This window comes from Agrobacterium sp. CNPSo 2736 (assembly GCF_004005385.1).
Taxonomy (GTDB): Bacteria; Pseudomonadota; Alphaproteobacteria; order Rhizobiales; family Rhizobiaceae; genus Agrobacterium; species Agrobacterium leguminum.
Genome location: NZ_RZTX01000021.1, coordinates 1 through 56,597, shown reverse-complemented (window position 1 = coordinate 56,597; position 56,597 = coordinate 1). Strand labels below are relative to the sequence as shown.

General features: G+C 61.1%; 53 protein-coding genes. 23 read left to right on the top strand and 30 right to left on the bottom strand.

The genetic code is table 11. The annotated features are described in order from the left end of the window. Positions 1-55: 55 nt before the first annotated feature. Together EM858_RS27235 and EM858_RS24445 are read right to left on the bottom strand one after the other, a co-directional pair. Positions 56-193 (bottom strand): hypothetical protein, encoded by a 138-nt coding sequence (locus EM858_RS27235; RefSeq protein ID WP_164865556.1) that lies wholly within the window; start codon positions 191-193, stop codon positions 56-58. A gap of 366 nt (positions 194-559) precedes the next feature. Next, positions 560-2,461: a bifunctional sugar phosphate isomerase/epimerase/4-hydroxyphenylpyruvate dioxygenase family protein gene (locus EM858_RS24445; RefSeq protein ID WP_127758274.1), complete on the bottom strand. Its 1,902-nt coding sequence runs from the start codon at positions 2,459-2,461 to the stop codon at positions 560-562. A 119-nt stretch (positions 2,462-2,580) separates the two neighbouring features. Between EM858_RS24445 and EM858_RS24440 the strand changes: the two genes are divergently transcribed. Beyond that, positions 2,581-3,276, top strand: coding sequence for a TetR/AcrR family transcriptional regulator (locus tag EM858_RS24440; RefSeq protein WP_127758261.1), 696 nt, complete (start codon positions 2,581-2,583; stop codon positions 3,274-3,276). Here EM858_RS24440 and aroQ read toward each other — a convergent pair. The 11 genes from aroQ to pcaD all read right to left on the bottom strand — a co-directional run bounded on the left by aroQ (position 3,248) and on the right by pcaD (position 11,723). Further along, complete coding sequence (aroQ, locus tag EM858_RS24435; RefSeq protein ID WP_080819061.1) at positions 3,248-3,691, bottom strand: type II 3-dehydroquinate dehydratase; 444 nt, start codon at positions 3,689-3,691, stop codon at positions 3,248-3,250. The two genes, EM858_RS24440 and aroQ, sit on opposite strands and share 29 nt — an antisense overlap. After that, complete coding sequence (locus EM858_RS24430) at positions 3,688-4,557, bottom strand: shikimate dehydrogenase (RefSeq protein ID WP_127758260.1); 870 nt, start codon at positions 4,555-4,557, stop codon at positions 3,688-3,690. Before EM858_RS24430 ends, aroQ begins: the two co-directional genes overlap by 4 nt. A gap of 72 nt (positions 4,558-4,629) precedes the next feature. Next, positions 4,630-5,391: an amino acid ABC transporter ATP-binding protein gene (locus tag EM858_RS24425; RefSeq protein WP_127758259.1), complete on the bottom strand. Its 762-nt coding sequence runs from the start codon at positions 5,389-5,391 to the stop codon at positions 4,630-4,632. 13 nt (positions 5,392-5,404) lie between these two features. Beyond that, entirely contained in the window at positions 5,405-6,244 is an 840-nt protein-coding gene (locus EM858_RS24420; protein ID WP_003519810.1) for a transporter substrate-binding domain-containing protein, read from the bottom strand. A gap of 39 nt (positions 6,245-6,283) precedes the next feature. Beyond that, a complete protein-coding gene (locus EM858_RS24415) occupies positions 6,284-6,934 on the bottom strand; it encodes an amino acid ABC transporter permease (protein ID WP_127758258.1) in 651 nt (216 codons plus the stop codon). Positions 6,935-6,944: 10 nt separating this feature from the next. Beyond that, entirely contained in the window at positions 6,945-7,613 is a 669-nt protein-coding gene (locus tag EM858_RS24410) for an amino acid ABC transporter permease (RefSeq protein ID WP_127758257.1), read from the bottom strand. A gap of 369 nt (positions 7,614-7,982) precedes the next feature. Beyond that, positions 7,983-9,044: a 3-carboxy-cis,cis-muconate cycloisomerase gene (locus tag EM858_RS24405; protein ID WP_127758256.1), complete on the bottom strand. Its 1,062-nt coding sequence runs from the start codon at positions 9,042-9,044 to the stop codon at positions 7,983-7,985. 68 nt (positions 9,045-9,112) lie between these two features. Further along, positions 9,113-9,733, bottom strand: coding sequence for a protocatechuate 3,4-dioxygenase subunit alpha (gene pcaG, locus EM858_RS24400; protein WP_065655341.1), 621 nt, complete (start codon positions 9,731-9,733; stop codon positions 9,113-9,115). A gap of 2 nt (positions 9,734-9,735) precedes the next feature. Continuing rightward, on the bottom strand, positions 9,736-10,476 hold the full coding sequence (pcaH, locus tag EM858_RS24395) for a protocatechuate 3,4-dioxygenase subunit beta (RefSeq protein WP_003505508.1): 741 nt from the start codon (positions 10,474-10,476) through the stop codon (positions 9,736-9,738). Next, positions 10,473-10,922 (bottom strand): 4-carboxymuconolactone decarboxylase, encoded by a 450-nt coding sequence (pcaC, locus tag EM858_RS24390; protein ID WP_080819054.1) that lies wholly within the window; start codon positions 10,920-10,922, stop codon positions 10,473-10,475. The genes pcaH and pcaC overlap by 4 nt, the downstream gene beginning before the upstream one ends. A gap of 3 nt (positions 10,923-10,925) precedes the next feature. Next, entirely contained in the window at positions 10,926-11,723 is a 798-nt protein-coding gene (gene pcaD, locus EM858_RS24385; RefSeq protein ID WP_127758255.1) for a 3-oxoadipate enol-lactonase, read from the bottom strand. Between the two features lie 94 nt (positions 11,724-11,817). Here pcaD and pcaQ point away from each other — a divergent pair, with 94 nt between their 5' ends. Then, positions 11,818-12,759 (top strand): pca operon transcription factor PcaQ, encoded by a 942-nt coding sequence (gene pcaQ / locus EM858_RS24380; RefSeq protein WP_080819052.1) that lies wholly within the window; start codon positions 11,818-11,820, stop codon positions 12,757-12,759. Between the two features lie 199 nt (positions 12,760-12,958). Here pcaQ and pobA read toward each other — a convergent pair whose 3' ends face one another. After that, the gene (pobA, locus tag EM858_RS24375) at positions 12,959-14,131 is read right to left on the bottom strand and encodes a 4-hydroxybenzoate 3-monooxygenase (RefSeq protein ID WP_127758254.1); all 1,173 of its coding nucleotides are present in this window, start codon (positions 14,129-14,131) and stop codon (positions 12,959-12,961) included. A gap of 117 nt (positions 14,132-14,248) precedes the next feature. Between pobA and EM858_RS24370 the strand changes: the two genes are divergently transcribed. Continuing rightward, on the top strand, positions 14,249-15,172 hold the full coding sequence (locus tag EM858_RS24370) for a helix-turn-helix domain-containing protein (RefSeq protein ID WP_127758253.1): 924 nt from the start codon (positions 14,249-14,251) through the stop codon (positions 15,170-15,172). On the opposite strand, the gene EM858_RS24365 is transcribed toward EM858_RS24370, so the two are convergent. After that, complete coding sequence (locus EM858_RS24365) at positions 15,142-15,903, bottom strand: IclR family transcriptional regulator (RefSeq protein WP_127758252.1); 762 nt, start codon at positions 15,901-15,903, stop codon at positions 15,142-15,144. The two genes, EM858_RS24370 and EM858_RS24365, sit on opposite strands and share 31 nt — an antisense overlap. Before the next feature lie 136 nt (positions 15,904-16,039). Between EM858_RS24365 and EM858_RS24360 the strand changes: the two genes are divergently transcribed. The 10 genes from EM858_RS24360 (at position 16,040) to EM858_RS24315 (ending at position 26,375) form a co-directional block, all read left to right on the top strand. Next, positions 16,040-16,747: a 3-oxoacid CoA-transferase subunit A gene (locus tag EM858_RS24360; RefSeq protein ID WP_127758251.1), complete on the top strand. Its 708-nt coding sequence runs from the start codon at positions 16,040-16,042 to the stop codon at positions 16,745-16,747. Further along, entirely contained in the window at positions 16,744-17,439 is a 696-nt protein-coding gene (locus tag EM858_RS24355; RefSeq protein WP_059758412.1) for a CoA transferase subunit B, read from the top strand. The genes EM858_RS24360 and EM858_RS24355 overlap by 4 nt, the downstream gene beginning before the upstream one ends. Positions 17,440-17,449: 10 nt before the next feature. Continuing rightward, complete coding sequence (gene pcaF / locus EM858_RS24350) at positions 17,450-18,655, top strand: 3-oxoadipyl-CoA thiolase (protein ID WP_127758250.1); 1,206 nt, start codon at positions 17,450-17,452, stop codon at positions 18,653-18,655. A 414-nt stretch (positions 18,656-19,069) separates the two neighbouring features. Then, positions 19,070-20,098 carry a LacI family DNA-binding transcriptional regulator gene (locus EM858_RS24345; protein WP_125146036.1) on the top strand — a complete coding sequence of 343 codons (1,029 nt, stop codon included), beginning with the start codon at positions 19,070-19,072 and terminating at the stop codon, positions 20,096-20,098. Positions 20,099-20,376: 278 nt separating this feature from the next. Beyond that, the gene (locus EM858_RS24340; RefSeq protein WP_127758249.1) at positions 20,377-21,318 is read left to right on the top strand and encodes a sugar ABC transporter substrate-binding protein; all 942 of its coding nucleotides are present in this window, start codon (positions 20,377-20,379) and stop codon (positions 21,316-21,318) included. A 137-nt stretch (positions 21,319-21,455) separates the two neighbouring features. Further along, positions 21,456-22,364, top strand: a complete 909-nt coding sequence (locus EM858_RS24335) for a sugar ABC transporter substrate-binding protein (protein ID WP_065655330.1) — start codon at positions 21,456-21,458, stop codon at positions 22,362-22,364. Positions 22,365-22,410: 46 nt separating this feature from the next. Beyond that, positions 22,411-23,307 carry a sugar phosphate isomerase/epimerase gene (locus EM858_RS24330; protein WP_127758248.1) on the top strand — a complete coding sequence of 299 codons (897 nt, stop codon included), beginning with the start codon at positions 22,411-22,413 and terminating at the stop codon, positions 23,305-23,307. Positions 23,308-23,317: 10 nt separating this feature from the next. Beyond that, positions 23,318-24,328, top strand: coding sequence for a Gfo/Idh/MocA family oxidoreductase (locus tag EM858_RS24325; RefSeq protein WP_127758247.1), 1,011 nt, complete (start codon positions 23,318-23,320; stop codon positions 24,326-24,328). 8 nt (positions 24,329-24,336) lie between these two features. Then, positions 24,337-25,122, top strand: a complete 786-nt coding sequence (locus EM858_RS24320; RefSeq protein ID WP_127758246.1) for a TIM barrel protein — start codon at positions 24,337-24,339, stop codon at positions 25,120-25,122. Between the two features lie 206 nt (positions 25,123-25,328). After that, the gene (locus tag EM858_RS24315; RefSeq protein WP_205649561.1) at positions 25,329-26,375 is read left to right on the top strand and encodes a LacI family DNA-binding transcriptional regulator; all 1,047 of its coding nucleotides are present in this window, start codon (positions 25,329-25,331) and stop codon (positions 26,373-26,375) included. A gap of 9 nt (positions 26,376-26,384) precedes the next feature. Here EM858_RS24315 and EM858_RS24310 read toward each other — a convergent pair whose 3' ends face one another. From EM858_RS24310 to EM858_RS24285, 6 genes are all read right to left on the bottom strand, one after another. Further along, positions 26,385-27,434: a carbohydrate ABC transporter permease gene (locus EM858_RS24310; RefSeq protein ID WP_127758244.1), complete on the bottom strand. Its 1,050-nt coding sequence runs from the start codon at positions 27,432-27,434 to the stop codon at positions 26,385-26,387. Positions 27,435-27,436: 2 nt separating this feature from the next. Continuing rightward, positions 27,437-28,432 carry a sugar ABC transporter permease gene (locus tag EM858_RS24305; protein WP_080819041.1) on the bottom strand — a complete coding sequence of 332 codons (996 nt, stop codon included), beginning with the start codon at positions 28,430-28,432 and terminating at the stop codon, positions 27,437-27,439. A 1-nt stretch (position 28,433) separates the two neighbouring features. Then, positions 28,434-29,540, bottom strand: a complete 1,107-nt coding sequence (gene ugpC, locus EM858_RS24300; RefSeq protein WP_127758243.1) for a sn-glycerol-3-phosphate ABC transporter ATP-binding protein UgpC — start codon at positions 29,538-29,540, stop codon at positions 28,434-28,436. Beyond that, on the bottom strand, positions 29,540-30,892 hold the full coding sequence (locus EM858_RS24295) for a glycoside hydrolase family 28 protein (protein ID WP_127758242.1): 1,353 nt from the start codon (positions 30,890-30,892) through the stop codon (positions 29,540-29,542). The genes ugpC and EM858_RS24295 overlap by 1 nt, the downstream gene beginning before the upstream one ends. Beyond that, entirely contained in the window at positions 30,889-31,986 is a 1,098-nt protein-coding gene (locus tag EM858_RS24290; RefSeq protein WP_127758241.1) for a glycoside hydrolase family 105 protein, read from the bottom strand. Before EM858_RS24290 ends, EM858_RS24295 begins: the two co-directional genes overlap by 4 nt. Positions 31,987-32,064: 78 nt before the next feature. Beyond that, the gene (locus EM858_RS24285; RefSeq protein WP_127758240.1) at positions 32,065-34,626 is read right to left on the bottom strand and encodes a hypothetical protein; all 2,562 of its coding nucleotides are present in this window, start codon (positions 34,624-34,626) and stop codon (positions 32,065-32,067) included. 194 nt (positions 34,627-34,820) lie between these two features. Between EM858_RS24285 and EM858_RS24280 the strand changes: the two genes are divergently transcribed. Together EM858_RS24280 and EM858_RS24275 are read left to right on the top strand one after the other, a co-directional pair. After that, complete coding sequence (locus EM858_RS24280) at positions 34,821-36,101, top strand: ABC transporter substrate-binding protein (RefSeq protein WP_059758844.1); 1,281 nt, start codon at positions 34,821-34,823, stop codon at positions 36,099-36,101. A gap of 239 nt (positions 36,102-36,340) precedes the next feature. Beyond that, positions 36,341-38,323, top strand: coding sequence for a phosphatase PAP2 family protein (locus EM858_RS24275; protein ID WP_104679925.1), 1,983 nt, complete (start codon positions 36,341-36,343; stop codon positions 38,321-38,323). A 56-nt stretch (positions 38,324-38,379) separates the two neighbouring features. On the opposite strand, the gene EM858_RS24270 is transcribed toward EM858_RS24275, so the two are convergent. From EM858_RS24270 to EM858_RS24250, 5 genes are all read right to left on the bottom strand, one after another. Next, positions 38,380-39,603, bottom strand: a complete 1,224-nt coding sequence (locus EM858_RS24270; protein WP_104679926.1) for an MFS transporter — start codon at positions 39,601-39,603, stop codon at positions 38,380-38,382. Further along, entirely contained in the window at positions 39,603-42,032 is a 2,430-nt protein-coding gene (locus tag EM858_RS24265) for a TonB-dependent siderophore receptor (RefSeq protein ID WP_104679927.1), read from the bottom strand. Before EM858_RS24265 ends, EM858_RS24270 begins: the two co-directional genes overlap by 1 nt. Positions 42,033-42,142: 110 nt before the next feature. Next, positions 42,143-43,111, bottom strand: a complete 969-nt coding sequence (locus EM858_RS24260) for a FecR family protein (RefSeq protein ID WP_104679928.1) — start codon at positions 43,109-43,111, stop codon at positions 42,143-42,145. Positions 43,112-43,195: 84 nt separating this feature from the next. Continuing rightward, positions 43,196-43,702, bottom strand: a complete 507-nt coding sequence (locus tag EM858_RS24255; protein ID WP_127758239.1) for a sigma-70 family RNA polymerase sigma factor — start codon at positions 43,700-43,702, stop codon at positions 43,196-43,198. Positions 43,703-43,899: 197 nt separating this feature from the next. After that, complete coding sequence (locus EM858_RS24250) at positions 43,900-45,048, bottom strand: ROK family protein (RefSeq protein ID WP_127758273.1); 1,149 nt, start codon at positions 45,046-45,048, stop codon at positions 43,900-43,902. Between the two features lie 146 nt (positions 45,049-45,194). On the opposite strand from EM858_RS24250, the gene EM858_RS24245 reads away from it, so the two are divergent. The 6 genes from EM858_RS24245 to EM858_RS24220 all read left to right on the top strand — a co-directional run bounded on the left by EM858_RS24245 (position 45,195) and on the right by EM858_RS24220 (position 50,993). Continuing rightward, the gene (locus EM858_RS24245; RefSeq protein WP_127758238.1) at positions 45,195-46,424 is read left to right on the top strand and encodes an extracellular solute-binding protein; all 1,230 of its coding nucleotides are present in this window, start codon (positions 45,195-45,197) and stop codon (positions 46,422-46,424) included. 86 nt (positions 46,425-46,510) lie between these two features. Further along, positions 46,511-47,551, top strand: coding sequence for an ABC transporter ATP-binding protein (locus EM858_RS24240; RefSeq protein ID WP_127758237.1), 1,041 nt, complete (start codon positions 46,511-46,513; stop codon positions 47,549-47,551). Then, positions 47,551-48,405, top strand: coding sequence for an ABC transporter permease (locus EM858_RS24235; protein ID WP_127758272.1), 855 nt, complete (start codon positions 47,551-47,553; stop codon positions 48,403-48,405). The genes EM858_RS24240 and EM858_RS24235 overlap by 1 nt, the downstream gene beginning before the upstream one ends. Beyond that, a complete protein-coding gene (locus tag EM858_RS24230; protein WP_127758236.1) occupies positions 48,405-49,268 on the top strand; it encodes an ABC transporter permease in 864 nt (287 codons plus the stop codon). The genes EM858_RS24235 and EM858_RS24230 overlap by 1 nt, the downstream gene beginning before the upstream one ends. Positions 49,269-49,314: 46 nt before the next feature. Then, positions 49,315-50,211, top strand: a complete 897-nt coding sequence (locus EM858_RS24225; RefSeq protein WP_127758235.1) for a glycerophosphodiester phosphodiesterase family protein — start codon at positions 49,315-49,317, stop codon at positions 50,209-50,211. Further along, positions 50,208-50,993 carry an inositol monophosphatase family protein gene (locus EM858_RS24220; protein ID WP_127758234.1) on the top strand — a complete coding sequence of 262 codons (786 nt, stop codon included), beginning with the start codon at positions 50,208-50,210 and terminating at the stop codon, positions 50,991-50,993. Before EM858_RS24225 ends, EM858_RS24220 begins: the two co-directional genes overlap by 4 nt. Positions 50,994-51,097: 104 nt before the next feature. Here EM858_RS24220 and EM858_RS24215 read toward each other — a convergent pair whose 3' ends face one another. Next, a complete protein-coding gene (locus tag EM858_RS24215; RefSeq protein WP_127758233.1) occupies positions 51,098-51,847 on the bottom strand; it encodes an SDR family oxidoreductase in 750 nt (249 codons plus the stop codon). A gap of 95 nt (positions 51,848-51,942) precedes the next feature. Here EM858_RS24215 and EM858_RS24210 point away from each other — a divergent pair, with 95 nt between their 5' ends. Continuing rightward, positions 51,943-52,851 carry an AraC family transcriptional regulator gene (locus EM858_RS24210; RefSeq protein WP_127758232.1) on the top strand — a complete coding sequence of 303 codons (909 nt, stop codon included), beginning with the start codon at positions 51,943-51,945 and terminating at the stop codon, positions 52,849-52,851. A gap of 60 nt (positions 52,852-52,911) precedes the next feature. On the opposite strand, the gene EM858_RS24205 is transcribed toward EM858_RS24210, so the two are convergent. The 3 genes from EM858_RS24205 to EM858_RS24195 form a co-directional block, all read right to left on the bottom strand. Beyond that, positions 52,912-53,481 carry a flavin reductase family protein gene (locus EM858_RS24205; RefSeq protein ID WP_164865553.1) on the bottom strand — a complete coding sequence of 190 codons (570 nt, stop codon included), beginning with the start codon at positions 53,479-53,481 and terminating at the stop codon, positions 52,912-52,914. Between the two features lie 11 nt (positions 53,482-53,492). Next, positions 53,493-53,828 carry a ferredoxin FdxA gene (fdxA, locus tag EM858_RS24200; protein ID WP_080819016.1) on the bottom strand — a complete coding sequence of 112 codons (336 nt, stop codon included), beginning with the start codon at positions 53,826-53,828 and terminating at the stop codon, positions 53,493-53,495. 103 nt (positions 53,829-53,931) lie between these two features. Further along, on the bottom strand, positions 53,932-54,531 hold the full coding sequence (locus EM858_RS24195; protein ID WP_104679940.1) for a superoxide dismutase: 600 nt from the start codon (positions 54,529-54,531) through the stop codon (positions 53,932-53,934). 655 nt (positions 54,532-55,186) lie between these two features. Between EM858_RS24195 and EM858_RS24190 the strand changes: the two genes are divergently transcribed. Beyond that, positions 55,187-56,597 (top strand): ShlB/FhaC/HecB family hemolysin secretion/activation protein (locus EM858_RS24190; RefSeq protein ID WP_164865552.1); only part of this gene is annotated, 1,411 nt, incomplete at its 3' end.

The window sequence follows — 56,597 nt, the reverse complement described above, 5'->3', positions numbered from 1 at the left end:
CGTGCTGGGCGACGCCATGGGCAAGGACGGGAATGTCGCGAAGAACTGCATGTCTTCAGGCCGCTTTGTCGGCAAAATGCGCGTTGGCCGTCGCCCGCCGACACGGCACATTCGATGTCACCGAAGCGCCGCAGGCAACCTCATCGGTACCGGCCGGATGATTTGCGTCAGCCGCAGATTCGACGATGCGCATGTAACTCTAATTCCCCACCCTTGTTTTGCCGAAAAAGCTAACAAAACCGAACAATCATGTCCAGAGTGTTGAACAATTTTTGTGTACTGCTCTACAAATGCGCAATGTGCATTTTAATTTGGCGCGGGTTCGTCCGGGATGGGACTAAACAGCGAGCAGAAGTTCGTTGCACTCGCCTCCTTCATCTCTGTGCTTGTCACAGAGATCCAGTCAGCCCAAGTCCGTGGGCTGAAAAGATTCTTCCCGCCGCGCAGACGCGCATCGGCTCGATCCCTGTGGCAAGCACAGGGATGACGAAGGGGAAGGTTGGCGGCAGGCTGAAAGGAGCACCCTCCTAGCTCAAGGCCACCGGTTTCATGCAGGCTGTTATTCCTTCGGCATGCCGACCGGCGGCGCAAGCCGTCGTTGCGCGGCGATACGGAAGGGCGCGTTCATCGCGCCATAACCGCCATAGGCTCCGCGCCTTTCGATGATTTCGAAGAAGAAACCCTCGCCGAAGGTGCGGCTGTAGATCTGGAAATATTCACCATTGTCGTCGCGGTCATAGAGAATGCTCGCGGCCCTGAGCGCATCGGAAAACTCCGGCTCCAGCCCGAAACGGGCTTCCAGATCGTCGTAATAATTGCGTGAGATCGGCAGGGCGTGGAAACCGCGCGCCTGCAAAGCTTTTGCAGTGGCGAAGATATCGTCGGTGGCAAACGCGATATGCTGGATGCTGGTGCCGAAACCCTCGGCCAGAAATTTGCCGGCGAAAGTCTTGCGATTGTCCGCACCGTTCATGGTCAGGCGGAAATGCGGCGAGGGCACGCTTTCAATCGCCTGGCTGCGCACCAGCCCGCCCGGATCGACCACATCGACCATCGGCGTGCGCCGCGTCGCAAACAGCGAGGTGTAGAATAAAAGCCAGGTCAGCATTTCATCGTAATGCGTTGTTTGCGCAAGATGATCGATCCGCCTGAGGCCGGCATCGCCTTCCGGCGTTTGGCCTTCCGTCGGCACGAATTCATTGTCCCAGATGGAAGAAAGCTCCGGTGAACCGTCGAGGAAATAGATGACGCCGTTGCCTACGCCCTGAATGGCGGGAACGGCGACTTCGCCTGACTTGCGCGGTTCGGCGAAGGTGGGCGCGCCGAGCGCTTCCGCTCGGGCAAGGGCCGCCCCAGCATTATCCACCTTCAGCCCGAAGGCATAGGCATTGGTGCCGTGGATGGAATAGGACGCTCCCGCGAAACTGTCGCCGCCATCGCTTGTATTGATGACGATGCGAATATCGCCCTGCGTATAAAGATCGACATCGCGGTTGCGGTGCCGGGCGGTGTTTTCAAAGCCGAGCGTGGTGAGAAGGGCTTCCAGATTGGGTTTTTCTTCCGGTGCGGTGGTGAATTCGACGAATTCCACGCCTTCCGTCTCCACCCGTTCCGGCATGGCGGGCACATCGATGCGGATGTCGGGTTCGAGACGGCGCACCTGGTCCATGAGGTTGATGAGCGAGCGGTGGCCGTCTTCGGCCAGCAGCCGGGCGGAGCCGCCGCGGAACTGGTCGTTGAAGATTTCGAGCGACAGCGGGCCGCTATAGCCGGTTGCGGCCACGGCGCGCATGAAATCCACCACCGGCAGATCGCCTTCACCCGGCATGTTGCGGAAATGGCGGCTCCAATAGAGCAGGTCCATGTCGATCAGCGGCGCATCGGCCAGCTGCACGATGAAAATCTTGTCGCCGGGAATGGAGCGGATCGAATTGGGATCGATCTTGCGCGACAGCGTGTGGAAACTATCGAGGATGATGCCGACATTGGCGTGATCGGCGCGGCGCACCACCTCCCAGGCATCGCGGTGATCGCTGATATGGCGGCCCCAGGCCAGCGCCTCGTAACCGACACGTACGCCGTGTTTCGCCGCAAGCTCGCCGAGTTGATGGAAATCGGCGGCGGCGCGGTCGATGCCGCCGAGCGAGACCGGCGAGACATTCGAGCAGATCAGCATCAGGTCGGTGCCGAGTTCGCCCATGATGTCGAATTTGCGCTGTGCTCTCTCGAAGGCGCGGGCGCGGTGCGGTTCAGGCATGCCCTCGAAATCGCGGAACGGCTGGAAAAGGGTGATATCCAGCCCGTGATCGGCGGCCAGCGCCTTCACCTCGCGCGGTGAGGCGTCGTAGGTCAGGAAATCGTTTTCGAAAATCTCAACGCCGGAAAAGCCCGCCTTGGCGATGGCCGCCAGTTTTTCCGGGAACTCGCCGCTGATCGACACGGTTGCAATGGATGTGCGCATTGGCATGCCGTGTCTTGTTGTGTCATAGCTCGCCATATTGCCTTCCTTTTCAGCCTTATGTACTGATTGGTTAATAAAGGGGACGCCGCCGGATGGCAGCCCCGTCCAGGGAATGAAGCATGAGCAAAAGCACGACCTTGAGCGACGCCCGCGATACCCGGCAGGCGAAGCGCGACCCGGAAGGGGTGCGCCGGGACATTCTTTCGGTCGCGATGGAGGAGTTTTCGCAAAACGGCCTGTCGGGCGCGCGCATAGACGAGATCGCGGCCCGCACGCGAACCTCCAAGCGCATGATCTATTATTATTTCAGCGACAAGGAGAGCCTTTATCAGCGCGTGCTGGAGGAGGCTTATGCCAAGGTGCGCGGCGGCGAAAGCGATCTGGAGCTGGACGATCTGGAGCCGGCGGCGGCGCTCGACAAGCTCTGTCGGTTCACCTTCGATCACCACAGGCGCAATCCGGCCTTCATCCGCATGGTGATGATCGAGAACATCCATCATGGCCGGCACATGCAGTCTTCCGAAACGATCCGCCAGTTGAACCGCCCGGCGATCGACGCGCTGGAGAGCGTGCTGCTGCGCGGCCAGAAAGGTGGCATCTTTCGGGAGGGTATCGATGCGCTGGAACTGCACTGGCAGATCAGCGCGCTGTCCTTTTTCAACGTCTCGAATGTCGCCACCTTCTCGTTCATCTTCGGCGACAGCCTTTATACGGATAAGGGCCAGGAGACATTGTCGCGGCATGTCAGCGACATGGTGCTGCGTTATGTGCTGACGCCCGCCCATATCACGACGGGCGCGAAAGACGGCCGATGAGGTGGCGCAGCGCCACCTCATAACCTTCGATGCCGAGGCCGGCGATCACGCCTTCGGCGCGGGTCGAGACATAGGAATGGTGCCGGAAAACCTCGCGTTTGTGAATGTTGGAAATATGCACCTCGATCACCGGCCCCTCGAAGGCATTGAGCGCATCGAGGATCGCGACCGAGGTGTGGGTAAAGGCGCCGGGATTGATGACAATGCCCGCAGACTTGCCGCGGGCTTCGTGAATCCAGTCGATCAGCTCATATTCCCGGTTGCTCTGGGCAAAAAACAGATCGTGGCCCGCGGTTTCGGCGATCCCACGGCAATTGGCCTCGATATCGGCCAGCGTTTCATAACCATAGATTTCCGGCTGGCGCTGGCCGAGCAGGTTGAGGTTGGGACCGTTCAGAACAGTGAAAAGGCTCATGCGACCCCCTCCGCCATGCAAAGCTCGGTGAAATGCGCCGTCATGCGCCCGGCATCCGGCTCGCGGCCGCTAAAGAGGCGGAATGCGCCGACGGCCTGAAACACCGTCATGCCGCCGCCGGGCAGGGTGCGACAGCCCTTTTTCGCCGCCGTCGCCAATAGCTCGGTGACAAGCGGCATATAGACGATATCGGCCACCCAGTGCCGCTGTTCGATGAGATCGGCCGGAACCGGCATGCCGGGATGGGCCGGCATGCCCATTGGCGTGGCATGGATCAGGCCATCGGCAAAGGGCAGGGAGGTGGCGGGGTCTTTGACGGCAAGCGCGCAGCCCTCGCCGAAGCGGGCATTGAGTTCCCGGGCCAGTTGCTCCGCCCTTGGGAAATCCCGGTCGAAAATGTCGAGACGGGCGATACCGAGCTTTAATGCGGCATGGGCCACCGCAACGCCAGCGCCACCCGCGCCGACCAGAAGCGCCCGGTCACGCCGTGCATCCGGCAGACCGCGCACGAAGCTTTCGTAAAAGCCGTACCAATCGGTATTATGACCGATGCGGCGTCCGTCCCGGAAGACGACGGTATTGACCGCGCCCAGCATGCGGGCATCGTCCGACAGTTCATGCAGATGCGGAATAACGGCCTGCTTGAAGGGATGGGTGATGTTGGTGCCGGCAAAACCACGCGCTTCCAGCTCGTCCAGCAGGTCGGGAAGGGCGCTCGGCGGCAGCTTGCGGGCGGTGACATCCACCAGCTCGTAGGAATAATCGAGCCCGTGGGCCGCCCCTTCGCGCATGTGCAGCGCCGGCGATTTGGAAAGCTGTATATCGGCGCCAATCAGGCCGACCTTGAAGGATGTTTTCTCTGTCATGATCACGTGTCGCTCATCGGACGGTGTGGGAGAGGCGGGATTATCCCCGCCCGCCTTAAGAGCGCGCGAACCTCAGTGGTGGGCGAGAATTTCGCCGAGGAACGTGCGCGTGCGCTGGTGCTTGGGATCGCGGAAGAATTCTTCCGGCGGGCCTTCCTCGATGATCTCCCCTTCCGACATGAAGATCACCCGGTCGGCCACCTGCCGTGCAAAGCCCATTTCATGGGTCACGCAGATCATCGTCATGCCGTCACGGGCAAGGCCGATCATGGTGTCGAGCACTTCCTTCACCATTTCCGGGTCGAGCGCCGAGGTCGGCTCATCGAACAGCATGGCCTTCGGCTCCATGCACAGCGCCCGGGCGATGGCCGCGCGCTGCTGCTGGCCGCCGGAAAGCTGGGCCGGGTACTTGTCTGCCTGGTTGAGAATGCGCACGCGCTCCAGATATTTGCGCGCCGTCGCCTCCGCATCGGCTTTCGACACGCCCTTCACCCGCATGGGCGCCAGCGTGCAGTTTTCCATGATGGTCTTGTGCGGGAAGAGATTGAAGCTCTGGAACACCATGCCCACTTCGCGGCGAACCGCATCGATGGCGCGGCTGGAATCCGACAGCGTCGTTCCCTCGACCGTGATCTTGCCTTCCTGGATTTCCTCCAGATGGTTGATGCAGCGGATGAGCGTGGATTTGCCCGAACCGGACGGCCCGCAAAGAACGATCTTCTCGCCCTTGCGAACCGTCATGTTGACATTTTTAAGCGCATGAAAGGCTCCATACCACTTTCCAACCCCTTCGAGGGCGATAAGCGGAACCTGTGCGGCGGCGGATAGCGGCATGGAAACCTCCTGCTTACTTCACGGTGAAGGGGATGTCGGGCAGGCTGTCCGGGAAGGCCGGAACTTCGCGCTTCATCCACTTGTCGTAGATCTTGGCCAACTGGCCATCCGACTTGATCTTGTCGAGGAAGGCGTTGACGGTTTCGTTCCAGTCCTTTTCACCCGGGCGGGTGCCGGCGCCGTTGTAAAGCGTCGTCAGGTCGAATTTCGGCTCGTATTTGCCTTCGGCGGCCTTGTTCAGGCGGTCGCCGTAGAACTGGTTGCCGCCGACGACCTCGACCTGGCCGGAAATCAGCGCCTGAATATTGGCGGCGTCGTCGTCGAATCGCAGGATATTGGCCTTGGAGCCGGCGCCTGCCGTGATCGAGGTGTCCATGGCGCTCGACTTCGGCACGCCGACAGCGACGCCGGTCAGATCGTCATAGCCGGCGATCTTCTTGTCCTTGGGGCCGTAGACGGAAAGCACGTTGCCGGCATAGGGCTTGGAATATTGAATGGTCTTGGCGCGTTCGGCCGTCATGCCCATGGTTGCGAACAGCAGGTCGACCTTGCCGGTCAGCAAAGCGGGGATGCGGTTGGCCACGGCGAGCGGTACGAATTCAACCTTGACGCCGAGATAATCGGCAAAGGCCTTGCCGATATCGGCGTCGAGACCATCCTGCACACCGCTGGAATTGACGAAGCCCCACGGCGAGTTATCACCCTGAATGCCGATGACGACCTTGCCCTTGGCCTTGGCCTCTTCCACCGTGCCGGCGAAAGCATCGACCGGTGCGACGAAGGGCAGGGCAACCGTTGCCGCGGCGAGCGCGAGCAGGGCGCGACGAGAGAATTTCATGCTGGTGGTTTTCATCTTTTGCTCCTCCTTACAAAGCTGATGAGATGATTTTGATTAGCGGGACGCGGCCTGTAACCGCTTTTCGACACCGGCGCCCCACAGGGAAAGCGGCCAGCAGATCAGGAAATAGATGACGCCGACGAGGGCGAAGACGGTGAGTGGGCGGAACGTCTGGTTGGAGACGATCTGGCCGGCGCGCGACAGCTCGACGAAGCCGACAATGGCCGCAAGCGAGGTGCCCTTGATGAGCTGCACGAGGAAACCGATGGTGGCCGGCAGCGAAATCTTGAAGGCCTGCGGCAGAACCACGTCCTTCATGCGCGAGATGTAATGCAGGCCGAGCACATTGGCGGCTTCCGTCTGGCCTTTCGGCACCGCCTGGATGCCGCCGCGCCAGATTTCGCCGAGGAACGCGCTTGCATGCAGCGTAAAAGCGATGGCGACCGCAATCCAGGCATCGACATTGAGGCCCGCAAGCGCCACGCCGTAATAGACCACGAAAAGCTGCATCAGGAGTGGCGTGCCCTGAAAGACGGCAATGTAACCGGTGCTGGCGCGCTGGATCGCCGGGCTGTCCGCGACGCGGGCAAGCGCCACGCAAAGGCCGAAGACGCCGCCGCCGATAAAGCCGATGATGGTCAGCGCAAGCGTCCATTTCAGGCCTTGCAGCAGGAAGAAGAGTTCGTTGGGACCGATGGATGCCATTGTCTTTTCCTCACTTGACCGGATAGCTGAAGGATGCGCGGGAGATGAGCGAGAAAATGCCCATCATCAGCGAGGAAATGACCAGATAAAGCAGCGTGATCGAGAAATAGACCTCGAAGGACCGGAAGGTATCCGCCTCGATCTTCTGCGCCACAGAGGTCAGCTCGTAAGCGGCGATCGAGGTGCAGACCGAGGTGGTCAGCGTCAGCATGATGAACTGGCTGGTGAGCGAGGGATAGACCGCCCGCAGCGCCGGCTTCAGGATGATGTGCCGGAAAATCTGCGCGCGGTGAAGGCCGAGCGCAAGCCCCGCCTCCACCTGCCCCTTGGGACTGGAATCGACCCCGCCGCGAATGATTTCAATCGCATAGGCCCCACCGTTCAGAGCCAGCGCAATGATGGCCGTTACCGTCGGGTTGAGCTTGATGCCGATCTGCGGCAGGGCGAAGAAGATGAAGAATATCTGCACCAGAAACGGCGTGTTGCGGATTGTTTCGACAAAACCGATGACGAGGCCGCGCAGCAGCTTGAACCGCGAGCGGCGGGCGACGACGCCCAGAACGCCGATGACGGTGGCGAGCGACATGCCGGCAATCGCCAGGCCGATCGTCGCCAGACAGGCTAAAAGCAGCTCGGGCAGGCGGTCCATGACCGCCGAAAAATCGAGACTGTAAGACATTCTTCCTCCCAACCCGTTCGGGTCCGGACAGGCGTTTCGCCTTGTCCGCATCGCTTTGGAACCTTGGGGCGCCAAAGCCCTCCATTTGTCGTTCACTGCCGCTGCAGGCTTCAAAACCCCTGTCGGCCGCAGGCTGTTAATCTTAATGTTTGTACCAGTTAGTTCATTTTTGTGTCAAGCGGCATGTCCGGTTAAAAAGCAGCTTTCACGCTGTTTTTTCATTTTCTGGATTTCTGAATAAAGTCTTTTTTATCAATGACTAATGCGGAAAATCGCAAGCGCTTTCCACGCGTCGTCATGTTGCCTCCTGCCCGCCGTTCGGCAGCGCCCGGAAACCCTGTCTGAACACGAAATCGACCGGCCTTGCGGCTAGTTTTCGCCTGTGCCCAGCCTGTCTATCTGCCCGGCCAATCGCTCGGCGATCAGCAGCGAGGCGCCCGTTGCCGTCACCATTTGCGGCAGCGACAGCCATTCCAGCATCCAGCCCGCGCCGGACCTTTCCTGTTCGTGCACGAGCGACTGGTGCAGGGTGGATATCTGCACGGCATTGAAGCGTGCGAGCGTCACCAGCGTTTCGGCATTGACCGGGTTCTGTTTGTGCGGCATGGCCGAGGAACCGCCGCCGCCGGAGAGGCGGATTTCCGCACCGAGCTCGGCCATCAGCGCGATATCCTGCCCGAACTTGCCAAGCGCGCCGGTGATCAGCGAGAGCAGATTGGCGAATTCGGCGATGCCGTCGCGCTGGCTCTGCCATTGCGGCCTGTCGGCAAGGCCGAGCCGTTTTGCGAGATCGGCACGCACCGCTGCGGCATTGTCGCCAAGCTTTTCCAGCGTGCCGGCCGCGCCGCCAAATTGCAGGGCGAAGCCGCTCTGCGTGAAACTTTCGAGCCGCAGCAGGTGGCGTTCCAGCGGCGCAGTCCAGCTCGCCGCCCGGTCGGCGACGGTGATGCCGATGGCGGCCTGCATGCGGGTATAGCCCGTCAGCGGATTGTGGCCGTCGCGGGAGGCAAGGTCTCCCAGCGTATCGATAAGGCGGCCGAGCCGGGCGGAGATGATTTCCGCCGCAGCCTTCAGCCGCAGCATCAGGCTGGTATCGATGACATCCTGGCTGGTGGCGCCGAAATGCACCCTGTCCGCCGCCTGACCGGGGACCGACGCGCGCATCTGCCGGATGAGTTCGGGAACCACGACGCCGTCCTTCGCGACGCCATGGCGAAGCGCGGTCATATCGGCGGCAAAGTCCGAAAGCCGCGAAACGATCGTTTCCGCCGCATCCTCGGGGATGATGCCGGCCTGTGCTTCCGCCTGCGCCAACCCCGTCTCGAAACGGACCATGGCGTCGATATCCGCTCTTGCCGAAAACAGCTCGACGATCTCGCTGTCGCCGAAGAGGCCTGACAAAAACGGATGCTCGAAGGGGGAAAGGCTCATCTTCCGTCTCGCTTTCTTTTGCGCATATCGTCGTCGCAAAACCGCTGCACACTTTTGCGCGATATGCGTCAGATATCGAAAAACACGGTTTCGCCTTCGCCCTGAAGGCGGATATCGAAACGATAGACGTTGCCTTCCTCTTTTTTGGCGACAAGCGTGGCGATGCGGCTTTTCTGTTCGATGCGGGCAAGAACCGGGTCGGCGGCATTGGCCTCCTGTTCTTCCGGGAAATACATGCGGGTCTGCAGGCCGATATTGATGCCGCGGGCGACGATCCAGAAGGTGATATGCGGCGCCATCGGCCGGCCGTCGCGGAACGGCACTTTACCAGGCTTGATGGTTTCGAAGACGAACTCACCCGTATCCATGTCGCCTGGGGATCGACCCCAGCCGATGAAATTCGGATCGGCCTTGCCCCGCGTTTCGCTGGGGCTGTTGTAATAACCGTCGGTATCGGCCTGCCAGATTTCGATCAGCGCGTCCTTCAGCGCCATTCCGGCGCCATCATAGACGGTGCCGCGCACGCTGATGCGTTCGCCGCGGGCCTTGTCGTTATAAAGCGGACCGGAGCCGAGATCCTTCTCGAACACGCCCTCGATGCCGACGAAATTCGGCGTGCAGCCGATGTGCACATAGGGGCCTGCCGTCTGCGAGGCGGTTTCCTTGAGATAGTTGAGCGGCTGAACCATGGTCAGTTGCCCTCCATGCGGTTTTCGAAAAGGGTCGAGCGGCGACCGCGCAGGACGATATCGAACTTATAGGCCAGCATGTCCATCGGCAGCGTGGCATTCATGTCCAGCGGCGCGATCAGTCTTCTGATCGCATCCTCGTCCGGAATGGTTTTGACGATGGGACATTTCCAGATCAGCGGATCGCCTTCGAAATACATCTGGGTGATGAGCCGCTGGGCGAACCCGTGGCCGAAGACGGAGAAGTGAATATGGGCCGGCCGCCAGTCATTGACGCCGTTCGGCCAGGGATAAGCGCCGGGCTGGATGGTCTTGAACCAGTAATAGCCGTTCTCATCGGTGATCGTGCGGCCAACGCCGCCGAAATTCGGATCGATGGCGGCGAGGTAGCTTTCCTTCTTGTGGCGGTAGCGGCCGCCGGCATTGGCCTGCCAGAACTCCACCAGCGCGCCATCCACGCCGCGGCCGCGCTCGTCCAGCACCCGGCCGTGCACCAGAATGCGCGGACCGACCGGCATTTCGCCGGGGCGGGCATAGTTGAGGATGAGGTCGTTATCCAGCGGGTTCAGCATGCCATGGCCGAAGACCGGGCCGGTGATCTCGCTTTTGGTGCCCTCAAGCGAAATCAGCGCGCGCTGCGGCGAACGCAGGATCGAGGTCTTGTAGCCGGGCGCATAGGCGAGCGGATGGATGTCGCGGTTGCGCGCGAAGAACGGTCCGGTTTCCGGCGGCTGGTTGCTCATTTCGTCTCCTCCTCATCGCCAGAATTATAAGTGCCAGAATTATCTGGGGAACTATCGACTTTCATGCTGGCCAGGGCAAGCTTGGCGATTTTGAAAGCATGGTTGGCGGCGGGCACGCCGGCATAGATCGCCACATGCAGCAGCGCCTCGCGAATATCCGCCTCGGTGGCGCCGGTATTGGCGGTGGCGCGCACATGCATGGCCAGCTCCTCGTCCTGCCCGAGTGCGGCGAGCAGGGCGATGGTCACCATCGAGCGCTCGCGCTTCGTCCAGTGGTTGCCGGACCACACCGTGCCCCAGGCCGCTTCGGTGATGAGCTGCTGGAAGGGCTGGTCGAAGCCGGATGTCATGGTCTGCGCCCGGTCGACATGGGCGTCGCCCAGTACCGAGCGGCGGGTCTTCATGCCCTGTTCGAAACGTTCGTTCTTGTCGATATGGTCCGCCATCGGTCAATGCTCCGGCAAGGTATTGAGAAAAATGCACGCCGCCTGCGCATAGGCTAGCGGCTGTTCAAGGCAGGGAATATGGCCGCAGCCGGCAATGGTGACGAAGCGGCTCGCGGGAATGAGATCCGCCAGCGATTGCACCAGTTCCGGTGGGGTGGAACCATCCTGATCGCCCGCGACACAAAGCGTCGGCACGGCGATGCGCCCGGCCTCTTCGGTAAAATTCGCATCGCGGATGGCGGCGCAGGTGCCGCTATAGCCGGCTTCCGGCTGTTGCGAGAGCATGTTGCGCGCGCCGGCATAGGCGGCATTGTCAGGCTGACGGAAGGCGGGTGTGAACCAGCGCTCCATGACGGGATCGACCAGCGAGACGAGGCCATCTGCGGCGATCTTGTCGATGCGGGCGTTCCACATCTCGGCCGTGCCGATCCTGTGGGCGGTATTGCTGAGCACCAGAGCGCGGACGAGATCGGGGCGGCGGGCATAAAGCCCCTGCGCAATCAGGCCGCCCACCGACAGGCCCCAGAGGATCGCGCTCTTCACGCCAAGATGATCGAGGAGTGCGATCAGATCGCCGGCATGATCGTCGATGGAATAGGGAGCATGCCCGACATCGGAAAGCCCGTGGCCGCGCTTGTCGTGCAGCACATAGGCATAATCATCGCCGAGCGCTTCGATCACCGCATCCCAGATGCGAAAATCGGTACCGAGCGAATTGATGAAGGCGATGACCGGCTTGCCTGTGTCCAATCCCTTGACGCGATAATGGATCACGGTCTCGCCGCAGCGCAGAAAATGCATGATGTGCTCCTCCTGTCGGGGATATTGCAAGCGGGTTCCGGTTAAGTAAAATGACATTATCGATGAAAATCATAACCTGTGGATTATATGAACGATGGTCGATCAGCGTATCAAGTTCCGGCACCTGCAAACCTTCGTGGAGGTGGCACGGCAGAAAAGCGTCATCCGGGCTGCGGAAATCCTGCATGTCAGCCAGCCGGCGGTGACGAAGACGATCCGTGAGCTGGAAGATATTCTCGGTGTCTCGCTGTTCGACCGTGAGGGGCGCGGCATCCGCATCAGCCGTTATGGCGAGGTGTTCCTGCGCCATGCCGGCGCGACGATGACGGCGCTCAGGCAGGCGGTCGATTCGGTATCGCAGGAGGCGGCGCGCGCTGGTCCGCCGGTGCGGGTCGGCGCTCTGCCCACGGTTTCGGTGAGAATCATGCCGAAGGCGATGGCCGGTTTTCTGGCCGAAAAAACCGGCAGCCCGGTGAAGATCGTCACAGGCGAAAACGCCGTGCTGCTGGAGCAGTTGCGCGTCGGCGATCTCGATCTTGTTGTCGGCCGCCTTGCCGCGCCGCAGAAAATGGCGGGTTTTTCCTTCGAGCATCTCTATTCGGAAAAGGTGCGCTTCGTGGTGCGCGCCGGCCATCCGCTGTTGTCACCCGGCCTTTCGGTGTTCGATCACCTGCATGAATATCCTGTGCTGATGCCGACACGCCAATCGGTCATCGGCCCTGTCGTCGAGCAGTTTTTGATCGCCAACGGCGTGCCGGCCCTGCCGATCCGCATCGAAACCGTGTCCGACGCCTTCGGCCGCGCCTTCCTGCGCACCAGCGATGCGATCTGGATCATCTCGGAGGGCGTGGTGGCGGCGGATGTGGCGGATGGCATCCTCGCAATCCTCCCCGTCGAGACCGGCGATACCAGCGGGCCGGTGGGGCTGACGGTGAGGGCCGATACGCAGCCCTCGCTGCCGCTTTCGCTTCTGATGCAGGCTATTCGCGAGGCGGCGGGTGAGTTGCTGGATGGGAGGGCGGAGGCTGGTTCTTGAGATGAGGGTGAGGGTCGGAAAAGTCTGAGAACCTCTCCTCCGTCATTCCGGCCTTGAGCCGGAATCCAGCCACGGCGCGTCTAAGCCGTGAAAAGAGTCTTTTGCGATCAATGACTTGATCGCGCTGGACCCCGGATCAGGTCCGGGGTGACGGGTGTGGAAACGGTAGAGATAAAAGCCGCCTGTCTGGGGCAGCCCCCTAATAGGGAAGCCCCACATAATTCTCCGCAAGCGCGGTGGAAGCGGCGCGCGACTGCACGAGGTAGTCCAGCTCCGCCTCCTGAATGCGCTGGCCGAAATCCCCCGTATCGGGAAAACGATGCATCATCGTCGTCATCCACCACGAGAAGCGCACGGCCTTCCAGACGCGGGAAAGCGCCTTCTGCGAATAGCCGTCGATGCCGGCCTCGGACTTCTCGCGATAAAACTCGATCAGCGCCTCGCTCAGATAATGCACATCGCTGGCGGCAAGGTTGAGACCCTTGGCGCCCGTCGGCGGCACGATATGGGCGGCGTCTCCGGCCAGAAACAGCCGGCCGAACCGCATCGGTTCACAGACGAAGGACCGGAGCGGCGCGATGGATTTTTCGAATGACGGGCCGGTGACCATCACATCCGCATGGTTTTCCGGGAGGCGACGGCGGATTTCGTCCCAGAAGCGCTCGTCGCTCCAGTCCTCCGGCCGGTCATCCAGCGAACATTGAATGTAATAACGGCTGCGCGTGTGCGAGCGCATGGAACAGAGCGCAAAGCCGCGCGGATGGTTGGCATAGATAAGTTCATGGTTGACGGGCGGCACATCGGCCAGAATGCCGAGCCAGCCGAAAGGATAGACCTTCTCGAATTCCTTGATCGCGCCTTGCGGCACCGATTTGCGGCTCACCCCGTGGAAGCCGTCGCAGCCGGCGATGAAATCGCAATCGATCCGATGGGTTACGCCGCCTTTCTGATAGGTGACATAGGGGCTTGCGCCATCGAAATCATGCGGTTCGACATTGCCGGCATCGTAGATGGTCACAAGGTTTGCCGCTTCGCGGACATCCATCAGGTCATGGGTCACCTCGGTCTGGCCATAGACCATCACATGGCTGCCGCCGGTCAGGTCGAAGAGATCGATGCGGTGGTCGCGGCCGTCGAAGGTCAGCGAAAATCCGTCATGCGGCAGGCCTTCCCGGCGCAGGCGCTTATCCGCGCCGACCTTTTCCATGAGCTGCACCGTGCCTTCTTCCAGCACGCCGGCGCGGACACGGCCGAGAATGTAATCCTTGTTGACCCGGTCGAGAATGACGGTCTCGACGCCTTCTCCGGCCAGAAGCTGGCCAAGCAGAAGCCCCGAGGGGCCGGAGCCGATGATGACGACCTGGGTGCGCATTGTTTCCTCCCGAACTTGTCTCCTATCAAGAAATTGACCAAGGGATGCGGCAAGCTCAATGGACTTTCTGATCGGCAAATTGCACAATCCGACCATTGTGCGGAGGAGCGAAGGAACATGCGGCTTGCTGCGAGTGAGGGTTTGTATGGCGAAGAAGCGGTGCAAGGCACTGATTTCCGCTTTCATTGCGAAACGCTTTTTTCCAGAAGCAGCCTTCACCGCTTTGAAATCGGCCTGCACCGTCACGCTGCCTTTCAGCAAATCTTGTACATTTGGGGTGGCGAGGGCGATGCGCTGCTGGATGGCCGCATCGAGGCGATCCGCCCGCCGGTCGCCATTGTCGTGCCGCCGGGTTTCGAACATGGTTTCCGGTTTTCGCGTGATATTGGCGGGGTGATCGTTACCGTGCTGCCGGGCGCCCTGCCGGCATCGGTGCAGGCGCTGCTGCTGCGGAATTTCCAGCGGCCTGTGCTGTTGCCGCTGCGGGATTTTGCCGATGGCGAACGCCTGCGCAGCGGGTTCGAACAGATTTCCGCCGAATATGAAACACGCGAGACAGGTCGGGATGCGATCATCGAAGGTCAGTTGGCCATCGTGACGGCGCTTCTGGCGCGGGCGGCGCGGCCGCTCCTGGAAGGAACCGGCGAAGGTGTTGCGGAGCAGCGTTTCGAATTTTTGCTGTCACTGATTGCACGCCATATTCGCGAGCCGCAAAAGGCGGAGTTTTATGCGAAGAAGCTCGGTCTTTCTGAGACCCATCTCAACCGTCTGGTCCGCTCCGTTTCCGGCCTCAGCCTGCAGCGGCTGATCGCTAAGCGTCAGATCGAGATTGCCCAGCAGGAGCTTATCTTCACGGTCTCGACCGTGCAGATGATTGCGGAGGGGCTGGGTTTTGCCGATCCGGCCTATTTCAACCGGTTCTTCAAGCGCGAGACCGGCATGACCCCGCGCGCCTGGCGGCTGGCGGAGCAGCGGAAAATGGGGGATTCCGGGGCGCGGCAGGTGCCGCTTCAGACCAGCATTCTTGCCAGTTCCCGTTGAACGGCAAGAAGCGCGGGCAGGTATCGCTCCACGAGGTCCTCCATTGAGGCGACCGAGGCGGCAAGCCCGACATTGAGGGCGGCAACCGTCTGCCCGCGCATGGTTTTTAGCGGCACCGCTATGGAGCGAAGGCCGATCTCTACCTCCTGATCGATCAACGCATAACCGCGATGGCCGGTCGCCTCGATTTCGGCGAGCAGGGCGTCCATGGCAATAATGGTCCTTTCCGTGCGCGCCACCAGCCGGGAGGCTTCGAGAATGTCGCGCCGCCGCTCGGCCGTCTGCGCCGAAAGAAGAACGCGGCCCATGGAGGTGCAATAGGCGGGCAGGCGCGAACCCGGCATCAGCGCAATCGACATCACCCGCTGCTGGGCGGCGCGGGCGACATAAACGATCTCGGTCTCATCCAGAATGGAGACGGAGGTGCTCTGTCCGATCTTTTCGGAAAGTCGGTCGAGCAGCGGCTGTACGATGCGCGGCAGCGGCATGGTGGCCAGACAGCCGGTGCCGAGCCGCAGCACCTTCGGCGTCACGGTAAAGAACTTGCCGTCATAAGCGGCATAACCAAGTTCCGAAAGCGTCAGCAGGCAGCGCCGCGTCGTAGCGCGGTCCAGCCCGGCAATCTCGGCGGCATCGGAAATCGACAGGCGCGGCCGCTCGGCGCTGAATGCCTCGATCACCCGCAATCCCTTGGCGAGACCGCCCATCATGTCTCTTTCGCTGACGGCCATGTCGAAGCTCCATTTGTGCGATATACGAACAAAAATCATATAACGCACAAAATCCTTGCCGTCGAGGCGGTTTCGGATTTACCTCACGGTCAGGCAGCCTTGCGGGTTCCATCCGTCCGGCTGGATGGAGGTTTTAATGGACAAGACAATCAAGAGCGCGGAAGAGGCGCTTTCCGGCATCGGTGACGGTGCGACGATCATGATCGGCGGTTTCGGCGGCTCCGGCGCGCCCATCGAGCTGATCCATGCGCTGATCGACAAGGGCCCGAAGAACCTGACGGTCATCAACAACAATGCCGGCAACGGCCGCATCGGCATCGCCGCGATGATCGACGCCGGCATGGTCAGGAAGATGATCTGCTCCTTCCCGCGCTCTTCCGATCCGCGTGCCTTTACAGACCGGTATCTGGCCGGTGAAATCGAGCTGGAACTGGTGCCGCAGGGCACGCTTGCCGAGCGCATCCGCGCCGGCGGTGCGGGCATTCCGGCCTTCTACACCCCGACCGGTTTCGGCACGGAACTGGCTGAAGGCAAGGTGATCGCGGAATTCGACGGCCGCTCTTACGTTCAGGAACGCTGGCTGAAGGCGGATTTCGCCATCGTGAAAGCCGAGCTTGGCGATACCTATGGCAACCTCACCTACAACAAGGCCGGGCGAAATTTTAACCCGCTGATGTGCATGGCCGCGAAGACCACCATCGCGCAGGTCTCGAAGATCGTCGAAGCCGGTAAGATCGATCCGGAGCATGTCGTCACGCCCGGCATTTTCGTGAACGGCGTCGTGGAAATTCCCGATCCGCAACAGGAAGAAGTCCTCATTCGCGCGGGAGTAGCCTACGCATGACCCAGACCATTGACACCCGCGAAGACATCAAGCTTTCCAACGCCCAGATCGCATGGCGCGCGGCGCAGGACATCGAGGACGGCGCTTACGTCAATCTCGGCATCGGCTTTCCCGAAATGGTGGCGCGTTACCAGCCGCCCGGCCGTCAGGCGATCTTCCACACCGAAAACGGCATCCTGAATTTCGGCGAAGCGCCGCCGGAAGGCGAAGAGGACTGGAACCTCATCAATGCCGGCAAGAAGGCCGTGACGCTGAAGCCGGGTGCGGCCTTCTTCCACCATGCCGACAGCTTCGCCATGGTACGCGGCGGGCATCTGGATGTGGCGATCCTCGGGGCCTATCAGGTGGCGCAGAATGGCGATCTCGCCAATTGGCGTGTCGGCTCCAAGGGCGTGCCGGCCGTCGGCGGCGCGATGGATCTGGTGCATGGCGCCAAGCAGGTCTTCGTCATCACCGAACATGTGACCAAGAATGGCGAACCGAAGCTCGTTGAAAAATGCGCTTTTCCGCTGACCGGCGTTGGCTGCATCACCCGCATTTATACCAGCCATGCTGTCATCGACGTGGTGGATGGCCGTTTCGTGCTGCGTGAAAAACTGCCGGCGATGACCTTCGATGAATTGCAGGCCATGACCGGAGCGCCTTTGGCGGTCGATGGCGAGGTCGCCGATCTCGTCGCCCCGGAACTTTGAGGAAAAACCGATGACCGACGCATTCATCTGCGACTATATCCGCACGCCCATCGGCCGCTTCGGCGGCGCGCTTTCTTCGGTGCGGGCCGACGATCTTGGCGCGGTGCCGCTGAAGGCGCTTGTCGAGCGCAACCCGTCCGTCGACTGGGGAGCCGTCGAAGATGTGATCTTCGGCTGCGCCAACCAGGCGGGCGAGGATAACCGCAACGTCGCACGCATGTCGCTGCTGCTCGCCGGCCTGCCGGTTTCGGTGACCGGAACGACGATCAACCGGCTGTGCGGTTCGGGCATGGATGCCCTCATCGCAGCCGCCCGCGCCGTGAAATCGGGCGAGGCGGAATTGATGATCGCCGGCGGCGTGGAAAGCATGAGCCGCGCGCCCTTCGTTCTGCCGAAGGCCGAAAGCGCCTTTTCGCGCAATGCCGAAATCTACGACACCACCATTGGCTGGCGTTTCGTCAACCCGCTGATGAAGGCGCAATATGGCGTCGATTCCATGCCGGAAACGGGTGACAATGTTGCGGTCGATTATCAGGTCTCGCGCGAGGATCAGGACGCCTTCGCCGTTCGCAGCCAGCAGAAGGCGGCTGACGCGCAGGCCAATGGTCGCCTCGACAGGGAAATCGTGTCCGTGACCATCCCGCAGCGCAAGGGCGATCCGCTGGTGGTCTCGAAGGATGAGCACCCGCGCGCCACGAGCCTTGAGGCGCTGGCGAAGCTGAAGCCTGTCAACGGGCGCGATGGCGCGACGGTGACGGCGGGCAATGCTTCCGGCGTCAATGACGGCGCCGCCGCACTCATCGTCGCATCGGCGGAGGCCGCGAAGAAATACGGTCTGACGCCGATTGCCCGCATTCTCGGCGGTGCCGCTGCCGGCGTGCCGCCGCGCGTAATGGGCATCGGCCCGGCCCCGGCCTCCGCGAAGCTGCTGGCTCGGCTCGGGCTGAAGCAGGAACAGCTGGACGTGATCGAGCTGAATGAGGCTTTCGCGAGCCAGGGTCTTGCGACGCTGAGGCAGCTCGGCATTGCGGATGACGATGCGCGGGTGAATGCCAATGGCGGCGCCATCGCGCTCGGCCATCCGCTCGGCATGTCCGGTGCGCGCATTGCCGGCACGGCGGCGCTCGAACTTTCGCTGACCGGCAAGCGTCTCGCGCTCGCCACCATGTGCATCGGCGTCGGGCAGGGTATTGCCGTGGCGCTGGAGCGAGTCTGATTGTCTGGCGGCATTCGGCATCGTCAAAAGGGTGCGAATGCCGCTGCCGCAGTTTCCTTGCGTGTGACAGTGGCCATTCAGGCTACTCGGCAGGCGGGAGATTTTCTCGCTCTGACAGATCCCGGCCTCCTCATTCCTGTGCTTGTCACAGGAATCCAGCCGACGCGCGTCTGCGCGGCGGAAAGACTCCTCTCAGCCCAAGGACTTGGGCTGGCTGGATCTCTGTGACAAGCACAGAGATGAGGGGAGGAGGCGTGCTGGGCCAAGCAAGCCGGCCCTGTGATGCAGGCCCGGTCGATTATTCCCTGATAAAGTACTCCACGCTCTTATCCCTCTGCACATGTTGGATTCCATCATGATCCGTGACATGTTTTGCGAGATATGACAGGAATCTTTCCGTCTACGGGGGTCCGCATGAAACGTCCGACCATCACAGATGTTGCGACAGCCGCCGGTGTCAGCGTCGCCACCGTCGACCGGGTGCTGAACGGTCGCCTGCCGGTGCGCGAAGAAACCTCGCGGCGGGTGTTCGAGGCGGCGGAGAAGATCGGTTTTCACGCCACCAACATCATTCGCCAGCGCATGCTGGCCGACCTGCCGTCCTATAGTCTCGGCATCATCCTGCGCAAGGAACGGCACGCCTTCTACCAGACCTTCGCCGACGAGTTGGAGCTTGCGGCGCGCAACGTCCGGGATCGTCATCTCAATCTGCGCATCGAATTTGCCCAGTCGGGCGAGCCGAGCGAGCTAGCGGCCCTTCTGACGGGCATGAAGGGCCGGGTGCAGGCCGTGGCGGCCACCGGGCCGGACCATCACGATGTCACCGCCGCCGTGGAGGCCCTGAAGGCGAAGGGCATTCCGACATTTTCGCTGCTTTCGGATTTCGCGCAGGGGGTACGGGAAGCTTATCTCGGCGCCAACAATATGAAAGTCGGGCGCACGGCGGCCTGGATGATCTCGCGGCTGGCGCGCAGCAGGGGCAAGGTGCTTTTGCTGCTCGGCGGTCACCGTTTTCACGGTCATTCGCTGCGCGAAACCGGCTTTCGCAGCTATATGCGGGAATATGCGCCGGAATTTGAGGTGATGGATGCGCTGATCACACTGGAAACCCGGCGGCTGACCTATGAGCTGGTGATGGACACCATCGCCAAGCACAAGGATCTGGTCGGCATCTATTGCATCGGCGGCGGCATGGAAGGTGTCATCGAGGCCCTGCAGCAGGAAAACCGGCAGGAGGCCATCGTCTGTCTTGTGAATGAACTGACGCCCGAATCCCGTCAGGCGCTGCTGGAAAAGCGTATCAGCGGCATATTCCAGACGCCGCTCCGTGAATTATGCACGGACCTCATCGCCACCATGGTTCACAGCATTGAACATGGCATGGCGGAAACACCGGGACAGCGGTTTGTGCCCGCCCATCTGTGGGTTCCTGAAAGCCTTTGATCGTTTGATAGATTCTATCATAAATTCCCCGCCTCTTTCTATCAGCCTTGATGGTTTCGGCTGCCGCTGACCCGTTGACGCCGAGCCGGGACTGGGAAATCTTGCCTGCGTGTGGAGCGGGCAGGAGACTGATCCACGATAATAACGATGTTTCGGATTGCTTCAGGCTGCGGACTTGTCTTCGCGGCGACGGGTATTTTTTGCCGGCAAACGGTAGCGGCGCGATGGGCGCTGGACCGTGCAGCCGGTTCTTTTCAAGGGTTTTGGAGGAGAACGACATGAAAAGACATTTCGCGATTGCAGCGCTCGCCACGATGCTGGCGACGACCGCCTCGGCGGAAACCATCGGCGTTTCGATGGCCCTGTTCGACGATAATTTCCTGACCGTGCTGCGCAACGGCATGATCGATTATTCCAAGGGCATGAGCGGCGTTTCGCTGCAGATCGAGGATGCGCAGAACGATGTCGGCAAGCAACTGAGCCAGGTGCAGAACTTCGTCGCCGCCGGTGTCGACGCCATCATTGTCAACCCGGTGGATACGGATGCGACCGTGGCGCTTTCGCAGGCTGCCGCTGCCGCCGGCATTCCGCTCGTTTATGTCAACCGCCAGCCGGTCAACCTCGACAGCCTGCCGGAAAAACAGGCCTTCGTTGCCTCCGATGAAAAGCAGTCCGGCACCCTGCAGACGCAGGAAGTCTGCCGCCTGCTGAAGGCGGCCGGCAAGGCGGAAGCGAAAGCGGTGGTGATGATCGGCGAGCTTTCCAACCAGGCGGCTCGCATGCGCACGCAGGATATCAAGGATGTGGTGGCGACGCCCGATTGCAGCTTCATCAAGCTTGTCGAGGAACAATCCGCCAACTGGTCGCGCACTCAAGGCTCGGACCTGATGACCAACTGGCTTTCGGCCGGGGTGCAGTTCGATGCGGTGATTTCCAACAATGACGAAATGGCCATCGGCGCCATCCAGTCGCTGAAGGCGGCAGGCCGGTCGATGGATGACGTCATCATCGCCGGCATCGACGCCACGCAGGATGCGCTTGCCGCCATGGCGGCGGGTGAGCTGGATGTGAGCGTTTTCCAGAATGCCGCAGGCCAGGGCAAGGGTGCGCTGGATGCAGCGCTGAAACTCGCCAAGGGCGATGCGGTGGACAAGAAGGTTTTCGTGCCCTTCGAACTGGTCACACTCGCAAACCTCAAGGACTATCAGGCCAAGAACTGAGACCCGTTCGGGCCTGACAATGACGTGACAGACCGAAGATGCTGAAGGCGGGGGAGGATATTCCGGCTTCAGCGATATCAGTGCGATTGAACCAGCGGAGGTTTTCCGCGGGAGGAAAGACTTTGAAAAACCTGTTGATGGCGACTGCGCTCTGCATTTTCGCAACGCCTGCCCTTGCCGAGACCCGTGTTGCGGTCTCCATGACATCGTTCGACAATCCGTTCCTGACGATTTTGCTGAACGGTATCAGGGCTGAGGCCGGGCGTGACAAGAACATCGAGCTTCTGGTGGAGGACGCCCAGCTCGATCCTTCGAAACAGCTCAATCAGGTGCAGAATTTCATCGCCAACGGTGTCGATGCGATCATCGTCAATGCCGTGGATGGTGATGCCACGTCGGCGATCACCAAGGCCGCGTCCGCCGCAAAAATCCCGCTCGTTTATGTCAACCATCCGCCGGCCGAACTGGAAACCGGCCTGCCTGACGGCACGGCCTTTGTCGGTTCCAACGAACTCGATTCCGGCACCATGGAAGCTGAAGCCGCCTGCAAGCTGATGGGCGGCAAGGGCAAGGCCGTGATCCTGATGGGACCTTTGGAAAACCATGCGGCGCTGGTGCGCACCAAGGATGTGGAAACGGTGTTTGCCCGGCCGGACTGCAAGATCGAAATCCTCGAAAAGCAGACGGCGAACTGGAGCCGCACGCAGGCGCAGGACCTCGTTTCCTCCTGGCTGACGGCGGGCATCCAGTTCGATGCCGTCATCGCCAATAATGATGAAATGGCGATCGGCGCCGCGCAGGCGCTGAAGGCAGCGGGCGTTTCCATGAAGGATGTTGTCATTGCCGGTATCGACGCCACGCCTGATGGACTTGCCGCCATGCAGGCCGGCGATCTCGATATCACCGTCTACCAGAATGCGACGAAGCAGGGCGAGGTCTCGGTTCAGACGGCGGTGAAGGCCGCTGCCGGGCAAGGCACTGAGAAGACGCTTTGGGTGCCCTTTGAACTCGTGACCCCGGAAAACATGTCCGCCTACGCCAAATAAGCGGGGGCTTCGACCCGGTCCATCTATCACTCCACTGGAAACAGCCATGAAACATACGCTCGATCCCCACATGTTCCGGCACCTTTCGCTGGCCGAGACCTGCCGCAAGGTTGCCGAACTCGGTTATGATTACGTCGAACTTTCACCCCGTCCGGATTTTCTTTCCTGGTGGACCCGACCGAAGGTCTATCCCGAACGCGTCGCCGAATTCAAAAAGGCGCTGAAGGACCATGGTGTCGGCCTTGCGACGCTGCAGCCCATGTATCGCTGGGCAAGTCCCTATCCGGACGAATGGGAAGTGGCGATCGACAACTGGAAACGCGCCATCGAGATTGCCGTCGAGATGGAATGCCCGATGTTCGTTTCGGAATTCGGCCGCGGCGGCTCGCCGGAGCGCAGTCTCAACGACCGTTCCGGTCTCCACCGCCCGGAGACCTGCGAGGCGCAGTTCTTCCGCGCCATGGATATTCTGGTGCCGATCCTTGAACGGGAAGGTCTGGTGCTGTCGCTGGAGGCCCATCCCGAAGACTGGATCGAGGAGATCGCGCCGGCCATCGACATTATCAAGACCATCAATTCCAAGGCGGTAAAGGCCTCCTTCATCGCGCCGCACACGTTCTTTTACGGGCCGGACATGGTGGCTAACCTGCGTGCGACCGAGGGCCATCTGGTGCATGTGCGCCTTGCCGATACCTATGACCACAACAAGTCGTCGCAGTTGCGCTACATCGTCAATCCCCCCGGTTCCAAGGTCAGGGTGCACCAGCACACCGATTTCGGCCAGGGCGAGATCGACTGGGAGACCTTCTTTGCGACGCTCGCTGACATGAAATTCGACGGCGTGCTGTCGAACTGCGTCTTTGCCTGGGAAGATCGTATCGATGAAAGCGCGCGATTCATGCTCAGCGAAACCCGGCGATACGTCGCCAAATACTGGAAATGAGGTTTTTCAGATGACTGTGAGAATTGGTGTCGTCGGCACCGGCGCAATCGGGCGTGATCATGCCCGCCGTATCAACAAGGTTCTGGGCGGCGCGAAGATCGTTGCGCTCAGCGACGTCAACCGCGCCTCGGCCGAGGCGGTCAAAAACGACATCGCCCCGGATGCCGTCGTGTTCGCCACCGGTGAAGAGTTGATCGCATCGCCGGATGTGGATGCCGTGCTCGTCACTTCATGGGGTGCCACGCATGAGCAATATGTGCTGGCGGCAATCGCCGCCGGCAAGCCGTGTTTCTGCGAAAAACCGCTGGCGACAACTGCGGAAGGCGCAAGACGCATCGTCGACGCCGAGGTGGCGCATGGCAGGCGGCTGGTTCAGGTGGGCTTCATGCGCCGATATGACGCCGGTTATGTGGCGCTGAAACAGGCCGTCGATAGCAGGATCGGCGCGCCGATCATGGTGCACGCCGCCCACCGCAACCCGGCGGTTCCGGAGCAATATGTCACCCCGATGGCGATCCATGACACGATGATCCATGAGATCGACGTGCTGCGCTGGCTGCTCGACGATGACTATGTTTCAGCGCGCGTTCTCTTTCCCCGCTCGGCGGCCAGAAGCCATGCGCGGCTGAAGGACCCGCAGATCGTCATTCTGGAGACGGCGAAGGGCACGATCATCGACGTCGAAATCTTCGTCAATTGCCATTATGGCTACGATATCCAGTGCCAGGTGGTGGGCGAGGACGGCATTGCCAGCCTGCCGGAGCCGATGTCGGTGCAGACCCGCCTTGGCGCCAAGCTGCAGAACGATATCCTGACCGACTGGAAAGACCGCTTCATCGCCAGCTACGATGTGGAATTGCAGGACTTCATCCATGCGGCGGCGAAGGGCACGGCATCGGGACCCAACTCCTGGGACGGCTACGTGGCCGCCATCACCTCCGACGCCTGCGTGGCCGCGCAGGAAACGGACGGGGCAGCAGTTGAAATCAAGCTTCCTGCCCGTCCCGCCCTTTATCAGTGAGGTCTTTCATGCGTTTTGCCATCAACCACATCACCGCGCCGAAGCTTTCCCTTGAGGCGTTCTTTGCGACGGCCCGCGAACTCGGCCTTACCGAAGTCGAAATCCGCAACGACCTGCCTGATATCGTCGGCACGGTGGATCCGGCCGAGGTAAAGGCGGCGGCCGAAAAGGCCGGTGTGACGATTATCTCGATCAATGCGCTTTATCCCTTCAACGTCTGGTCGGGCGACCTGCCTGCGCGGGCCGTCGCCATGGCCGATTATGCGGCGGCAAGCGGTGCCAAAGCGCTGGTGATGTGCCCGCTCAACGACGGTACGCCGGTGTCTTTTGACGATCTCGTCACGGCGCTGAAGGCCATGAAGCCGATCCTTAAGGAACGCGGCCTGATCGGCTTCGTCGAGCCGCTCGGTTTCCCGATCTCTTCGCTGCGCACCAAGGCCGAAGCGATCAGGGCCATCGATGCGGCCGGTGGCGGCGATGTCTACAGGCTGGTGCACGACACCTTCCACCACCATCTTGCGGGCGAGACGGAGTTCTTCCCCGAACGCACCGGCCTCGTGCATATTTCCGGCGTGATCGATCCTGCCGTCTCCGTAGCCGACATGCTCGACGCCCACCGCGTTCTGGTGGATGGCGACGACCGGCTGGAAAATATCGCCCAGATCAGGACGCTCGAGGTGGCCGGTTACAAGGGACCTTACAGCTTCGAACCCTTCGCGACGGAAGTGCACGAGCTGAAGGATCCGGCCGCTGCCGTAAAGAGCAGTATCGACCATATCTCCCAGGCGCTCTGACCGCCTTGCCGCCCGCGGTTCGCTGCGGGCGGCGTTTCTTGCGGGGGATTAAAAACCCAGAGAAATCAATTCCGCATTTACGGATGATGCTGTAGTCTTCGAGCGACGAGAGAGCAGCAAACAGGCACGGGTATTCTTCAGATCGACTGCGTGAGGCAGGCTTTCTGCCCGCACCGTCCGAAGTAGAGTGGTTGAATTTCCCCTTTATGAAAATAGACAGGAAAACGACGCTTAAGGACGTGGCGCGGGAGGCGAATGTTTCGCTGAGCACGGCTTCGCACGCCATCAACGGCACAGCACCCTTGACCACGCAGGTTCGCGAGCGGGTGCTGGAGGCTGCACGCACACTCGGTTATCTCGAAAACCGGCGACAGAAGGCGACGATCGCCACTTTGCGTGTTGTGCTTCTGGCCATGACCAATGATGCCGCCCCCCAGAGCGACCTTAACATGGTCAGCTGGACGATGCTGAACGGCTTCAGGCGCGAATGCGAGCGGCGCGGCATTCGCATTGTTCCCTATGTCAGCACAACGAGCCGGCTCGACCCGGTTGCGGTGGCGGCGGCGGCGGATGCCGACAATGTCGACGGTATCGTGATCCTGAACGATGACAGGCCGCAACTGGTCGAGGCGCTGTCTGCGCTTGCGCGGCCGGTGGTGCTGATCAATGGCGAGGACCCGGCCATGATCGTCGATACGGTGACGGCCGAGAACCGTTTTGGCGCGCGGCTCGGAATCGAACATCTGCTGTCGCTCGGGCATCGCAATATTCTGCACATCACCTGGAAAGGGCGCACGACGATCCGCCGCCGATATGACGGTTATAGCGACGCGTATCTCGCGGCGGGTCTCACTGTTCCCGCCGATATGGTCATCGAGGTGGAGAGCTATGAGCCGGAATGGGGTGAGGCCGCCACCCGCCGCCTGCTGGCCGAACAGCGGCCGCTCAGAAACGCCACGGCGATCTTCTGCGCCGCCGATAATCTGGCGCTCGGGTGCCTGAAGGCCCTGACAGAAGCCGGAATCCGGGTGCCGGACGATGTTTCGGTCTTGGGGTTTGACGATATCATGCCGGCGGCCTTCAGTGCGCCGCCGCTCAGCACCATCCAGTTGCCGGCCGACAGGCTGGGCGGCGCGGCGCTCGCGCTGCTGGAGCAGCGACTTGTGGCGGCCGATCCCACCCGCCCGGCGCACCGGCTGGAACTCGGTTGTCGCCTTGTGCTGAGGGGCAGCATCGCGCCGCCCCCCAAATGATTTGTCGTTTTATTTCATCCCCGTGCCGGCAATCCCTGTCGTGATATAGCGCTGCAGGAACAGGAACACGACGGTAACAGGTGCGAGGCTGAGGAAGGTCATGGCGAGGATATAGTGCCATTGCACCGAGAACTCGCCCTGGAAGGCGTTCAGCCCCACCTGCAGCGTGAAGTTTTCGCGGCTGCTGAGAACGATCAGCGGCCAGAGGAAGTCGTTCCAGCGCCAAAGCACCGAAAAGATGGCGAGAACCGCAAGCGCCGGCGCCGTCAGCGGCAGGATGATGCGCCAGAAGATGCGGAATTCGCTTGCCGCATCGACGCGGGCCGCCTCGATCAGCTCGTCGGGTATGGTCAGCATATATTGCCGCAGCAGGAACACGCCGGTTGGCGTCGCAACCGTCGGGATGATGACGCCCCAGAGATTGTCGACGAGGCCGACGCCGACGATGACCAGATAGGCCGGCACCATGACGACGGTGAGCGGGATCATCAGGGTAGAGATGATCAGCACGAAGATCGCCTTCTCGCCGCGGAAGCGGTACTTCGACAGCGCAAAGGCGGCCATGGCATTGACGATCAGCGTCAGGACGGTTGCGACGAAGGTGACGAAGACCGAGTTCTTGAGGAAGGTCAAAAAGCTGAAGCGGGTCAGCGGATCGGTGAAGTTCTCCGTCGCGATGGTCAGTTTCTGGACGGGCGTTATTTCCCGGGTGTCAACGCTGACGGCCGGGCCGGGATTGGCGGGATCGACCATCTGGGCTTTCAGGCCGATGCGGCGAACCATGGCCATTTCCCGCTCCACGCCGTCGATGGGGGCTTTCCACAGGCTGAGCGGCTTGTCGTAACCCTGCACGTCCACCTGCACGGCGGCGCGCGGGAGAAGGCTCGGCGGAAACCGGGTGATTTCGGCTTCCGGTTTCAGCGATGACATGGCGGCCCAGACGACCGGGATGAGGACGGCGAGCGTGCCGCCGATGAGCCAGACCCATGACAGTATATCGGTGAGGCCGATCCGGCCGGGGCGGCGGGTGCGCGTGAGGAAGGAGACGGCGTTGGACATGGTCAGGACTCCATCTTTTTGCCGAGGCGCAGTTGCACGAGCGTCAGCGCGAGAAGCACAAGGCCCATCAGAACCGATGCGGCGGACGCAAGGCCGAACAGTCTCAGATCGCTGCCGAAGGCCATCTGGTAGATATATTGCACGACGAATGTATTGGCCGTGCCCGGTCCACCGCCATTGGTCAGAACCCATGCCTCATCAAAGATTTGCACCGAGCGGATCATCAGGAGGATGAGCACGACGAGCAGGTTGGGGCCGAGAAGCGGCAGGGTGATGCGGAAAAGCGTGCGCCGGGGCGAGGCGGCGTCGATGGCGGCGGCTTCATAGAGGTCCTTCGGGATGGCCTGAAGGCCGGCCAGCAGGATCAGCGTATAAAAGCCCATGTGAAACCAGACCGAGACCACCACGACGAAGAAACGCGACCAGCCGACATCCAGCAGGAAGATTTCCGGCGGCACGCCGAGCATCTGGAAAAAGGCGTTGAGCAGGCCGTTGCGGTCGAGGAACCATTTCCAGATGAGGCCGATGACGACGGGCGACAGCAGCACCGGATAAAAGAACATGGCGCGGAAGAAACCGCGCGCGGCAATCGCCCGGTTGAGGATGAGGGCGGTGATGAGCGCGACCAGCAGCGTGGCGATGACGTTGAAGCCGACAAACCACAGCGTGTTCCAGATCGCGGTCCAGAACAGCGATTCCCGGCAGCTTCCGGGGTCCATGTAGCTCTGGCAATCCAGCAGCTTCCCGAAATTTTCCAGCCCGACGAAGGGGCGGTCGGTAATGAGAAGTTCGGTGCCGCCGGTGAAGGCGTAACCGACGGCAATGGCAATCGGCAGGAAGGTGAAGATGCCGAAGAGAACGAGGTTCGGCATCAGGAAAATATAAGGCATGCGCCTTTTGCCGATCAGCCGCTCGATGAAGTTGAGCGGCACTTCGGCAATCGCCATCACGGCATCGAGCGCACGGTCGGACAGTCTCGCAAGCGTCGGATTGGCCATGCTAACCTCTCCCTTCGCTGTTCAGGCGCGGCAACGCCAGTTCGGTGGCGGGATCGAAGACATGCACCTTTTCCCGCGCCGGCATGATCCTCAGCACCGAGCCGGAAGCGGGGGCAAAATGGCCCGCCTGATGCACGATGATCTGCTCTTTCTCGCCCTGGAGATTGCCGTAGAGATAGGTCTCGGTGCCGAGACTTTCGTGATACTGCACCTCGAATGGCAAGCCGGCATTGTCGGAGATGGTGAAATGCGAGGGGCGGATGCCCGCGAGAACCGCCTGCCCGGAGCTGACGGCTGCCGGATCGACAAGACAGGGCAGGGACACACCGTAGCCGGCGTCGATGGCGATGCTGCCGTCGCTGCCCTTGGTGATCGTGCCCTTCAGCATGTTCATGCGCGGCGAGCCGAGGAAACCGGCGACGAAGAGATTGCGCGGATTGTCGAAAAGCTCAAGCGGGCTGCCCACCTGCTCGATGCGCCCGGCGCGCAGCACCACGATCTTGTCGGCCATGGTCATGGCTTCCACCTGATCGTGGGTGACATAGATCATCGTCGTCTTGATATCGCGATGCAGGCGGGTGATTTCGGCACGCGTCTGCACGCGTAGCGCCGCATCGAGGTTGGAAAGCGGCTCATCGAACAGGAAGATATCCGGTTCGCGCACGATGGCGCGACCGATGGCGACGCGCTGGCGCTGGCCGCCGGAAAGCTGTTTCGGCTTGCGGTCGAGATAGGGCTCGATGGCCAGCATCCGCGCCGCCTCGTTGATGCGGCTTTCGATCTCCGCCCGCTTGAAACGCAGGTTTTCCAAGCCGAAGGCAAGGTTCTTGCGCACGCTCATATGCGGATAAAGCGCATAGGACTGGAAGACCATGGCGATCTTGCGCTCGGCCGGGGACAGCGCGCTGACATCGCGCCCGCCAATGCCGATGGTGCCGGAGGTGACGTCCTCGAGACCGGCGATGATGCGCAGCAGCGTCGATTTTCCGCAGCCCGAAGGGCCGACGAAAACGACGAATTCGCCGTTCTCGATCTGGAGATCGATGTCATGCAGCACATGAACGGCGCCGAACGCCTTGTTGAGGTTTTCGAGTTTCAGACTTCCCATCACCTGCTCCCTTCGGGCAAGTTCGTCGTCGCGACGATCTCTTGGCTGTTCCAGCCCTTGGGCAAGGGCGTCGTTCTTTTGATGGCGACATCGCGGGCCGCAAATCCTTCCACGCCGGCAAGATAGACCGCCGGCATTCCGCCGGGATAATCCTCCATTCCGACGATCCTGCCCTCAGCATCCTGCGTCCAGGCATTGGCGCGGCCGGCGGCATGGGGGCTTGGCGCAATATCCGCATTTGTGGGGCGCAGATCGTATTGCAGGCCGGTGCCGAGCTTGCCGGGCTGCTGCGACAGCGTGATGCGTTCCAGCCGGACATTATGAATGCCGGCCTTCGATGTGGCGACGAGGTTGATCGCCCCTTCCATGGAGCCGCTCAAGTCTTCCACGACCAGATTGTCGACGCTGCCGGCCTGACGCTCGGGGCGGCGGTCGACGACGGTGACGGTGACCGCTTCACCCGAACCCCAGAAGCCGCCCGGCGTTTCGTGGCATTCGGTCTCGATCCTTGAAAAGCGGATGTTGCGCATCGCGCCGCCATCGCGGGAAAACAGGCCGACGCCGCGATTGGACTGGACGATTTTGCAATCCTCGAACACGACATCGGTGAAATCGCCGAAGGATTCCGTGCCGAGCTTCAGCGCGCAGCTCATGCTGGAAACGGTGCAGCGGCGAACGGTGATATCGGCGCAGGCTCCAACGGCCTTGCCATCCGGCCCGGCGCTGGTCTTCAGGCAGATGCCGTCATCGGCGGTCGAGATGAAGCAATCCTCGATCAGGGCGCGCCGGCAGGCATCGAGCACAATGCCATCGGTATTCGGCAGGCGGCGGTCGTTTTCGATGCGCAGATTGCGGAAATGAAGGTCTTCGCAATCGACCATATGCAGCGTCCACATCGGCGAACCACTGACGGACAGGTTTTCAAGGCGCACGTTGCGGCAGCTTTCCAGCACCATCACGCGTGGGCGCTTTTTCGCCGGGACATAGGTGCCCATGGCCTTGTCGTCGCCGACGATGAAGTTTTCACCGCCGGCCTCGATGCGGCCGGGGCCGGTGACGGCGATGTCATGCGCGCCGCTGGCGATGATCATGCCGCGATCGGAGTCTTCGGCAATCACCGAAACCCGGGTCAGGCCATAGGCGTCGTAATCGGAGACGGGGGCAAGCACCGCATCTTCGGCAAGGTGCAGTTCCACGCCGCTTTTGAGATGGAGGCCGGCGCTGACGTGACGCCCGGCCGAGAGAGACACCCGCCCGCCGCCTGCGGCTGACACGGTGTCGATAGCCTGCTGGATGGCCGCCGTGGCATCAAGGCCACCCGCCGCGACTGTGATGTCCTGACCGATGTTCATGATACCTTTGGCCTTTTCAGAAAAACGTCGATCAGGAGCAGCATCGTCAGTGCCTGCCCGTAGGGCGTGGGCAGATTGGGAATGCGGCGGTAGAATTCGAGATCGTGGCCCATCGGCGTGCCGTCGGAGACACCGTGGACGACGCCTTCGTCGTCGATATTGCCAAGCACCGCCTTCAGCGCGCGTTCCGCATGCGGGCGATTTTCTTCGCCGAGAATGCCGGCTTCGATGCCGCGCAGGATGCCATAGGCGATACCGGCCGTCGCCGATGTTTCCACCGGCGAGGTCGGGTCATCGAGCAGCGTGTGGAACATGCCGTCCTCGCGCTGATATTGGCGCAGCGACCGCACCTGGCTTGCCAGCACATTGGCGAGGAAACGCCTGTCCTTTTCGCCAAGCGTCGGCACCAGTTCGAAAAGCTCGGGAATGGCGACGGTGATCCAGGAATTGCCTCGTGCCCAGAAGGCGTCAGCGAAATTATGACGCCCGTTGAAGGTCCAGCCGTGATACCAGAGCCCGGTGACGGGGTCCGACAGATAACGCGTATGGATCATGAACTGGTAGACCGCCTCGTCGATCCAGTCCTGACGTTTGCAGACGACGCCGGCGCGGGCGAGGAACAGACATGCCATGAACAGCGTGTCGTCCCACAGTTCGCCCTCATTCAGCCGCTCCTTGACGACATGCTGGAAGCCGCCATCTTCGGTTTTCGGCAATTGATGCACCAGCCAGTCGGCCCAGTCTTCCACCAGCGCCCGGAAATCCGGCCGGTCGACATGTTCGGTGAGGATAACGAGCGGCAGCATCGGAGCGGAACTGTTAATCTGGCGCGGCGGCAGGCCACGTTCGATCTGCCAGCCATACCACGTCACGAGGTCATCCAATGCCTTCTGGTCGTTGGCGGCGAGCGCCCGGCGCAGGAAACCGTAAAGGCCCACACCCACTTCCCAGTCCCATTCATCGAACTGGATCTTGCCATCGGAACTGCCGCCGCTGACCAGACCTTCCTGAATGCCCTTGAGGCGGCTGAACGCGGCGGCGACATTGTCGATCGTCGTCCTGAGAGTGTCTTTTTCCATGCTTGGCTGGTTCATCTGTCAAATTCCGCTAGGAGCATTTCCAGTAAAAGCGGGGATCGCTTTTACGTCCGGATAATGCGTTAAAAAAAAGAGCTAGAGCGTTTTCGCGTTTCGCAGAAAAGCGGAAAGGCTCTGGGAGTAGAATGGTTGTGCCGTGCCGCCCGATGCGGGGTCGGCACTGTCGAAGGTGATTTCCGGCTGGGGCTGATCGTGGTCGAAGGCCATGGCCTGCCCGCCAATGGTGAATGCGCCGTCCCAGGTCAGGGTAAGCTCAGCTCCGCCCGGCGGCGTGACCGAGAGCAGCCGGCTTTCGGCATCGAAGGTGATCTGCGTGGCGAGGATTTTTTCCCGAAAACGGGAGAAGGCTTCCATATCCCCGCAGCCGATGATGCCGACCCAGCCGGCGCGGCGGCCGGGCGATCTGATCTCGCGATTGGCGGTGGCGCCGGCAGTGATGGGCTGAAGCCCGTTCGTCGCATAAAGTGCGGCAAAGCCTCGGCCCGAGCGGGTGATGAGCCAGTTGCCCTCCACCATCACCTCGTCCAGCCCGTCGCGGCCGAGATAGGCATGGGTCCAGTCGTTGCGGTGATCCTGCGTATCGAAGATCAGCATCGCCAGATCGCGATGTTGCGCCACGCGCGGCAGGATGCCGCTTCCCGCCCAATAGGAGGGGCGCTGGCTGCCCCACGGATCGTCTTCGCCCGGATGATTGACCCAGAGCCGCGCCATCGGATGGCCGGCGAGTTTGATGTCCATGACGTGCTGCTGATGGCCCTTGCGGCCGGTCTTGTGATCGACAACGGTGGAAAGCTGGGCGGCCTCGTTCTTGAAGAGCACTAGCTTGCCGGGCTCCAGACCCTGCGCATACCGTGCCTCGACCGTACGACCACTCTCAAGTTGGGAAAGGGCGGCAAGATGCGCCGGTGGCAGGTAATCGCTGCAGCAGAACATCGGCAGCGAGGCAACGCCATTGTTCAGCCAGCCCTGACCGAAGGCGACCTGCGCAAAGGGCGCCAGTTCCGTCAGCGGACCGGCGCGCAACTCCTTGTCATAGGCTCTGCCCTGGGAGCCGGAGGGAACGCCGCCGAGCGTGTGCAATGCGATCATTTCGAAGATAAGATCGAGCTGGTAGCGCGCGCGTGCTGCAAGCTCCGGTCCCGCCCAATGTTCGATGGCGAGAAGGCCGATGAAATCCACCGGATAATAGGCAGCCGAATTCCACTCGGCGAGGCCATGCGCCTCGACGCTGTCGAACCAGCGCTCCAGCCGGTCTGCCGCCAGCGCCGCCTGTTCTCTGCCGGTGCGGCCGGAGGCGGTGAAGACGGCATCCGGCAGATATTCGCCAGCCAATAACTGGCTGGTGTGGAAGCAGAGAACATGGTTCTCGCTCCAGAACCACATGACGTCATTGCCCGGTTCGTCCACCCAGTAACGATAGCCGAGGATCGAGGCGTCGATCCGCGCCCGCATCTCGGCCGGCAGGCGGTCACCATAGGCGCGCACCAGCCACAGCAGCGGGATCATGACGAAATCGGAGCAGTCTTCCCGCCGATCGATGGAATGCAGCGTCGCATCGACGATGCCGCCGACCGTCTCGATGTCATCACTGCCGGTTGCGACCATCGCCAGCGCGCGGCCGATGCGCCAGGCGCCGAAGCGGGCGCTGAAGGAGAGGGCCGCCTTTTTTCGCTCGTTGATATCGCCGTTGGATGCTTCCGGCGCGATGTCATGCATGAAAGCGGCGTCGATGACGCGGGTTACCGTTCCCGCTCCCGAACCCATGGTGATTTTGACGCCGTGATATCCGTCCGAAATGCCTGTCGTTCCGGGGATCGTCAGCGAGGATTGCCCGGCCTTCAGCACGGTATCCACTTCCGCAAGCGAAGCGCGCTCATGGCCATGGCTTTTGACGGCGATGTGCACCGGCAGGTCGCTCGCAGGCGCCGCCCCGAAGACCAGTTCGAGGGCCGTGCCGGAAAACACGTCCCGCGCCGGGCGAACATCGCGCACCAGCGCGGCGAGACGCTTCGTCTCCTCCCGGTCGAGCGGCACGGGCAGCACGACGGTCAGCGGTACGGCGTCAACGACCTCAAGTTCGAAGAACCAGATGATGTCGCGTTCCGCCAGATCCTCGCAGAGCAGCAGCACCTCGTTGTCGCCGGCCGCAAGATCGAGCGTGATGTCACGGCTGCTTTCGACATTGCGGATGAAAGGTTCGAAACGGACCTGTTCGACGCCGCCTACCCAGATGCGGACGCCGCCGCAGGTGCGCAGCCGAAAATGCGCCTGTCTTGCAACCTCACTGTGGAATGTGCCCTTCAGCCAGCGCTGCACATGGGTGGGAACATGCCAGAAACCGGTGAATTCGACGCGGCGGTTGGAACCCGGCAGGTTGAGGTGCGATACCGGCCAGCTGGTATCGGGTGCGACATCGCGGCCGATCATGGTCTGCTGGAAGGCCTTGCGGCAGGGCAGGTCGCCCACATCCACGAAACCGTTGATGAAGCGATAGTTCACGCGATCTTCGGCGGGGGCTGCGGTGCCGGGAAACGGCGTCTCCACCAGATCGGAGACGACCCAGGCGGTCACCGTTTCGCCGTTTGCGACGGTATATGTCGGCTGCGACGCGTTCGCCGCAAATGGTCCATCCCTCATAATGGATCGCCTCCCGTCGATCTTTATGAAATTATTTTCACAATTCGATTTTCGCTTTTCCGCGTCGATTTGTGCGATTTATGTAAAACAAACAGCTTGACGTTTATTCTGTCAAGCCGCAAAACATTATAAATCGAATTAAGCAGAGGAGCTTCCGTTCGATTTATGAAAATGTTTTCATTGGGAGGATGAGCATGATGAAATTGTTTTCGGGCGTCAGCGCCCTCGTGGTGGCCTCTGTCGCAGGTCTTGCGACGGCCCAGGCCGAGACCCGCACGATTACTTTCCTTTTTACGGATGACGACCAGGGTTATGTGCAGCGCATGTCGGAACTCAGCAAGGAGTTCGAGACGGCCAATCCGGGTGTGAAGATCAATTTCGTGTCTTCGGGTTATGACGCGGTTTCCAAGCAGCTGCCGGTGCAGCTTGCGGTGGGCGAAGGTCCTGATATCGCCAAGATCACCGACTGGCAGCTCGCGCCCTATTATCTCGACATGCGCCCCTATATGAAGGATGCGGAAGCCTTCGCGAAGCTGCACGGTTCCAGCCTCAACCAGCTCCGCCTGCCGAATGTCAACGATCCTCAGTCGATCAACGGTTACATGGCGTCGCAGACGCTCAACCTGCCCTTCGTCAACAAGACGCTGTTCGAGCAGGCGGGCGAACCCTTGCCCGGCCCGACCGCGAAATTCAGCGAGATCGTCGAGGCTTCCGCCCGTGTCGCCAAGGCGACCGGCGTGCAGATTCCCTTCACCATGGACCGCTCCGGTCACCGCTTCTCCGGCGGCGCCTTCGCTTATGGCGCGACCTATGTGAAGGACGGCAAGTTCAGCTTCCCGGACGACGCGGCGAAAAAATACATCGCCGATATCTATTCATGGACGCAGAATGGCAGCTTCCCCAAGGAAATGTGGGGTGCGGCCGGCGGTTCGCAGTACAAGAACATGGGTGACGAGTTCGTCAACGGCAATGTCGTGACGTATCTCGCCGGCAACTGGATGGTCAATCCGTTCCAGAACAAGATCGGCGACAGTTTCGAATGGACGGCGATCAATGCGCCCTGCGGCGAGGCCGGATGCTACGCCATGCCCGGCGGCACCGCCATTGTCGGCTTCAAGCGCACCAAATATCCCGAAGATGTGGCTCACTTCATCGAATTCCTCGGCTCCGAAAAGGTGCAGCGGGAAATCGCCGAGAATTACGTCATCCTGACCGGCGCGGAGATCGTCGATCCGCAATATAAGCTGAAGAGCGAAGACGCCAAGGCGGCGATGAAGGTCTTCCTCGACAACAAGAAGAACGTGCCGCAGGCGGCTCGCGATTTCGAACGCGCCAAGGGCGGCAGCGCCATGTATCAGCAGATCGTGCAGCGCATGAGCCAGCTCATCGTCGGCGAGTTGACGCTCGACCAGACCTACAAGGTTCTGGAAGATGACGTCGCCAAGATCAACGAGGCTGTCGCGGTCAAGAAATAACGGCCCGGTGGAATGATGAAGCTTTCGAACGATATGCCCGGAGCGGTGCTCCGGGCATATCGCGCCGTTTCCTTCCGAAGGCGGCGCATTTTCGCTGGAGGAACTGCCGCAGGGAGCCGTTCCCGGCGGCCCATCGAAAAACTGAAATACGCTCCGTTTAAACCTGACGATGAGGCGCGCGGAACGCCGCGCCGCCTGTTTTCGTCACGCGTCACTCGCTGAAAATCATAGGATTCGTCATGGCCAGACTGAAGATGTCGTCTTTTCTTTCCGCACGCTCGAGCCTGTTCGCCTCCGTCGCATTGCTGGTTCTGGTTCCGTGCGCGCAGGCGTTCGATCGCACCGGCCCGGCAGGTGAGGGTTATGCCATCACGGTGCCGGAACCGGCGTCAACATATCCGCTGCCGCTTGCCGACAATTATCGCAACCAGACCGGCAAGAATGAGAAGGGCGAGGCGGTTCGCGCCTATGATGACCGGGACAACCCGATCATCGAAATCCTCTCCGGTTTCAACCGCATCTGGACGCTTGGCGATGAAAAATGGGCGGATGGCGGCGCCAATGGCGACGGCCCGGCGGATTTCAGCCATGTGAAGATCGTCGATCCCGCCGTCTGGCAGGAAAACATGCGTTACGTGCTGTCCGTCACCGGAAAGAACCGCACCCACGCCGCCGCTTTCGAAGCCTATATGAACGACCGGCGTTCGCAGGGTTACAGCGTCATCGACGGCATGGGGCCGCTTGCCGCCTGGTATCGCGAAGGGGCGGGCGCAACGACGACGATCAATCACACGCTTACGGATTTCGACCCGAACGAGGTCATCACCCGCAAGGAAGACGACAAGGGCACCGAGGCGGGTGCAGCCGATAGCGAACTGAAGGATTTCGTTGCCTTCATGAAGGTGATCCGCGGCCCGGAAGGCACGACGTCGCCGGCGAAATATTTCTATTCCTCACCACGGCCCTGGCGCATGAACGACAAAGGCGAGGTGATCGAGACCGGTAAGGAAACGATTGGCGACCGCAGCTTCGAAAGCCATGACCGCGATCCGGGCGTCATCGTGCCGGCGCTTAAATATGCGCGGGAAAATCGCGGGCGCGGCAAGGATGGCGGTTTTCCGAGCGGGCACACCAATGCCGCCTATCTGGCCGCCATCGCCTATGCCTATGCGGTGCCGGAGCGCTTTTCCGAATTGCTGACGGCGGCTTCCGAACTCGGCGAGAGCCGCATCGTCGCCGGCATGCATTCACCACTCGACGTGATCGGCGGCCGCATCACCGCAACCGCCATGGCTGCCGCCATGTTGCAGGACCCCAAAAATGCCGAGGTGAAGAAGGCCGCGCATGCGGCCTTGCAGGCCTATTTCGCCAAACGCCTGCCGCAGGGCCAGTCGCTCATCGATTTCGCCCATGGCGCAAAGCCGGATGTCGACCAATTTGCCGATGCGGCGAAGAACGGGGCGGATTATCGCAGGCGCATGACCTATTCCTTCAGCCGCGACAAGGCCGCAGGCGATGCGCCGATGGTGGTGCCGAAGGGGGCGGAGGTCCTGCTGGAGACGCGTCTGCCCTATCTCGATGCCGCCCAGCGGCGCGCCGTGCTGTTTTCCACCGGCATCGAGGCCGGTTATCCGCTGCTGGATGACAGCAATGGCTGGGGCCGCATCAATCTGGTCGCTGCCGCCAGCGGTTACGGCGCGTTTGACGGCGACGTCGAGGTGACGATGGATGCTGCCGCCGGCGGGTTCAATGCGGCGGACAGATGGACGAACGATATTGCCGGGGCAGGGCGTCTCGTCAAATCCGGCAGCGGAACGCTGACACTTGGCGGCCATAACAGCTATGGCGGCGGCACCATTCTCAGGGAGGGAACGTTGGTGGCGTCGTCCGCCGATGCGCTTGGAACCGGCGGCGTGCTGGTCAGCGGCGGCACGCTTTCGCTCGGCGGAGAGACGGATCTTGTCATCGGCGGCGACTATGCGCAGTCGGGCGGCACGCTGGCGGTCGATCCGAAAAAGGCTGCGCTTCGGATCAAGGGCAATGCGGTGCTGGACGGCGCGGCGCTGAAGCTCGTTTTCGATGGCGGCGCGCCGGCCGCCGGCACGCGGTTCGACGTGATTTCCGCCAACGGTCTGACCGGAACCTTTACCTCGATAGATGCGGGCAGCGTGAAGCTGCGGCCGGTCTATACCGGCTCGGCACTGTCGGTGGTGGTCGAATAGGCCGATGCAGGAGGCCTGCCGGGCGCGGTTTAAGCCGCCGCGCCCGGGGCTTCGGTTCAGGAATTCTGCCGTCGCATGAGCAGGAAGATGACCGGTGCGGCGAGCACGGAAACGATAGCGGCAATGATGAAGGAGGCCTGATAGCCGAATTTTTCGGCAATCGCGCCGGCGCCCAGCCCGCCGATCATGCCGACAACGCCATCCATGCACTGGAACAGGGTGAAATCGACCCCGGCCTGCCGGGGGTCGGACCAGCCCATGAAGCAGGCGTAAAGCGCGACAAAGCCGATGGACATGATGCCCGACGAGCTTGCCACCGCAACCGCCATGACGACCCATTGCGAAATATCGCGATGAACGCTGAAATAGGCGAAAAGGCACAACAGCGCCGTCTGCACGAAGATGGCGATGAGCAGGATTCGTGACGCACCGTAGAGGCGTACCAGCGTTCCGCCGAGCAGCGCGCCGGCGAAACCGACGATCATGCTGCCCACGCCATTCAGTGCGCCGATTGTGGCGAGATCGAAGCCGTAATCGACCAGAAACGGGCCGAGCATCGCCAGACCCCATTTCTGCGCCGCGACATAAACGGCCGCGACCAGAAGGCCGGTGCGGACTTCCCGCCGCTTGAGCGCGTTTTTGATCGATGGCAGGTGGTCCCGTGTTTGCGTGACCGTTCTTGCCGCCGGGCCGAACAGGAAGGGGAGTGCGAGCAGGATGACCAGCCCGGCCATGACCAGCGTGGCGCTGGTCCAGCCGGCGCGCTCCACCAGCACCAGAAACAGGCCGGCGCCGATGGCGGAACCGAGATAGGAGCCGCCAACCTGTGCGGCATTGCCCCAGCCATGATGCTCTTCCGCCAGCGTTTCGACTGCGTAGCCGTCGCAGGCGATGTCCACGGTCGCCGTCACCAGCGCGATCACCGACAGGATGGCGATTGCGACGGAAACCGGCGACGGGCCGGTGAAGGCAAGAACAGCGAGGCCGCAGGCGCAGGCGACGATGCCCGTGCCGACGATCACCCGCGACCGGTTCCTGCCGACGGGCGGCAGCCGGTAACGCTCCACATGCGGCGACCAGAGGAATTTCAGCGCCCAGGGCAGAACGACGAGATAAAGCAGGCCGATCTGGTCCAGCGGCAGTCCGGCGGTTCTGAGCACCGCCGGCAGCCCGAGAAAGGTCAGCCCGCCAATCACGCTCTGGCCGACATAAAGCCCACCGACCGCCACGAAGACGGCGGCCGGCGACGGCTTGGTTGTGGCAGGGTTCTGCTGCAGCATCAGAAGCGATACCGGATGCTGCCGACGACCTTGCGGCCTTCGTCATAATAGCAGAAGCCCGTGGTGCAGACCTGTTTCACCTCGTCGAGAAGGTTGGTGGCATTGATCTGCAGTTTCACGCCTTCCAGCGAGGGCAGGGCCTTGCCAAGATCGTAGCGCAGCGATGCATCGACGAAAGTGCGGGCCTCATTGTCGAGAATGGGCGTGTGCTGGTTGTCGCCGAAGCTCGATCCGACATAACGCAGCCCCGCGCCGATGCCCAGACCTTCGAGCGCTCCGCTCTGGAACTCGTAGTCGGCCCACAGCGAGAAGGTATGATAGGGCGAGGAATTGAGCTGCTTGCCCACCGTTTCCGACGTCAGTTTGGTGATTTCGACGTCGTTATAGGAATAGGAGCCGATGAGGCTCCAGCCATTGTCGAGCGAGGCCGTGGCTTCGAGTTCCACGCCGCGCGAGCGCAGGTCGAGCTGGCGCAGCAGGTTGATGCCAGACGAGGTCTCGTAGACCGTCGCATTGTCCTGATCGAGATTGAAGAAGGCGGCGCTCAGCAGGGCGTTATATTGCGGCAGGGCATATTTCACGCCGAGTTCATATTGCTTGCCGACCGTCGGCTGCGCCTGGCCCGTTACCGTTCCCGTGGTGATGATGACGCCCGGATTGGCGACGAAGGAGGTGCCGTAGCTGACATAGGGCATCACGCCGCTGTCAAAGACATAACCGAGGCTGGCGCGGCCGGTCGTCTTGGTTTCATCGCCGTCATAGGTGGGAGCCGTTGCGTCTCCGACGGTCTGGGCCTGATATTCGGTGTCCAGCCAGTCGTGACGAATGCCGGCCGTCAGGCGCCAGCGGTCGATTTCGACCTGGTCCTGCGCATAGATGCCGAGCGTGTTCATCCGCTGGGTCAGTATCAGCGATACGTCAGGCACATAGGTGAAGGTGTCGGTGAAGGGGCTGGTGCCATTGCCCTGTTTCGAGGTGTAGGACATGTGGCTGAAGTCGATACCGGTCAGCAGCGTATGTTTCGCCGGGCCGGTGTCGAATTCGGTCTTCAGGTAATTGTCGGCGGAGACGCCTTCATTGTCCTCGATGGTGATGCCGGGATAGTTGGCGAAGACCCATTGCTGGTCGGCCGAAAGCCCGGAATAACGCGCCTTGCTGTAGAAGGTGACGTTGTCGTTGATTTCATGCTCGAACTCATAGCCGATACGCCATTGTTTCTGCTCGAAATCATTAAAACGGGAATCGCCGCCATAAACCGGCGTCGCGCCGATCGACTTGCCGTCGCTGCCGTAATTGTTGATGTATCCCCAGGTGCCGCCGGTGGTGCTGTCCATATATTCGCCGAGCAGCGTCAACTTGGTGCCGGCATCCGGCTGGAAGGTGAAGGCCGGCGCGATGAACAGCCGGTCGTCCTTGATGGCGCTGATTTCGTTGCGGCCGTCGCGGGCCACCCCGGTCAGGCGGTAAAGCATGGTCTTCTCGTCATCGACGGCACCGGAAAGATCGAAAGCGCCCTGCACGCGGCCGAAGGAGCCATATTGCAGCTCCACCTCGCGCAGCGTCTCTTCGGTCGGGCGTTTCGAAATGATATCGACAATGCCGCCGGAGCTGCTGGCGCCATAGATGGAGGCGGCCGGGCCGCGCAGGATGGAAACCGCTTCCACGCCATAGGGCTCGAGCCGGGCGCTGCCGTTCTGGCTGCTGACCTGCCGCAAGCCGTCGCGGAAGATGCCGGTGGTGCTGAGATCGGTGCCGCGCACCTTGAAGGCGTCGAAACGCGGCTCCGCGCCATATTGGCCGATGCGCGCGCCGGGCGTGTAGTTCAGCGCTTCCGAGAGGTTCTGCGGCTTCAGGTCGTCGAGCTGCTTGCGGCTGACGGTGGTGATCGACTGGGCGGTTTCGGCAACCGGCGTATCGGTCTTGGTGGCGGTGCGGCCGGATTTGCCGACATAGCCATTGCTTTCGATGATGCCTCTGGCGCCTTCAAGGCCGGTGCCCTGCACGGTAATCGGCGCAAGCAGGGTGCTGCCGGCGGCAGCCGAACCGCCGCTTTCGCCGGTCTGGCTGGCGGGATCGAAAATGCGGACGGTGTTGCCGCCGGCCAATGCGTAGTTCAGTCCCGATCCGGCCAGAAGCCCGCTGACGGCTGCCGATACGCTGAGCGTGCCCTTGACGCCGGCCGTGCTGCGGCCCCTGGTGATCGCGGAGGGGTAGACCATGCGCAGATTGGCCTGACGGCCGAAGCTGAGAATGGCGTTTTCCAGCGGCCCTGCGGGAATGGAGACGGTGACGGTGGCGGGTGCGCCGCTTGCGGCGGGCGGTGTCTGCGCGCTGGCGGTCGTGGCGCCCGGACCCGCCGCGACGATACCCCCGATGATCGCCGTCGTCGTCAGCCAGAACCAGCCGCGTGCCTGCTTGCCCAAATTCATGTCATTCCCTCTCACTCGTGATCTCATGCAGCCCGATTAAACGGGTCCTGATTGCCTAGAGTGAAAAGGCGGGCCGACTCCTGACGTCGGATTCGCGAAAAAAAGTTATTTTATCGCGAGCGGACGAGAACCAGCATTCCGGAAAGCCGCGATACCGAAACGGGAAGGCTCTCTTCGAGAATGGTGAGCGCCTGATCCGTGTCCTTGAGGTCGAAGATGCCGGAGACGTGCTGCCTCGCCGCCGCCTCATCGAGGATGACAATGCGGCCCCGGCGATATTGCGAGAGAATATCGAGAACCTCGCGCAGCGGCTGGCCGGAAAAGACGAGCTTGCCTTCGCGCCAGGCCATGCTGTTGGCGACATCCTTGCGGGCGCGCACCAGCCTGCCGTCGCCGCCAAGGGTCACGGCCTCTCCGGGCGTGAGCACAGCGATCTCGACGCCTGCGGTCACCTCCACCCGGCCTTCCTCCACCTGCACCTCCTGCGGCAGCGCGCCATTGCCGGTGCGCACCGAATAATGGGTTCCGAGCGCCTTTGCCGTCAGCGCTCCATCCTCGACGATGAAGGGCCGCTCCGGGTTTTTGGCGACATCGAAATAGGCCTCGCCGCGAAGAAGGGTGATGCGCCGTTCCTTTTGCGAATAATGAACTGCAATCGCGGTATCGGTGTTCAGGCTGATGCGGCTCCCGTCTTCCAGCGAAAGCATGCGTGTTTCGCCGATTTCGGTGTAATAATCCGCCTGCCAGCGGTCCTTCAATCCGCTTTTCTCCGCAAACAGCGCCGCAAGCCCGATGAGGCAGAGACCGGCAACGCCCGCCAGCATTGCCCGGCGAGGTCCGCGCCGTTTTCGCTGTTCAACCGGTGCAAGCTCGATATCGCCAAGCTCGCCCCATAGGCTCTGCATGTCCTCATAGGCGCTGGCATGGGCGGCATCGGCCCGCAGCCAGACATGAAACGCCTCGCGCTCCGCTTCCGTCGCGTCTGCCGATTGCATGCGCGCCACCCACAACGCGGCCTCTTCGGCCAGAGCCTCATCGGTCAAGCCGTTATCCTTCAGACCGTCCGGGCGCTTGTTCATGTCCTGATCTGCCGTTTGTTGCGTGCTGAGATGTGGTCCTTTTCCCTTATAGAGTGAAAAAGGATGCGAACACCTGATGCCGGTCTACATTTTTATTTGCGCGCGGACCTGACGGCAGTGCAGCAGCGCCTTGATGATGTGTTTTTCCACCATGTTGCGGGAAATGCCGAGACGGGCGGCGATTTCGCCATTGGAATGGCCATGCAGGCGGCTGAGCACGAAGACCTGCTGGCAACGCCTGGGCAGTGCCTCGATGGCCCGCGCCATCAAAATAAGGTGCTGCCGCCCGACGACGATCCGCTCCTGCCCCGGCTCTTCGCAGGCAACGGCAAAACCCGCTTCGTAAGGTGCGAATAACGGCCGCTCGCGCGACTGGCGAATGGCGGTCAGGCGGGCGACGGACCGGGCGATCTGGAAAAGATAGGCCTGTGGATTGTCGATCAGCGTCGCATGAGAAACCTCCAGCGCCCGCAGCAGGGTTTCCTGCATGGCGTCGGCAGCGTCTTCCCGGTTCTGCAAGCGCCGGCGGAAAAACCGCATCAGGCGGCTTTCCTCCTCGGCATCGAGAACCTGTAACAGGGCTTTGCTCATCAATCGACCCGGTGGCGTATTGGCCTGGCGCATGAAGCAGCCGGATACGCTGCGTCATGTCGCGATAAACATGATATTTCTAATCATATTTATCGCCTTCGGATGCAAGCTGCCAACCAGTAAAAAACCGGGGGCGAAATCAGGCTCACGTTTCCGTGATGATTGTTGCGGGATTACATCAGGCCGTTTGGGCTGAGTTACAGGAAATAACGCACCCTGAGCGGCAGCAGCGCCGCGCCGAGAGCCGAGGGATCGCCCTTAGCCTCGCCAAGAACCAGCTTCGCCTCCTTCGGGCCGACACCATAACGATGTTCGCGCCGGGAGGGCATGTGCGTGCGTTCGATCATCATCCGGCCCAGCGCACGCGGCAATTGCCCGCCAAAGACGATGGCCTGCGGATCGAGAACCGCGATCAGGCTCGCCACCAGCCTGTCCACCTGCGGCATCGTCTCGGCGAGCCACTCCTCGACGCCCGGCCATGCGGGGTCGAATTGCTGATAGAGCGCTTCGATGGAATGGATGTCGACGCCGTTTTTCTGGAGCGTGGCGATCAGATATTGCAGGGCCGGGCGTTTGGGCGATTCATCCGGGCTGTATATGCCGCTGAATTCGCCGGCATTGCCATGAAAGCCGTGAAACGGCTGGCCACCGAGGATCAACCCGCCGCCGAAACCGTAATTGAAGGACAGATAAGCGAAGGTCTGGCACCAGGAGCCGACACCGCGAAGGCTTTCACCGATCGCGCCGGTGGTGGCGTTGTTCTCCAGCCAGACCGGCAGCCGGAACCTCTCTTCGAGGATCGGCTTCAGGTCCATCAACGACCAGTCGCGCAGGGGCTCCGGCGCATTGAAGGCGCGGTCTTCCGACACGAAGAAGCCGGACATTGAAAAGCCGAGGCCAAGCAGGCGCTCCCGCGGGATGCGATGTTCCGAGAGCAGCCTGTCGAGGGCCAGAGACAAAGCGACAAGCGTCTCTTCCCGGTCCTCCGGAAGCATCTTCAGTTTTTCTTCGACGACCACGTCGCAGCGAAGATCGGCGATACAGATCACCACGGAGTCGGTGTTGATGGAAATGCCAAGCGAATAGGCCGCTTCCGGCACCAGTTCGATGGTGGGGCTCGGCTGGCCGCGCGTGCCCTTGAGCGGCGCGCCGGTTCGCAGAAGCCCGCGCTCCAGCAGACCTTCGATCAGCCGATGCACGGACTGCTGGGTCAGGTTGGTGTGACCGGTGATCGATGCGCGGGCGATGGGGCCATGGCGGCGCACGATATCCAGAATGAGACGCTCATTCTCGCTGGCAAGCGGCTGGCGATCGAAGGTCTGCTGCGGCGTCTGATCTGTCGTCATGGCCTTTGGATAACGGCTGCGCGAAGCGGCGGCAACATGGGGCATTGGTTTGCGACAGCATTTTTCACTGGACTGTCACAAATATTACACTTAAAGTGTATTAATAAGAGGCCGGTCAACAACGGGTCCTCAGGAGGAACCATTCAATGCGCATGAAATTTCTTGCGATCGCCGCGCTTGCGCTGGCGACGACGGCAGCGCCGTGCCTTTCCGCTGACAGCAATATGAAAAACCTCGACTTCGATCTTTCGAAGGTCACGCGCGACAATTTCTACGACATCGTCGTTCCCGCGGCCAAAGCCGAGGGCTCGGTGACGATGTATAATTTCGCCGGCAGTTTTGCCGATACGTGGAAGGAACTGATCACCCGTTTCGAAGCCAAATACGGTATCAAGGTCGCCTATAGCGACGTGAAGGGCGATCAGGCGAACCAGCAGCTGATCGCGGTGCAGGCGGCAGGGCAGGATTCGCCCGTCGACGCTTATTTCGCTGGGGGTGGCAGCTATCCGCTGCTGTCTGCCAAGGGTGTTGTCGGCAATATTGCGCTGACGAAAATCCTGCCGAACATGGCCAACTACAATCCGGAACTGGCCGAAACCGTCTTCGGCAAGGCGCATGGCGGCAGCTTCCCGCTGGTGCATCTCAACCAGACCGCAATCGGTTACGATTCCGCCTTCGTGAAGGCCGAGGATGTGCCGAAAAGCTTCGAGGATCTTCTCATCTGGGCCGAAAAGAACCCCAAGCGGCTTGGCGTCACCCTGCCGGCCAAGGGCGGCTCGGGCGGCGGCTTCATCTATTCGGTGGCGCTCAATTATCTGACCGGTGACTGCCGCGCAAAGCTCACCGACTATAACCAGACGCCGCAGCAGGCCGAAGACTGGGCGATGGAAACCGAGTGCCTCAATCCTGTCTGGGACTATTACCGTCGTCTCCTTGCCGTGGCCGAACTGACCAACGGCAACGCCGATACGCTCAACCTCATCAACAACCAGCAGCTTCACATGGGCACCGTCTGGGAAGACCAGGTCATGAGCTTCCTCGGCACCAAGCAACTGCCCGACAGTTTCCGCGTCACGCTTCTGGAAAATGGGCAGGTCGGCTCGGGCGATGCCATGTTCGTGCCGGCAAATGCGAAGAATGTCGCCTCGGCGCTGCTTCTGATCGATATGGCCATGAGTAAGGAATTCCAGCTCTGGAAGCTGGAAAACAAGGCCTCCCGTTCTCCACGCGCCGATGTCACCAACGATCTGATGCCGAAGGCTGTGCAGGAGCATGTGCTGCCCCAGAGCGTCTATCCGCGCCTGTCGCTGCCGGCTTTCTGGGACATGTCGACGGCGCTTGCCGAAGCGCTCGATGAAAAAGTCCTCAACCAGTAACGCCGTCAGGATGACCGGATCGTGCGGCCGCAAGTGTCATGCACGGTTCGGATACCCTTGGTCAAAGAATATGAGGGAGGCTCGCCATGAGTGAACTCGAGATCAGCAATATCAGCAAGGATTACGGCGCAAGCCGGGCGCTTCATCCCGTATCGATCACCGTGGAACGGGGCGAATTCGTCACTATTCTTGGCCCTTCGGGTTGCGGCAAGTCGACGCTTTTGCGCATCCTCACCGGCATCAGTCAGCCTTCGGGCGGCGAGATCCGGCTCGGCGGCAAGCGCATCGATCAGGCGCCGCCGGAAGCACGCGATATCGCCATGGTGTTCCAGTCCTATGCGCTTTTCCCGCATATGTCGGTCGCCAAAAATCTCGGTTTCGGGCTGAAGATGAAGAAGGTCGCGAAGGATGAGCGGGTGCGGCGCATCGCCCATGCGCTTGATATCTGCAATCTCACCGGTCTGGTGGATCGCATGCCCCGGCAATTGTCCGGCGGCCAGCAGCAGCGTGTGGCGCTGGCGCGCGCCATTGTCATGCAGCCGAGCCTGCTTCTGTTCGACGAGCCGCTCTCCAATCTCGATGCCAAACTTCGCGACACACTGCGCCATGAGCTGACCGAGCTTCACCGCCGCATCGGCGCCACCAGCCTTTATGTGACGCATGATCAGGCCGAAGCCATGGCGATGTCGGACCGGATCGTCGTCATGAATGCCGGCCGGGTGGTCGAGATCGGCACGCCGCTCGAGCTTTATCGTGCGCCGAAACACGCCTTTACCGCCGGCTTTCTCGGCCAGACCAATCTTCTGCCGGTCTCCGCTGAGGGCCAGCAGGCGCAATTGCCCTGGGGCCAGTCCGTGACACTTGACCAGGTTGCCGCCGGCAATGTCCAGATTTCCGTTCGTCCGGAAAATATTCACATCCGCGCCGATCAGGCCGGTGAGGGCACGGTTTCCGCCGTTTCTTTCATGGGCGCCAATGCGCTCTATATGGTCGAGATCGGCGGCCGCCAGATAAGGGTCAGCCAGTCCGGCGCGGAAACCCTGATCGACGCCGGGCAAAGGGTCGCCCTGCAGTTTCCCGGTTCAGTCCATCTTCTCGATGACAGGGTGGCGGGGGAGACGGCATGATGGCCCGGCTTCTGCGTGACAGGCGCGCCCAGCTTCTGTTCCTGCTTTTGCCGGGTGTTGGGTATCTTCTGGTCTTCTTCGGCGGGCCTCTGCTGTCGGCGCTGATCGGCAGCTTCAGGCAGGAGGATGGCAGCTTCACGCTGATGTTCTATGAGCGGATTTTCACCCGCGCGTCGATGATCCGGGGGCTCACGACCTCCATCTATTACGGCGTCATGCCTGTCATCGTCTCGCTTGCGGCATCGGTGCCGCTGGCGCTTCTGATCCGCAAGAGCTTTCTCGGTCGAAAATTGTTCAGCGGCCTTTACAAGCTGCCGATGGCGGTGCCGGGCATCATCGTTGGCCTGATGGTGATCGTGGTTTTCGAAAGGGGTGGGTTCCTCGACCGGCTGGTCGCGCCGCTGGGGCTCGAATTGCCCAAGCTCGTGCGCGACGACTGGGGCATCGGTGTCATTCTCGCCAGCATCTGGAAACAGATACCTTTCATGACGCTGATCATCACCAGCGCCTTTGCGGCCATTCCCGAGGATATACGTTATGCCTCCCGCACGCTTGGCGCTTCGCGGCTGAAGACATTTTTCTTCGTGGAAGTACCGCTCGCCATGCCGGGCATCACGGCCGCCATTCTTCTCACCTTCATCGGTTCCATGGGCTCTTACGCCATTCCGGATATCGTCGGCCCGCCGACGGCCCGGCCGCTTTCGGTGCTGATGGTCAAGGAATTCAATCAGGGTCGGTTTAATCAGGTCTATGCCATGGGCATGGTTCTGAGCCTCTTCGCGGTCTCCGTGCTTATTCTTTATTATTCCCTCACATCCCGCATCGGCCCCGGGCAAAACCGAGGAGACGCATGATGAGTGTTATCACCATCGACCCCGCCATCACTCCCCGCCGCCGCGCCTTCACGCCCGAGGACCGGATTTTTGTCTCGATCGGGCTGTATGGCGCGCTGACGCTCGCCATCGCCGTGCCGCTGGCGCTGATGTTTCTCTGGAGCATTGCCGACGGCTGGTCGCCGCCGCTTGTCGTGCCGAAGGATTATACCACAGCGCGCTGGGCAAGCATCCTGAGCGACGGCAGCCTCATCCGCGCCGCCGTCAACAGCATCGTCATCGCCATCGTCGTCACTGTCCTGACGGCAGTCATAGCTCTTCCGACCGCCTGGGCGATGGCGCGGTTTCCCTTCCGACTGAAGCGGCTGGTGGAAATCTTCATTCTGGCGCCGATCATTATTCCAGGTCTGGTCGTCGCCGTCGGCATCGGGCAGGTGTTCCTGCTTTTCGGCCTCGCCTATTCGGTAACGGGGGTCATCCTCGTGCAGATCGTCGGTACCCTGCCGCTGATGATCCGGCTGATGACGGCGGCGCTGGAGACCATTCCCGATGATCTCATCCATGCCGCGCGCTCGCTCGGCGCGGGAACAGTCGGCATCGTCCTCCATATCATATTGCCGCTGGCGGTGCCTGGGCTTCTGGCCGGCGGGTTGATGTCCTTCATCGGCAGCTTTGAGGAGTTTGACAAGTCCTTCATCGTGGGCGCGCCCGTCGTCGAGACGCTGCCGATCAAGCTTTACATGTATCTCGATCCCTATTCGATGCAACTGCCGCTCGCCTCCATCGTCTCCTTCATCCTGCTTCTTCCCGCACTCATCGTCTTCATCATCGCCGGCCGCATCCTGCGCGACGACCTAATGGCGGCGGGCATGGGGAAAATCTGATCCGGGCGCTCAAACCCGGTAATTGCAACGTCCGAAAGTGAAAACCATGCACCAGACCCTTGCCACCTCCCGAAAGACTTCCACTCCCTGCAATGTGCTTGCGCTCTGCACCCGCGACAATGCGGCCATCCTGACCGTCGCCCATCGCGGCTTCTGGACGGCCACCGCCGAAAACTCGCTTGCCTCCGTCCGCGCCGCGGTCGCGGCCGGTGTCGAGATGATTGAGATCGATACGCAGGCGACGGCCGACGGCCGGCTGGTCGTCATTCACGATGAAACGCTCGACCGCACCACGACTGGCAAAGGGACGGTGAGCGAATTGCCGTTCGAGCTGGTTTGCGCAGCCAGGCTGAAGTCTGGCGCGGGCGGTGATGCGGCTGATGTGACCGACGAGTGCGTGCCGACGCTGGAAGAATTGCTGGAAGAGGCGCGCGGCAGGATCACCGTCAATATCGACACCAAATTCACCCGCGATCTGCCGCAGGTCATGGAAACCGTGCTGCGGCTTGGCGTCGAGGATCAGGTGCTGGTGAAGACCGATATCGATCCGGAAGCCGGCCATTTCGAAGTGCTGGATGCCGACTGGTTCGGCAAGATCCCGCATATGCCGATGTTCCCGGTCCGGAAGGGCAAGTTCGCCGAGGATCTGCGCCGTATCGAGGCACTGAACGCGCCGATGATCGAGGTGAAATTCACCGATATTGCCGATCTGGCCGAGGGCCGTGCCGAGATGGAGCGCCAGAATATCCGCCTCTGGATAAACTCGCTCGACGTATCCCATTGCCTTGATTTCAACGATACGCGTGCGCTTTCAAATCCCGAAGCCGTCTGGGGTGCTCTCGCCGAGGCCGGTGTCGGGGCGATACAGACCGATGAAGTCGAAGCCTTCACCGGCTGGCTGAAGGCGGGCGCTGGCGAAACCGGCAGGGCGTGGAAACGATGAGCGGGCGTCTCGACCGCGCCGTCGCAATTATCGACGAAGCGATGGGCCTTGCCCTTCGCTTTTTCGAGGCGCGCGACGCCATCGCCACCCGGACGAAGGGTTTTCAGGATTTCGTCTCAGAGGCCGATGTCACGGTCGAAAGGTTCGTCCGTGACCGTCTGGCGGAAGCCTTTCCCGGTGAGACAGTACTGGGCGAAGAAATGGGCGGTGTCGCCGATGACGCCTACTGGATCATCGATCCCATTGACGGTACGGCCAATTTCCTGCGCGGTTCGCCGCTCTGGGGCATCTCGCTCGGCTTCGTGCGGAGCGGCCGACCGGAACTCGGCGTCGTCGCCATGCCGGTCTTTGGTGATATCTACGCGGCGGCGGATGGAACCGGGCTGGTGCTGAACGGCAAGCGGCTTGACCGCCATGTGCCCTTCGAGGCTGTGCAGGTTATGTCGCTCGGCGACAGCGCCGCCGCCGATGCGGAAGAGGTAGCGGCCCTCAATGTCGGGCTCAGGCATGCGGGCTGGGTGGTGGAATCCATCCGCTCGACATCGATTGGTCTCGCCTTTGCCGCACGCGGCATCTTCGACGGCCATCTGCAGAAGCTGACCACCATGTGGGATATCGCCGGCGGCACCGTTCTCGCACGGGAGGCGGGTCTCGATGTCCGTATCGGAACGCGCCTCGGTAGCGGCATTCCGTGGGTTGCCGCAGGAACGCCGGCATTGATGGCGGTGACGGAGGGGTTGTGGCCTGAGATCGCAGGAAGAGTGCCGGCGGAACCTGCGTGACCCTTGGTAAAGTCGATGGCAGATGTGCTGAAACATCTGCCATCTGCATATCGCCGGCTGAAACGCCGCAACCGAGCAATGTCCGGTCAGGCCGCTATCGATCGTCAGTTCGCCCGAGACAGCGCAATTGCGTCAGGACCTGCGGGAAAACGAAGTTGGCCGGATAGGTCATGGACGGCGCTCCAGATCGCTTCGGCAACATCGCCTTCGCTGGTCGTCATGGCCGGTTTGGCGAAGCCTTCGAGGATTGGCCCTGCAAAGTCCATGTAATCGTCCGGCAGCAGCTGCTCCAGCGGCAGGATGGCGTTTGTCGTGAAGCGGGTGGTCGGGGCATAGCCCGGCTCCACCAGCTTCACCCGGATGTTGAAATGACCGAGTTCATGCGCAAGCGATCCGGAGAAACCTTGGATAGCCTGCTTGCTGGCGGTGTAGGCGGCGGCGAGCGGGAAGGAGGCGAGCGTCGCGCTGGATGTGACGTTGATGATCGTGCCGGATCGGCGCTTTCGCATCTGCGGGATTATCGCCTGCGTCATTGCCATCAAACCGAAGCTGTTGGTGTCGAAAATCGTGCGGATCTCCGACATTGGCGTCGCCTCAAAAGCGCCGACCATGCCGATGCCGGCATTGTTGACCAGCACGTCGAGCGGACCTGCCGCATCGATCAGCGCCGCGATGCTTTGTTCGTCCGTCACATCCAGCGGGAGGACGCGCAACCGCTCAGTTTCGCCAACGAAGCGGTCGGGATCTGGATGCCGCATGGTCGCAACGACATTCCAGCCGCGCGAAAGGAAGAGCTCGGCGGTTGCCTTGCCATAGCCCGATGAGGTGCCGGTGATGAGGATCGTTCTGGTCATCATAATCTCCATTGTTCGATATGACCGGAGATAGACGATGTGTTCTGGATGATATATGCTCTTAACACCAAAATTTATTATTGATCGTCCGGAGAATGGATCCTCTTAGCGATATCATCGATCTTTTGCGGCCGAGCGCCGCCGTTTCGAAGCCGATTTCCGGACGAGGCCGATGGGGCGTGCGTTATCGCGCCTATGACGCCCCGGGTTTTGCCGTCGTCCTGGCCGGTGCCGCTTGGGTCATGATCGATGGCCGGGAACCGCTGCGGCTGGCGCGTGGCGATTTCCTGCTTTTGCCCTCCACGCCCGCCTTCTCGCTTTGCAGCGATACCGACGTCGACTGTATTCCGGTCGAACCACAAGATCAGGCGGTGCGGCATGGGGAACGGGAAGGGGAACCCGATTTCGTTGCGCTGGGAGGAAGTTTCACGTTCGAGCGGGTCAATGCGGCGCTGCTGCTTTCGTTGATGCCCGAGCTGATCCATGTGCCGGCGGGTGAGGGCGGAGCATCCCGGCTGGCGCGTCTGATCGAATTGCTGGCGGAAGAATGCACGCGCGAGGATGCGGGCAAGGAACTGATCATCCGGCGCATGCTGGAGGTTTTGCTGGTTGAAGTGCTGCGTCGGCCGAATGCGGGCAACGAGGCAATTCCGGCGGGACTGGTGAAGGGAATGCGTTTGCCGGGGCTTGCCCGCGCATTGTCCGCCATGCACGCCAATATCCGCGCGAACTGGACCGTGGCCGAACTGGCCGGTATCGCCGGCATGTCGCGCTCGGCCTTCGCAGCGCGTTTTCATGAAATGCTCGGCTGCGCGCCGATTGAATATCTGGCGCGATGGCGGATGGCGCTCGCCAGGGACGCGCTGATGCGCGGGGTGAAGTCTCTCGACGATATAGCGGAGGAGATCGGTTATGAATCCGCCAGCGCATTCAGCACCGCTTTCCGCAGGAGAACGGGTGTCGCTCCGGGCAGCTTTGCCCGTGCGAACAGCGACAGACACTGACCGCGCGGATTTTCCCTAGTCGTGCCGGTCACAGCGAGGGCAGGAGCCTTTTCGGACCATCTAGAGGGAATGACGTTGATCCGTGCCGGTATAGGCGCGTTCGCTCCAGAGCAGGGCTTTGCGCAGCCGATCCGATATTGCTTCGGTTATGGCGCCCACGAACAGTATATGGTCTGCGGCATCGATGGAGCCGACAAGTTCGCAGTCCACGGACAGAAGCGCATCGGCAAGTCTGGGGCTTCCTGACGGCCAGGCATCCCAGTCTCCGATGCTGAACCGGTCCGGGTGATTTGCCTTGCCCGCAAAGACATCGGCAATTTCCTCCTGTCCTCTGGCCAGTGCCGCAACGGAGAAGCGTCGGCTCGCTGCGATGAGATCGACCATGCGACTGCTGGCGTCGATGGAAATCATCAGAAGCGGCGGTTCTGCGCTGAGCGGCATGAAGGAGGTGATTGTGCGCCCAACCCGCTCTCCGGCGTGGCAGGCCGCGGCCACCGCAACGGTGAAGGTTAGACCGGCCATTGAATCCTTGAATTCACGCGGGGAGATCATCGGAGAGGCGCAAGCTTTCAGCGGAACATGCGCGTGATTGACCACGCCGCCATCGATCAGTCTGAGATTATGAGACATGACGTGCCGGGCTAACCGCCCGCTCCCGGATTTTTCGAAAAAATGGACATTTTTGCCGCAGCGCCATTCATGATGTCGGCATTGTCAGGCGGTGACTTTTTCTGGTGCACGCGCGGCCAGATGTCGGAATAGTGGCGGTTGAGGTCGAGCCAGACATGCAGCCCCGCTTCGGTATCCGGCCGGATCGCGGCGGCGGGACATTCGCCCTCGCAAATCCCGCAGTCGATACATTGATCGGGGTGAATGACGAGCATGTTCTCGCCTTCATAAAAACACTCGACCGGACAGACTTCCACGCAGTCCATGTATTTGCAGGCGATGCAGTTTTCGGTGACGACATAGGGCATGGAGATGCTCGAATAGAGTTGCAGCCGGACGCGGCTGTCCGGCTGCGCCTGATCCGGCCGGCCGCCCAGGGCAGCGGGACCGGCCGGATCGGTGGGGCTCAAATCAAAGGCGGGCGGCGACCGCCTGCCAGTTCACCAGATTGTCGAGGAAGTTTTCGATGTAAGCGGGGCGCTTGTTGCGGAAATCGATGTAATAGCTGTGTTCCCACACATCGCAGCCAAGAAGCGCCTTCTGCCCGAAGCAGAGCGGATTGACCCCGTTTTCGGTGCGGGTGATCTTCAGCGAACCGTCGGCATCCACCACCAGCCACGCCCAGCCGGAACCGAACTGGGAGGCGCCGGAGAGGGCGAAATTCTGCTTGAACAGCGCGACCGAGCCGAAGGACTGCGTCAGCGCATCTTCCAGCACCTTGGGGATCGCATGTTTTTGTGGCCCCATGATTTCCCAGAAGAGATTGTGGTTCCAGTGCTGGGAGGCATTGTTGAAGATGCCGGATTGCGCCACCGCGCCCTTCTCATAGGTGCCCCGCACGATGTCCTCAAGGCTGCTTTTCTCCCATTCGGTGCCTGATATCGCCTTGTTGAGATTATCGACATAGGCCTTGTGATGAAGATCATGGTGAAACTTCAGCGTCTCCTCGGACATGCCCGAAGGGGCTAGCGCATCATGGGCATAGGGGAGGTCGGGAAGCTGGAAAGCCATGGGGTATTCCTTTGTCACTGTTTGCTCAAGAGCATGGAAAAAGCCTTGCGAAAACAAGGTGACAATACTTCTAGGACCTCAATCACGGTTGAGGTCAAGCGGTTTTTTCGTGCTGTGTCATGCGGAAGGCAATCCCGTGGAATTGCGGGAGCCCGCCCGAACCTGAAGACGTTTGCGCTCCGCAAGGCTCGGACCGGGGTGAGTGAGGCTAAAACAGCCCCTTTTTTACTCCGCAACCGCAATGGTTGACCACTGGACGAACTCCCAATTCGGCGATCGAGATCGAGCCATCTCATTGCCCGAATATGTCGCCGGCTACGAAGCAATTTTAGTTTTCCTTAACTTTGGTACCTGTGAGGGGCTTGCAGGGTGACACGTATTGCAATAACTTCTGGTTGTTATTTGAATCAAAGGATCCGCAGCGGGGAAATTCGGCGGATTGTCGTGAAAAATCACGGATGAAAAGTGACATTCTTGCCATGACGTTGGTAGGATTGATTATTACGTGAATTTTCAACGTGCGCGGTTCTTGGGGCAAATGACTTGCGACTATCGTTTCGCAAAGAAAGTTACTACTTTAACGCTTCTTGGATCAGATGAACTGATCTATGCACCCGGTAGGGGATCGACAGCAAGGACAGCTGCAGAGTGAAGCATGGGCGGCATTGCCGCGACAAACTTCATTTCAAATGCAGGCCTCCCAAATATGCTACTTGCTGCTTTCATTCCGGGTTTCCGATGGCTACTCCCCCCTGATTTTTGTCTCGCAATTGCGCCGGCCGCTCGAGCAAAATCCCCGGGTGCCGTGCGGGCAGAGCGGAATGCCTCCGGTAAGTCGACAAACGTTTTCAAGCGGACCTTTGCCATTTCGCTTTTCGCAGGCCTGCTCGCGTCAGAGCCGGCAACGGCACAGTCGCCCGCCGATGATTTTTCCCGACGGCAGGATCAGCAACAGCAGTTGCAGCGGCTTGAAAACCTGAAACAGGTAACTCCTGGTGGCGCCACTGGTCGTGAGGGTCGGGCGTCAGGAGACGACGCGAAGTCCGCTGGTCCCTGCTTCCATGTTTCGCGTGTGGAGATCGAGGGAGCGACGAGGCTCGCCGCCAATGCGCTTGGAAAACTCACGCAGCGTTACGACAATCGCTGTATCGGCGTTGCGGACATCACCGCTTTGCTCAAGGCTATCACCGACCTCTATCTGGACAAGGGGCTGGTGACTTCACGCGCCTATGTGCCGCCACAGGATATTGCCGGAACAGGGCTGCTGCGGCTGGTCGTCGTCGAAGGCACGATCTCGGATATCTACCTAAACGGTCAACCGGCCCGACGAAACGGTTCATTCGCCACGGCCTTTCCCGGCATGAAAGGAGAGGTCGCCAACATCCGCGATGTGGAGCAGGGGCTGGACCAGATCAATCGTCTGTCATCGAACGATGCGAAGACCTCGATGCTGCCCGGCAAGGAGGATGGAACGTCCATCCTGAATGTCGAGAACAAACCCGGCAAGCGCTGGTACGCGAGCATTTCCAACAACAATCTGGGTCAGAAGAGTACCGGTTACTCCCAGACCAATGTTGCGTTCGGCCTCGATGGCCTGCTGGGTATCAATGACCAGTTGGGGTTTTCCTATGGGCGCACCGGCCCGGACTACCCCTGGGATGATGAAGGTCGTGGGCACAGCAACAGCTATTCGGTCAATACAAGTGTGCCCTATGGCTACTGGACTTTTTCAACGAATGGTTCCTGGTACGAATATGACAGCGCCATCCCCGGCAATTTCGGGCCGATCGAAACTTCGGGTGATTCCGGTCAGATTGGATTTGGCATCGATCGCGTTATCCGGCGAGACAAGGACTCGATCACGACGCTCAGGGGCGGCCTCACCTACAAGCAAACCAACAATTTTCTTCTCGGCAACCGGATTGAGGTTGGAAGCCGCCGATACACGATAGGCACTCTCGGTTTGTCGCGTTCGCAAAGAATACTGGGTGGCGTCATCGCCCTCGATTTTGCCCTTGATAAGGGTCTCGATCTTTTTGACGCTGCGGAGGCCGGAGAGCCCGGGG

Bases quoted from the DNA above. Each gene is read 5' to 3' on its own strand.
- EM858_RS27235 (WP_164865556.1), bottom strand. From the start codon at position 193: ATGCGCATCGTCGAATCTGCGGCTGACGCAAATCATCCGGCCGGTACC.
- EM858_RS24445 (WP_127758274.1), bottom strand. From the start codon at position 2,461: ATGCGCACATCCATTGCAACCGTGTCGATCAGCGGCGAGTTCCCGGAA.
- EM858_RS24440 (WP_127758261.1), top strand. From the start codon at position 2,581: ATGAGCAAAAGCACGACCTTGAGCGACGCCCGCGATACCCGGCAGGCG.
- aroQ (WP_080819061.1), bottom strand. From the start codon at position 3,691: ATGAGCCTTTTCACTGTTCTGAACGGTCCCAACCTCAACCTGCTCGGC.
- EM858_RS24430 (WP_127758260.1), bottom strand. From the start codon at position 4,557: ATGACAGAGAAAACATCCTTCAAGGTCGGCCTGATTGGCGCCGATATA.
- EM858_RS24425 (WP_127758259.1), bottom strand. From the start codon at position 5,391: ATGCCGCTATCCGCCGCCGCACAGGTTCCGCTTATCGCCCTCGAAGGG.
- EM858_RS24420 (WP_003519810.1), bottom strand. From the start codon at position 6,244: ATGAAAACCACCAGCATGAAATTCTCTCGTCGCGCCCTGCTCGCGCTC.
- EM858_RS24415 (WP_127758258.1), bottom strand. From the start codon at position 6,934: ATGGCATCCATCGGTCCCAACGAACTCTTCTTCCTGCTGCAAGGCCTG.
- EM858_RS24410 (WP_127758257.1), bottom strand. From the start codon at position 7,613: ATGTCTTACAGTCTCGATTTTTCGGCGGTCATGGACCGCCTGCCCGAG.
- EM858_RS24405 (WP_127758256.1), bottom strand. From the start codon at position 9,044: ATGAGCCTTTCCCCCTTCGAGCATCCGTTTTTGTCAGGCCTCTTCGGC.
- pcaG (WP_065655341.1), bottom strand. From the start codon at position 9,733: ATGGTTCAGCCGCTCAACTATCTCAAGGAAACCGCCTCGCAGACGGCA.
- pcaH (WP_003505508.1), bottom strand. From the start codon at position 10,476: ATGAGCAACCAGCCGCCGGAAACCGGACCGTTCTTCGCGCGCAACCGC.
- pcaC (WP_080819054.1), bottom strand. From the start codon at position 10,922: ATGGCGGACCATATCGACAAGAACGAACGTTTCGAACAGGGCATGAAG.
- pcaD (WP_127758255.1), bottom strand. From the start codon at position 11,723: ATGCATTTTCTGCGCTGCGGCGAGACCGTGATCCATTATCGCGTCAAG.
- pcaQ (WP_080819052.1), top strand. From the start codon at position 11,818: ATGGTCGATCAGCGTATCAAGTTCCGGCACCTGCAAACCTTCGTGGAG.
- pobA (WP_127758254.1), bottom strand. From the start codon at position 14,131: ATGCGCACCCAGGTCGTCATCATCGGCTCCGGCCCCTCGGGGCTTCTG.
- EM858_RS24370 (WP_127758253.1), top strand. From the start codon at position 14,249: ATGCGGCTTGCTGCGAGTGAGGGTTTGTATGGCGAAGAAGCGGTGCAA.
- EM858_RS24365 (WP_127758252.1), bottom strand. From the start codon at position 15,903: ATGGCCGTCAGCGAAAGAGACATGATGGGCGGTCTCGCCAAGGGATTG.
- EM858_RS24360 (WP_127758251.1), top strand. From the start codon at position 16,040: ATGGACAAGACAATCAAGAGCGCGGAAGAGGCGCTTTCCGGCATCGGT.
- EM858_RS24355 (WP_059758412.1), top strand. From the start codon at position 16,744: ATGACCCAGACCATTGACACCCGCGAAGACATCAAGCTTTCCAACGCC.
- pcaF (WP_127758250.1), top strand. From the start codon at position 17,450: ATGACCGACGCATTCATCTGCGACTATATCCGCACGCCCATCGGCCGC.
- EM858_RS24345 (WP_125146036.1), top strand. From the start codon at position 19,070: ATGAAACGTCCGACCATCACAGATGTTGCGACAGCCGCCGGTGTCAGC.
- EM858_RS24340 (WP_127758249.1), top strand. From the start codon at position 20,377: ATGAAAAGACATTTCGCGATTGCAGCGCTCGCCACGATGCTGGCGACG.
- EM858_RS24335 (WP_065655330.1), top strand. From the start codon at position 21,456: ATGGCGACTGCGCTCTGCATTTTCGCAACGCCTGCCCTTGCCGAGACC.
- EM858_RS24330 (WP_127758248.1), top strand. From the start codon at position 22,411: ATGAAACATACGCTCGATCCCCACATGTTCCGGCACCTTTCGCTGGCC.
- EM858_RS24325 (WP_127758247.1), top strand. From the start codon at position 23,318: ATGACTGTGAGAATTGGTGTCGTCGGCACCGGCGCAATCGGGCGTGAT.
- EM858_RS24320 (WP_127758246.1), top strand. From the start codon at position 24,337: ATGCGTTTTGCCATCAACCACATCACCGCGCCGAAGCTTTCCCTTGAG.
- EM858_RS24315 (WP_205649561.1), top strand. From the start codon at position 25,329: ATGAAAATAGACAGGAAAACGACGCTTAAGGACGTGGCGCGGGAGGCG.
- EM858_RS24310 (WP_127758244.1), bottom strand. From the start codon at position 27,434: ATGTCCAACGCCGTCTCCTTCCTCACGCGCACCCGCCGCCCCGGCCGG.
- EM858_RS24305 (WP_080819041.1), bottom strand. From the start codon at position 28,432: ATGGCCAATCCGACGCTTGCGAGACTGTCCGACCGTGCGCTCGATGCC.
- ugpC (WP_127758243.1), bottom strand. From the start codon at position 29,540: ATGGGAAGTCTGAAACTCGAAAACCTCAACAAGGCGTTCGGCGCCGTT.
- EM858_RS24295 (WP_127758242.1), bottom strand. From the start codon at position 30,892: ATGAACATCGGTCAGGACATCACAGTCGCGGCGGGTGGCCTTGATGCC.
- EM858_RS24290 (WP_127758241.1), bottom strand. From the start codon at position 31,986: ATGAACCAGCCAAGCATGGAAAAAGACACTCTCAGGACGACGATCGAC.
- EM858_RS24285 (WP_127758240.1), bottom strand. From the start codon at position 34,626: ATGAGGGATGGACCATTTGCGGCGAACGCGTCGCAGCCGACATATACC.
- EM858_RS24280 (WP_059758844.1), top strand. From the start codon at position 34,821: ATGATGAAATTGTTTTCGGGCGTCAGCGCCCTCGTGGTGGCCTCTGTC.
- EM858_RS24275 (WP_104679925.1), top strand. From the start codon at position 36,341: ATGGCCAGACTGAAGATGTCGTCTTTTCTTTCCGCACGCTCGAGCCTG.
- EM858_RS24270 (WP_104679926.1), bottom strand. From the start codon at position 39,603: ATGCTGCAGCAGAACCCTGCCACAACCAAGCCGTCGCCGGCCGCCGTC.
- EM858_RS24265 (WP_104679927.1), bottom strand. From the start codon at position 42,032: ATGAATTTGGGCAAGCAGGCACGCGGCTGGTTCTGGCTGACGACGACG.
- EM858_RS24260 (WP_104679928.1), bottom strand. From the start codon at position 43,111: ATGAACAAGCGCCCGGACGGTCTGAAGGATAACGGCTTGACCGATGAG.
- EM858_RS24255 (WP_127758239.1), bottom strand. From the start codon at position 43,702: ATGAGCAAAGCCCTGTTACAGGTTCTCGATGCCGAGGAGGAAAGCCGC.
- EM858_RS24250 (WP_127758273.1), bottom strand. From the start codon at position 45,048: ATGACGACAGATCAGACGCCGCAGCAGACCTTCGATCGCCAGCCGCTT.
- EM858_RS24245 (WP_127758238.1), top strand. From the start codon at position 45,195: ATGCGCATGAAATTTCTTGCGATCGCCGCGCTTGCGCTGGCGACGACG.
- EM858_RS24240 (WP_127758237.1), top strand. From the start codon at position 46,511: ATGAGTGAACTCGAGATCAGCAATATCAGCAAGGATTACGGCGCAAGC.
- EM858_RS24235 (WP_127758272.1), top strand. From the start codon at position 47,551: ATGGCCCGGCTTCTGCGTGACAGGCGCGCCCAGCTTCTGTTCCTGCTT.
- EM858_RS24230 (WP_127758236.1), top strand. From the start codon at position 48,405: ATGAGTGTTATCACCATCGACCCCGCCATCACTCCCCGCCGCCGCGCC.
- EM858_RS24225 (WP_127758235.1), top strand. From the start codon at position 49,315: ATGCACCAGACCCTTGCCACCTCCCGAAAGACTTCCACTCCCTGCAAT.
- EM858_RS24220 (WP_127758234.1), top strand. From the start codon at position 50,208: ATGAGCGGGCGTCTCGACCGCGCCGTCGCAATTATCGACGAAGCGATG.
- EM858_RS24215 (WP_127758233.1), bottom strand. From the start codon at position 51,847: ATGACCAGAACGATCCTCATCACCGGCACCTCATCGGGCTATGGCAAG.
- EM858_RS24210 (WP_127758232.1), top strand. From the start codon at position 51,943: ATGGATCCTCTTAGCGATATCATCGATCTTTTGCGGCCGAGCGCCGCC.
- EM858_RS24205 (WP_164865553.1), bottom strand. From the start codon at position 53,481: ATGTCTCATAATCTCAGACTGATCGATGGCGGCGTGGTCAATCACGCG.
- fdxA (WP_080819016.1), bottom strand. From the start codon at position 53,828: ATGCCCTATGTCGTCACCGAAAACTGCATCGCCTGCAAATACATGGAC.
- EM858_RS24195 (WP_104679940.1), bottom strand. From the start codon at position 54,531: ATGGCTTTCCAGCTTCCCGACCTCCCCTATGCCCATGATGCGCTAGCC.